We start from the raw sequence: 55605 nt of genomic DNA on the forward strand, positions 1-55605 counted from the left end.
TTCGCATTCATCGAGCACGAAGAAGTCGTCCGCAGCTTTTAGGGTTTTTACCCAATCGGTCATGGTCGCGCTTGGAGCGATCTTCACGGTCAGTGGGCGAACCGGCAGCGAGCCGATCACTTCACGCAGGGTCGACAGCAGGTCTTCGGCACGTTTCGGGCTGGAAGCGTTGACCAGGATCAGCCCCTGTTTCGGTGCGATGGCGGCGAAAGTGGCCGAACGACGGATAAAGGCGCGGGGCAGGAAGGCCTGGATGATTTCATCCTTGAGCTGATCGCGCTCCTTCTTGTAAACCTTGCGCATTTGCTCGGCTTCGATCTCTTCGACCTTTTCCTTGAGCGCGTCACGTACGACGCTGCCCGGCAGAATGCGTTCTTCCTTGCGTGCGGCGATCAGCAGGAAATCCTGGCTGACGTGCACCAGGGGGGCATCTTCGCCTTTGCCGAACGGCGCGACGAAACCGTAGGTGGTCAACTCCTGACTTGCACATGGACGCGCCAGTTTGGTGGCCAGTGCGGTTTCCAGCGCCTCAGCATCAAAAGGCAGATCTTGGGTCAGGCGATAGATAAGCAGGTTTTTGAACCACATGGGGTGAATCTCTCCTTTATACAAAGGCGGGCATTATTCTCCGCGCAGCGTCATAGGCCAACCCTTCGCTAAGCCTTTGGAAGGCCTGAAAAAATTATTTTAAAAAGTGCTTGCCAGAGGTGGGGCTGCTCCGTAGAATGCGCGCCACACCGAACGTGAAGGGTGATTAGCTCAGCTGGGAGAGCGTCTGCCTTACAAGCAGAATGTCGGCGGTTCGATCCCGTCATCACCCACCATTCGCATTCAGTGTTACGCGCAGCGGTAGTTCAGTCGGTTAGAATACCGGCCTGTCACGCCGGGGGTCGCGGGTTCGAGTCCCGTCCGCTGCGCCATATTCGGTAACCTGGAACACTGAACGCCAGGTCACCACAGAAAGCCCGCCTTGTGCGGGCTTTTTGCTGTCTGTCTTTCGTGTTAAAGCCCAGTGTTTCACCGGATTTCAGCTTTTTTAATAAAATTATTATTTAAATCAGCACGTTATGAAATTTTGTGAGAGAATGCGCCCACACCGAAAGTGAAGGGTGATTAGCTCAGCTGGGAGAGCGTCTGCCTTACAAGCAGAATGTCGGCGGTTCGATCCCGTCATCACCCACCATTCGCTTCAAGTGTTACGCGCAGCGGTAGTTCAGTCGGTTAGAATACCGGCCTGTCACGCCGGGGGTCGCGGGTTCGAGTCCCGTCCGCTGCGCCATATTCGGTAACCTGGAACGCTGAACGCCAGGTCACCACGCAAAGCCCGCCTAGTGCGGGCTTTTTGCTGTCTGGGGTTTGGCTTTTTGTTCCGCGGATTATTCCGGGGTCGGCCCGCTTCTGCATCGGCCCCGTCAGGCTTCGTTGCGTAACAGCAGGCTGTCGATCACCGCTGACGGTATAGTCTCCAATGCCGGTCTTGGTTTTACAGGTAAAGGTATGGGCACTCCGGCGCGGCGCGCCTGGCGGTATTCGCTGGGAGTACTGCCGGCGAATTGCTTGAAGGCCCGGGCGAAGTAAGAGGGGTCCTTGAAGCCGACCTCATAGCCGATGCTGGTGATGGGCATCTGGCTGTTTTCGAGCAGCTCCTTGGCGTAGTCCATACGCTTGTTCAGGATGTAGTCCATGAAGCCCAGGCCATTGACCTCCTTGAACAGCCGGCTGAAGCGGAATGTCGTCATTGCGCAGCGCTTGGCCATATCTTTTTGGTCGATGTTGTCCCGAAAATGCTGGTCGATGTACAGCAATACCTTATTGAGTGCCTGATGCTTCTGATGTTCTGCGGTCAATCGAATACTGTCCGGCAGGGACGGGCCATGCTCGATCGGCGGTTTGTTGCTGTGGAAATGGGTGTTACAGCGCAGCTCGCAGAGCTGCTCCAGGGCGCGCAGAAACCGGCTTATCTCGGCGGCCGGGAGAGGCAGCACCATGTACTCCCAGACACGAGAACGCATGGCCCAAACAGCGAGCTCTTCGGAGTGCTGCACGGTGAACATGGCGACAGGCACGGAGGGCACGGCGCTTTTGATCTCCAGCAACAGGCTCAGGCCCGGCATGTCAGGGCGATCATAGTGCATGCAGATCATGTCCGGTAGTGGGTCATGATCGCGCTCGGGAAAAGTGGCGTCTTTTGCCAGCCGACAATCGCAGGCTGAGCGGAATTGCGCGATCAATTCTTCAGCCGATCGATCTCGAGTGAGATCGAACCATAAAAGGAATGGTTTTTTGGCCGAGTCGGGCTTCATTTCCTTGATCCTTATTCCTGTGCCTCGTTTTCTCTTCTTCTTGGTTCTTCTTGGTTCTTCTTTGCTCAGCAGTATTGTCACTGTGCCATGACTACGAAGGATCAAATCCTGATAAGAAACCAAAAATTCTGTTAGTCAGGTTCTATACCTTGCTCAGGGTGCCAGAATCGGGGCGCCCCATTCCTTTTTCGATGGGCCCGGGCTTGACCGCTCGTCGCTTGCGAATCAGTCGCAGAGGCATTCTTAAGTCATTCCTTTTCTTACGCTTCCAGTTGCCGTTTCAGGCGCTGCCCCTGCTGTTTTTGTTGGCTTGACAATGACAGCAAAAAAGTCCTTGCAATCGACAAAAAACTCCTAACGCTTCTATTGCCCTCCCAACTAAGGTTTCAACCAGGCAGTGCAATCAGCACCGTCCTTGAAGAACAACACTCAATTGATCAAATGAGGTGGGCAAAATGAATCTGCAAACAATCAAGACTTCGGTGCTGACGTTCATCAAAGACGAAGATGGCCTGACCGTCGTGGAATATGCCGTGGCCGGTGGGCTTATTTCTTTGGCAGTGGTTGGGGCCTTTACGGCGCTTGGCACTGAGGTGGGCGTCGTGATTACTGCCTTGAAAACTGCAATTACCCCTGCTGCCTAGGCTGGCATTTTTAGTCCTGCTTTTCGCGATAAAACGGAGGTGGCTTGTATGAATATTTTATTAAGCACCTCCGTACTCATTTTTCTCGGGATTGCGGTGATCACTGATTTAAGCGTTCACCGTATCTCCAACATCCTTATTTTAGCTGGTTTGATCTGCTCGGCAGTTATTCAGAGTTGGCTTTACGGTTTCTCTGGAATGACAGTTTGGCTGATCGGGCTGGCAGTCGGGTTAGTGATTCTCCTGCCGCTTTACGCTTTTGCTGGAATGGCCGCAGGCGATGTCGAGTTAATGGCTATGGTGGGAAAATATTTCGGCCCTGTAACCACTTTCTGGTCGGCGGCTTATGTTGCCCTTCCAACTAAGGTTTCAGCCAGGTAGTGCATTAAGCGAAGACCAACACTCACGTCTTGGAAGATCAACACTCATGTCTTGGAAGACCAACACTCAATTGATTAAATGAGGTGGGCAAAATGAATCTGCAAACAATCAAGACTTCAGTGGCGACGTTCATCAAAGACGAAGATGGCCTGACCGTCGTGGAATATGCCGTGGCCGGTGGGCTTATTTCTTTGACAGTGGTTGGGGCCTTTACGGCGCTTGGCGGGGAAGTGAGCGTCGTGATTACTGCCTTGACGACCGCAATTACCCCTGCCGCCTAAGGCTGGCATTCTTGGTCTGGTCTTTCGCGGTAAAACGGAGGTGGCTTTTATGAATATTTTATTAAGTACCTCCGTGCTCATTTTTCTCGGGATTGCGGTGATCACTGATTTAAGCGCTCACCGTATATCCAACATTCTTGTTTTAGCTGGTTTGATCTGCTCGGCAGTTATTCAGAGTTGGCTTTACGGTTTCTCTGGAATGACAGTTTGGCTGATCGGGCTGGCAGTCGGGTTAGTGATTTTCCTGCCGCTTTACGCTTTTGCTGGAATGGCCGCAGGCGATGTCAAGTTAATGGCTATGGTGGGAAGTTTTCTCGGTCCTGTAACTGCTTTTTGGGCGGCGGCTTTAACGTTGATTGTTGGTGGCGTCCTTGGGATTTCGGTTCTGCTCTACAAAAAGCAGTTGGGCCGCTTTATTCAACGGTACTGGGCGATGACAAGTCTGCGCACCTATATCCAGCCGCAAGCCGATGATGCCGCCCGGCAACGCTTCCCTTACGCAATCGCGATCCTGCTCGGCACTTTAACCAGCGTCCTCTGGCTGCCCTTCGGCCATTAGTTCGGGAGAACACTATGTACGCCATCAGTGACAGCAACGTCTGCCCCAACGAGCGGGAAGCGGTGCAGCGGTTGGCTCCGCAGCCGCGCACTGTCAGTGAGACGGGCCTTGCGGAGAACTTTCTCGGTGATCTGGTCTGCAAGCATCTGCACGATGCCGGCGTGCTGGATATGCCGCGACTGGTGGAGCGCCTGGCGCTGCCCGGCACGGTACTGGAAGAAGTCCTGAACTTCCTGCGCAAGGATGGCCGCGTCGAGATACTCGGCCAGAACGGTGCTCAGGCACTGCGCTACAGCCTGACGCAGCGCGGTCGCAGCGCCGCCCGCGATGCCTTGGCGCGCAGCGGCTATATCGGCGCGGCACCCTATCCGGTGAGTGCCTACCGCTCCCTGATCAAGGCGCAAACCATCCACCACGGTCATATCAACTCGGACGACATGCATGGCGCTTTCGGCGCAGTGGTGCTCGCCGACAGCATGCTCGATCAACTGGGGGTGGCGCTGAACTCCGGGCGCGCGATCATGCTTTACGGGCCCGCAGGTACCGGCAAGACCTATATCAGCAGCCGGTTGATCCGCCTGTTTGACGAAGCCATCTGGGTACCCCATGCCATTGCGATCAACGAAGCGGTGATCGAGATCTTCGATCCCCAGATACACCAGCGCCTGGATGCTACCGAAACGCAGAACCACCTGCTGCTCAACGAAGGGATCGATCGTCGACTACTCTGCTGTAAGCGACCGATCGTCATCACCGGCGGTGAATTGAGCATGGAACAACTGGATGTTCGCTACGATCCCTTCACCCGCCAGTACCAGGCCCCCTTGCAGCTCAAGGCCAGTAATGGCCTGTTCATCATCGACGACATGGGCCGCCAGCGCGTGGCCCCGGCCGAGCTGTTTAATCGCTGGATCGTGCCGATGGAGGAGAAGCGTGACTTCCTCAACTTTGGCGGTGGGCGGCACTGCGAGCTGCCGTTCGACCTGATCCTGGTGTTCTCCACCAACCTCAACCCGTTAGAGCTGGCCGATGAGGCGTTCCTGCGGCGCATTGGTTACAAGCTGCAATTTGGCTACCTGGATCCCGTTGATTACGAACGAATCTGGCGCCAGGAAACCGAGCGGCAAGGCATTCCTTATGACCCGCTGCTGTTGCGCTATGTGCTGCTGGAACTCTATGAAACCGAAAACATGCCCTTGGTGCCTTGCCACCCCCGCGACCTGTTGAGCATGGCGCTCGACCGCCAGCGTTACCTGGGCGGCTCCGGGCCGCTGTCGCCGCTGGAGCTGGAGTGGGCCTGGCGCAACTATTTCGTTCAGCTCGACTTTCTTGGATAAGGAGATACCGACATGAGTTCTCGTACTCTCACCCTGATTGCCTTATCCCTGATCCTGGGCCTGGGCGCCGCATGGATGGCCAACACCTGGTTAAGCGCACGGCTCAACGCCGGTCCGGACGACAATCAGCAGAACGTGGTAGTGGCCACGGTGGAGATTGCTTTCGGGCAGATGGTCGAAGCCCAACAGGTCACGCTGGTGCGGATGCCTAAGGATACAGTGCCGGAAGATGCCTTCGATGCCACCGACAAGGTGGTGGGCAAGATCGCCACTTTCTCCATGCTGCGCGGCGACATCCTGCGCGGCGCACGCCTGGCCGAGCACCTCGGCGGCAGCACACTGGCCTCGCTGATCGAACCCACCAAGCGTGCCATATCGTTGCGCGTGGACGATGTGGTCGGGGTGAGTGGGTTCCTGTTGCCGGGCAATAGGGTCGATGTATTGGCCACCAAACAGATGGGAAACAACGGTAATGCCGAGTCTAAAACCATACTGGAGGATTTGCGGGTGCTGGCAGTGGACCAGACTGCCAGCACCGACAAGACCCAGCCGGTGGTGGTGCGCGCGGTGACCCTGGAGATGACTCCGGGTCAGACGGAAATCCTGGTCAAAGGGATGACCGAAGGGAAGCTGCAACTGGCTCTGCGCAATCCGCTGGATAACCAGAAACAACCAGCGATCGCTCAGCCGGTTGCACTGGCCCAGGTCCCGGCTCCAGCGCCAGCTCCAAAACCGGTAGTACGCCATCATAGAGGTGGCGGTGGCGGTAGCAGCAGCATCACTGTGATTCGCGGTATCGAGGTCAATGTAGTGAAAGCCCTATAAGACATCAGGCTCAATCGTTGTAGGCATTGCGTCGGATGGACCCCATTGGGTATCGGAAAGTTTGGCATTGCTCTGGCAGGCGAACGCACTTAACAGGTCCACTTCACAGGTCAAGGCCAGCCAGCCGATTCAGATAAATAGTGGCAGAAATGAGGGCTTGATGATGAGACCCCGTATCCAACGGCCATTCACCACTTATGCGAAACGTCAGCAGGGTGCGACGATTGTGCTGGTCGTGGCTGCCTTGGCCTCCATCCTGCTGATGGGTGCCTTGGCGCTGGACGGCGGCCATATGCTGGTGAACAAGACGCGCCTGCAAAATGCGGTGGATGCGGCGGCGCTGAGCGGGGCCAAGACGCTCATGATGGTGTCCGGCGCAACTGGTGCGGCCACCCAGACGCAAAGCGCTGCACGCGCTACCCTGACACTTAATGCCAATGCCACGGGCAACAATGAACTGGCCACCGCCATCGGCAATAATGTCGCCGGCTTTGCCACGGTGGAGCTGGCCAACAACGTCTACGGGCCTTTCTCCTTCCCTGGCCCGGCGGATGCGAAATATGTGCGGGTAACGGTAGCGAACTACCCTCTGAGCGGTTTTTTCTGGGGCATGTTGCAGGCGACAGGTAATGGCGCGGCCCCGAACAAGGCCGTGGCAGCCGTCGCCACCGCCGGGCCCAGCCCGACCAGCCCCTGTGATGTCGCGCCGCTGATGGTCTGCGGCGACCCCGCTCAGTACAACCCGAGCGCCGGGAATTTCTGGGGTTACCAGTTCGGTGATGTGCAGGTGTTGAAAACCGCTGCAGGCAATAACTCGGCGATCGGCTCCGGCAATTTCCAACTGCTCGATTTTGGTTCCGGTGGCAACGCCGTCAGAAACGCATTGGCGGGCGGGATCAATGAGTGCAACAACGTCGGCTCGACTGTCAACACCAAGCCAGGCAACTCCGTGGGGCCTGCCGTTCAGGGCCTGAATACTCGCTTCGGCCAGTATTCAGGCGGCGGCCTCAGTGCCGCGGACTTTCCGCCGGACCTGGTGATCACCAGCAACCCCCAGCCGCTGACTTTCACCGGATCGCCCGCCCAGATTTTGTATAACGGTCAACCGGTCACCTCCAGCAACGGCAATCTCTCCGCCGGTGGCACCGCATTGCTCGATTACAACGACTGGGTGCAGAGCGTCGCCGCGTGTGTCGCTGGCACGGGCAGCGGCTGCCAGGCCAATGGCGCGTTCGAACGACGGATGCTGAAGATCGTGATTGGTAATTGCGCTGGCAAGAACGACGGGTCGTCCACGATACCGGTGCTTGGCTTTGGCTGCTTCTTCGTGCTGCAGCCAGCGTCTCAACAGGGTAGTTCTTCGCAGATCTTCGGTCAGTTCGTCAAACAGTGCGAAGGCGACAACGTGTCGGGCCCCAACCCTTCAAATGACTCGGGCCCGCAGATTATTCAGCTGTACAAGACCTATATCGACAACAACCAGACACCGAGCAGCGACTCGTAGGAGGTCATATGGGACGTCGTGCGTTCAAACGGCCGCAGTCCCAGCGCGGGGTAGCCATGGTGGAGCTGGTGATTGCTCTACCACTGTTGTTGCTGCTGCTGTGTGCGATCGGCGAGTTCGGCCGCTTGCTGTTTCAGTACAACAGCCTGATGCAGGCCAGTCGTGATGCCGGGCGTTTTGTTGCCGGCCAGGCCTGGAACGCTACCCTTGGCCAGCTCGATCTGAACGCCACTCTGCAGTCCCAGACCCAGAACGTCGCCCTTTACGGCGCGCCTACCAACCCGAATAACTACCCACCTGTGGTGCCGGGGCTGACCACCGGCAATGTCTCGGTTTCTGCATCAGGTACTGACCATGTACAGGTGAGCATTACCTATACCTTCCAGCCGGTGATCGGCAGCGCATTGCCAGCTTTCTTTGGCAATGCAGTGCCGCTCGGCATTGCCTTGACCTCGACGGTCGTGATGAGGGCCTTGTGATGAACATCAAGCGTATGCGCGGGGTGTATGTGGTCGAGTTCGCCATCGTCGGCCTGCTGATGTTCACGCTGTTGTTCGGCGTAATGGAAATGGGCCGGCTGTATTTCACCGTCAATGCACTGAATGAAACCGTGCGCCGCGGTGCTCGGCTGGCTGCGGTGTGTGACATCAGCGACCCGATCATTCTGCGCCGGGCGATCTTCAATGCAGCCAATAACGGTGGCGCCAGTAGCTTGATCAACAACCTGGGAACGGCCGATCTGAGCCTGACTTATCTGGACGTGAACGGTGCGGTGGTGACCAGCCCCAACGATCTGGTCAGCGCCACCGGGTTTCGCGCCGTCCGCTATGTTCAGCTGCGAATAGCGAACTTCAGTTTCAACCTGCTTATACCTGGATTCAGTGGGGTGTTCACCCTGCCAGCATTCAGGTCAACCATGCCTCGAGAAAGCCTTGGCCGTCATCCCGAGGCGGGAGATATTACGCCATGTTAAGCGCCCGGGACGTCCCCATTACTACCTCTGCCCATAAGCAGGGCTTGCGCCTGCTGATCAGTAGCCGCGATGCCGAGGCCTTGCAACATCTGACTACGTTGAGCCAATGTCTGCCCAGTCTGCAAGTGAGCACGCGGCTGGTGACCAATGGCCATACCGACCCGTTGTACGGGCTGGAGCAGATGCCTGATTTCCTGTTGCTGCGTGTCAGCCACTTGTGGCGCGAAGAACTGGCGGCGCTGTTGCGGCGTCCTGCACAGGAGCGTCCACCCCTGTTGGTGTGTGGACCTCTGGATGAGCGCGAGGGCATGCGCCTGGCGATGCAGGCCGGAGCCCGTGACTTTCTGGCCGAGCCGGTGGCCGCAGACGAGTTGCAGGCGGCACTGGGCCGTATGCTGACGGAGGCTAAAGCGGGGCAGGCGACTGAAGGCAAACTGATTGCGGTGATGAATGCCAAGGGTGGCTCGGGCGCAACCATGCTGGCCTGTAATCTGGCTCATCAGCTCAGTGTCCGTGGCGGCGCAACCCTGTTACTGGATCTGGACCTGCAGTTCGGCAGCGTGGCTCACTGCCTGGATGTGCGGCCGACGCACTGCCACGTAGAGGTTCTGCGGCAGATCGAGGCGTTGGACAGTGTCGCCTTGCGCGGCTTTTGCAATCATTTCAGTCCGACCCTGCATGTGCTCGGCGGGCGTGCCAGTGAGCTGTTTCTGTCCCAGGATGTGGGTCTGGAACAGTTGGAAACCCTGCTGCGCCTGGCACGCAGCACCTATGACTGGGTGGTGGTGGATTTGCCGCGGCAGATCGACCACCTCACCGGTGTCACTCTGGAGCAGGCGGACCAGGTCTACATCGTAGTGCAGCAGAGTCTCAGTCATCTGAAGGACGGCACCCGCCTGACGCGTATCCTGCGTGACGACCTGGGGTTGCAGGGTAGTCGCCTGCAAGTGGTGGTCAATCGCTTCAACAAAGCCTCACCTGTCAGCCTCAAGGATATCAGCGAGGGGCTGCGTTGCGTGAATCTGCAGAAACTGCCCAATGATTATGCGGTGGTCAGTGAAAGCCAGAACACTGGGGTGCCACTGGAGCTCCATGCGCCACGTGCCTCTGTCACCGTCGCCTTGCGTGAGTTGAGCCAGGATCTTATCGGGATCCAGGCCAGCGAGCAGGGCTTGCTGAAACGTACCTTTAGCCGCCTGTTCGGGGGGTAAGCCATGCTTAGCGAATTTCGTAATCGCCTGCGTCAGCAGTCCGGCAAAAATGTTCCGGCAGACGGGCAGGAAGCACCCATCGACGGCGAGGACTGCGTCAGCGAGCTAATGGCCTGGGAGGCCAGCGTGCCGGACGTCCTCTACGAGACCAGAACCAAACTCAATCCGATGGAGATCGAGTGGCGGGAGAAGATCTACCAGCAGTTGCTCAAGGTCATGGACCTGTCATTGCTCGATTCTCTGGAACCGGCCGAGGCCGGGCGGCAGATCCGCGAGATCAGCCTGCGCTTGCTGGATGAGTATTCGGCACCGGTGAGTGCCACCAGCCGCCAGCTGATCATCAAGCAGATCACCGACGAGGTGCTTGGCCTCGGGCCACTGGAGCCGCTGCTGGCCGACCACAGTGTGTCCGACATCCTGGTCAACGGGCATGCCTCGGTGTATGTCGAGCGCTTCGGCAAACTGCAGAGAACCGATGTGCACTTTCGTGACGATCAGCATCTGCTGAATATCATCGACCGTATTGTTTCCAGCCTGGGGCGACGCATTGATGAATCCTCGCCGCTGGTGGACGCACGTCTGAAGGACGGCTCGCGGGTCAACGCCATTATCCCGCCCCTGGCCATCGACGGGCCGAGCATGTCGATCCGCCGTTTCGCGGTGGATTTGCTCAATACCGAGAGTCTGGTGCAGATGGGCACCCTGACTCCGGCCATCGCGCTGATGCTCAAGGCCATCGTCCGTGGGCGGCTGAACGTGCTGGTATCCGGCGGCACCGGCAGTGGCAAGACCACCATGCTCAATGTGCTGTCCAGCTTCATTCCGCATAACGAGCGGATCGTTACCATCGAAGACTCGGCCGAGTTGCAACTGCAGCAACCCCATGTGGTGCGCCTGGAAACCCGCCCGTCGAATATCGAAGGCCGTGGCGAGGTGAGCCAGCGCGAACTGGTGCGCAACAGTCTGCGTATGCGCCCGGACCGCATCGTGATCGGTGAGGTTCGCGGCGCTGAGGCGCTGGATATGCTGACGGCGATGAACACCGGCCACGACGGCTCGCTGACCACGATCCACGCCAATACCGCGCGCGATGCCCTGGGGCGGATCGAGAACATGGTGTCGATGACCGGTGCGACCTTTCCGATCAAGGCCATGCGCCAGCAAATCGCCTCGGCCATCGGCGTGGTGATACAGCTGGAACGTCAGGAAGATGGCAAGCGACGGCTGGTCAGCGTGCAGGAGATCAACGGCATGGAGGGTGAAATGATCACCATGACCGAGATCTTCTCTTTCGTCCGCTCAGGCATGGGTGAACACGGTGAGGTACTGGGCGAATTCCGCCCCACCGGCATGGTGCCGGCCTTTCGCGATGTACTGGCCAAGCGTGGTATCGAGCTGCCGCTCAACCTGTTCCGGCCGGAATGGATGGAGGCGCAGTCATGAGTCAGATCCCTGGTGAATACATCCTGGCGTTCCTCGGCATGGTGTTCACCGCTATGTTCCTCCTCAGCCAGGGGCTGGTGGTGCCGGTGTTCGGAGAGGCCGGCCAGGTGCGTAAACGTATCCGCGGTCGCCTTGAGCTGCTGGAACGGGCCAGCAACCTGCCGAATATGCAGACGGTGCTGCGGCAGAAATACCTGCGGCGCCTGTCGCCGCTGGAGGCCCGCCTGGAGCAGTTACCGGCTATGGAGGCCCTGGCGCAGATGATCGAGCAAGCCGGGCATGACTACCGCGCCTATCGGGTGCTTTTACTCGGGCTGGTCCTGGCGACGGCGACGGGGCTTGGGCTTTGGTTGCTCACGCACCTCTGGTGGGCGGCTGTTCCGGCGGCCATGGCAGTGTTCTGGCTGCCGGTGCTGAAGATTTCCTTCGACCGCAACAAGCGCTTCGCTCTGTTCGAGGAGGGGCTGCCGGATGCACTGGATGCCATGTGCCGGGCTTTGCGTGCCGGGCATCCGTTCAACGAGACCCTGCAACTGGTAGCCGAGGAGCATCAGGGGCCGGTGGCTATTGAGTTCGGCCTGACCTTCGCCGATATCAACTATGGCAATGATGTGCGCCGGGCCATGCTCGGTCTCCTGGAACGCATGCCGAGCATGACGGTGATGATGCTGGTGACCTCGGTGCTGATCCACCGCGAGACGGGTGGCAACCTGACTGAGGTGCTGGATCGTTTGAGCAGCCTGATTCGTGGACGCTTCCGTTTTCAGCGCAAGGTCAAGACCCTCTCGGCCGAGGGACGCATGTCGGGCTGGATATTGGTGTCTGTGCCCTTTGTATTGGCGGCGGCGATTGTGATCTCGAGCCCAAACTATTTGCCCTTGCTCATCAAGGAGCCTGTGGGCCAGAAGCTGGTCATGGGGGCTTTTGTTGCCATGCTGATCGGAATTTTCTGGATACGTAAAATCATCCGGATTCAGGTTTAAGCGCCAGCAATCGTAGAGAGGTGTTGGTCATGGACTATCTGCTAAGTCTGCTCAATCGGGTGGTGGGCAACGAACAGCTGGCACGTCTCTTGTTCGTTGGGGCTGTCGGCCTGTGCGTGGTGTTCGCTGCGGCGACCCTGGTATTGCTGGCGTTGGGGTTGCAGGATCCGGTGCAGCGCCGTCTTGCGCTGATCAAACGGGGTCATGGCGGGGAGAGCCTCGAGCAGAATGCGCCGAGTAACCTGCAATTGCTGCTGGAGCAAGTGGGGCAGCGCTTTGCCTCCGGTGAACAGGGGCAGGTCTCGCCCACTCGAACGTTGCTGATTCACGCGGGTTATCGCTCGCCTGCGGCAGTACACATGTATTGGGCGATTCGCCTGCTGTCGCCATTGATACTGGTGGGCCTTACGCTTCTGGCTTTGCCGTTTATCCCGAAGCTATCCCTGACCATTGGCATGGTGCTGCTAGCTTCGGCACTCTGTGTGGGCTGGTTGGCGCCGGCAATCTATGTCAACAAGCGCAAGCAGGCACGGATGACTCGGCTGCTCCGGGCCTTCCCCGATGCCCTGGACCTGATGGTGGTCTGCGTGGAGTCAGGCCTGGCGTTGCCCCAGGCCATTGAGCGGGTGGCCGACGAGATGTCGGTCAGTCAACCCGAACTGGCCCTGGAACTGGCGCTGGTCAATGCGGAAATCCGCGCCGGCATTCCCAGTACCGAAGCGCTCAAACACCTGGCCGAACGCACCGGCCTTGAGGACATTCGTGGGCTGGTCAGCTTGCTGGCGCAGAGCATCCGCTTCGGCACCAGTGTCGGCTCCACCCTGCGTATTTATGCCGAAGAGTTTCGCGACCGGCGCACCCAGCTTGCCGAAGAGACGGCAGCGAAAATAGCCACCAAGCTGATGTTCCCACTGATTTTCTGTCTATGGCCGAGCTTTTTCCTGGTGGCCATCGGTCCTGCAATCATTGGGGTGCTTAAAATCTTCGGGAAGGTATGACATGCGTAGAAGCAGGCTTCGTTTCCGGCTTACTGCCCGGCATTGCGAGTGTGCCGGTAATCGCTGACGGCTTCGTACACCGCCTTGCGTAAACGATTGATACCGCCAATCGGCCGATGGGCTTCCAGGCCGAACCAGGGATTGAAAGACTGGTTGTCGCATTGCAGGTTCAGTGCCGGGGTGTCGAAGTCCTGAGCCGGGATCTTGATGCGCGCTACGGTCTCGAAAGGGGCGTCGATTTCACGCCATTCAATGCTGGTATCTTCGATGGGCATGTATTTGGCCGGATCCTGGCGCTGAATCTGCAAAACGAAGCACGCCGGGACACGATCGGTCGACAACTGCTGGTTCAGTGCGTTGCGCAGGAAGTTAGGCAGCGCCTGATTTTGAGTCGGCAGGTTGTAGATCGGGCAACTTTCGGGATCTGGCGCGACACGGAACTTGGCATTGGCCGTGCCGAACTTGTACGGCGACACCGAGAAATAGGTGGTCTGGGCCGGGCTTGCAGGTGCCGGAGCCAGCGTGGCCAGAGCGATAAACAGATGACGAACCTGCCAGCTACGCGGGTCCCGGTTCGGGAAGAACGCCCTGACCGTCTTTCCATCGGCCTGCGCGGCGACGTTCTGACGGTACTCGGCGACGTCACTGACAAAAAAGTTCGGATGACTGAACATCACAAAATCCTGTTCGCCACGGCTCTGTTGTTCTTTCAATAGCTGCGTACCCGGAACATCCAGCAGTTTGATCGCCATGCCGCGGGCGTCTCGAATGCTGTCGAACTGCGGGTAAGCGTTGCCATTGGACAGGCGCATTGTCGCTTGCCAGGTCTTGCCGGCCTCGGCGAATACACCCTGACGCAGTTCTGGCGACAAGTCAGCCAACACCTGAACCTGGGCTTTGACACAACCGTGAGCCTTGGCATGGGCGTCTCGCAGATAGCGCGTGTTTTCACGGTGCTGGTCAACGATGCGCACGGCGGTCTGAATGATGTCCTGGGTCATGGCGGCTTCGCCCGGCGGGATCTGTTCTTCGGCCGAAACCGGGCCGCTGTAGTGCCAGGCGAACCAGGCTGTGGCCAGCGCCCAGATGAACAGGCCCAGACCCAGCAGCAACAGAAGGGTTTTGCCCAGCAGGGCACCGATGCGCAGCCAGAGAGTGATCAACATGCGAAAGTCCTTTTTACGGCGGCGATAATCATGGCAGTTGCGACTCCAACGGGCCGCCCAGCACTTTTAAATACTCCAGCAAGGCCCAGCGTTCTTCAGGTTGCAACAGGCGGCCGATCACCCCGTTACCACGCTTGCCGGCACGGAATTCGTGACCGCTGTTGTGATTACCGGTGATCCGCGTGTCGAACACGAAGCCGTTGGTAAAGGCTTCGGTGCGATAACCCAAGTGGCGTGGGTCGTACTCGAAGGTGCCTTTGTAGAAAGTGGCCGCGCGTTCGTCCTGTGGTGAGAGCAGTTGGTAAATGCTCGGGACCGAACCGTTGTGCAGGAACGGCGCAGTGGCCCAGACACCGGCCAGCGGTCGGGCCTTGTAAGCACGTAACTCACGAACCCCGATCGGCAGGCCGAGCCCATCCAGGGTCGGGCGCTCTGCCGGCGTCACATTCGCGTCGCGATAAGCCCGTTTCTCAACGAAAGCGGTGACGTAGGCCAGCCCTTTGGCCACCGAGATTTTGCTCAAGTCCAGAGGCTCGGAGGGGGTTGGATGCAGTTTGACGTCCAGGTCCGCCAGCTCCGCCGGATCCCATTGCAGGGCCGTCAGATCAAAGCGGTGGTCGGCAATGTTATTGGCGGCGCCGGGATCGGTGCCAATCACTCCAACCGGCAGCATTTTCAATGTTTGCAAGGGGCGACCATTGCTTTGAATCACGGACGGTACGTGGCAGCCGGCGCAATTTTCAGTGAACAGGGCCCGGCCTTTGGCGGCCAAAGGTTTGTCGATGCTGCCCAGCAATTCTTCGGGCCAGGCTGGCGGCTTGAGCCGTTGCAGGGTTTCTTCGATCAGGTGCAGGTCGCGCACACGCACACTTGAAGGGTAACGAGCGTCACCTTTGAGAGGCTGGCCTGCGGTATCGAAGAAATTCAGTGTGGCGCCGACCCCAAGGGCTTCGCCGATGTTGCGTGCCATTGGCTGCTGAGCCGAACCGTTCCACTGCACCCAGTCGAAGGTCCACATCTCCCACAGCTGTGGATAGTCCACCGGTGCGTTGGCCACTCGGTAGTTGTCTGCAGAAATGGCGTCGCCAAAGCTGGCGTTGGCGATGCGTCCGAATGCATCGGTGCGGCCGGGGCCTTCTTCGGTGGGGTAGAGGCCGCGATGAGTGTCGTTCCAGGCAACATGCAAGAAGGTATCCAGGGACGTTTTGAATTCTTTGCGCAGTGGCTGGTATTGCGCCTCGTAGTCCCGGCCGAGGACATTGCGTGCGAAGCGTTCGAATTTCCATGGGTTGTAGTAGGTAGCGGCGAGGCTGGCCACCAGAGCCTGGCCGAAGCTTCCGCCACGCAAAGTGGGAACGCTGGACGGCAGAACATGCTGGGCCGAACCACCGTCGATCCGCACGGCCTGGCCGTTGTAACGCAGCTCGCCGGTGTGGCAGGCGGCGCAGGTAATATCCAGAAACTCATCTTTGCTGCCAGGATTTTGATGGCGAGCGAAACCGACAGGCAGATTGCCGGGATTACCCGGGGTGGCTTTCTGATCCGGGTCGACGAGAAAACCGAAGCGGGCAAGGTACTCAGGGGCCGCGAAGCGCTGTTCGGAGAACGGTAATTCGAGCGCGCCGAACCAGTCATAACGCAGGCCTTTAACCTGGGTGCCTTGGGGCGTGAAGTAATAGATCTGGCGGTCGGCGGTGCTCCACTGTTCCAGGTAATGCACCTGTTTGGCAGGCACGTAGCCGGGCAGTTTCGGGTTGACGACGTAATACAGGACGATGATCAGGCCGAGACCGAGCAGAGCGATAATGAGTAGAAATACGCGGAAAATGAGGCGCAAAATAAACATCCTTGTCAATTTATAACCCTTATGCCCTAGCTCAGCTTATGTGGCAAGTGGCCATTACGCCTGATGCAGTGAGAAACGTCTTTTCCAATTGTGAGTTTGCGCCGACAGTCAAATTCGACTGCCGCTGCGAAATGCGTTTCAAGGACGTGAACTTATCGGAAGTTTCCTGCTCTCATGCCGGTAGCCATTGGTCGTGGCGGCCTGATAAGCTCGCGGCTTTACTCGATTGCCCTTTAGGCGCATGAACAAGGAAATAGCATGAAACAGCATCGGTTGGCGGCGGCGGTGGCCCTGGTTAGCCTGGTACTCGCGGGTTGTGACTCGCAGACCAGCGTTGAGCTGAAAACCCCGGCGCAAAAAGCTTCCTACGGTATCGGCCTGAACATGGGCAAAAGCCTTGCCCAAGAAGGCATGGATGATCTGGATTCCAAAGCAGTAGCCCAGGGCATCGAAGATGCCGTCGGCAAGAAAGAGCAGAAGTTGAAGGATGACGAACTGGTCGAAGCCTTCGCTGCGCTGCAAAAGCGCGCTGAAGAGCGTATGGCCAAAATGAGTGAAGAGTCGGCTGCCGCTGGCAAGAAATTCCTCGAAGACAACGCCAAGAAAGCAGGTGTAACCACCACCGCTTCGGGTCTGCAATACGAAGTGGTCAAGAAAGCCGATGGCCCTCAGCCCAAGTCGACTGACGTAGTGACGGTTCACTACACCGGCAAGCTGACCAACGGCACCGTTTTCGACAGCTCCGTCGAGCGCGGCAGCCCGATCGACCTGCCAGTGAGCGGTGTGATCCCGGGTTGGGTCGAAGGCCTGCAACTGATGCACGTTGGCGAGAAGTACAAGCTGTACATCCCTAGCGAACTGGCTTACGGCGCGCAAAGCCCAAGCCCGGCGATTCCAGCCAACTCGGTGCTGGTGTTCGACCTGGAACTGCTGGCGATCAAGGATCAGGCAAAACAAGACGCTACCAAGTAATTAGCGTCTGATAAAAAACAACGCCCCGTCTATACGGGGCGTTGTTGCATCTGGCGATTGCTGGAGGGCAAAGTAAGCGAACGGACGCCGCCGGGTAGAGTCATACCATTGAAGTTGCTGGTGTTAGACCCAGACGGGTTGCCAAGTCAATGAAATAATGGGTTTTTTTATGTGAGTAAAAAACGCCCGATCTGAGCTCAGCCCTTATAAAACGGGGCTTTCAAGCGTTTAAAGCGGCTCTGTTCACAAGGTTATCCACAATTTGTGTGGATAACATTTCAGTGGGAGGGATGATGAAAGCACCCTGGAATTTCGCGCGCTTCTTGCCCATGGCAGGACGGTTGCTTAGCCGAGGACGTTTGCCGACATTGCTCTTCGCCGTGGCGAGCAAAGGAGCGAGCCAAGGCAACCGCCTGGGCAAACTCAAAGATGATCTGCGATTGTTACAGGCGTTGTGTCTGGCTTATTGGCGTGGGGAGTACCGGGCCATCAGTCACAAATCGATTCTGATAATTGTGGCGGGCCTGATGTATTTCCTCAGTCCACTCGATGCCATCCCGGATTTCATTCCAGTGTTTGGCATGCTCGATGACATCGCGGTATTGGCTTGGGTGATGAAAACCCTCGATGACGAGTTGAGTGCCTTCCGTGCCTGGCGCTTACGGCAGCTGCCGGAAAAGCTGGCGGTGGTCGAGCAATTGCCGGATACGCTGGAGCAACTCCAGCTGCAGGGCCCGAAAAAAACCTGAGCCGATTCAGGGTCCTCCACATATTGATACCCCCCTCGCGACCTTGGCGGCTGTTAGGATTACACTTCTAGGGAAAAGTGCTGACTCGCTAAGTGTTGTTGTCCTACGGGGTAGTAATGGATATTCAGATAATTACACGCGATGGCGAGCCCGAGTATGCGGTTCTGCCGTGGGCTCAGTATCAGGCTTTGTTAAAAGCTGCAGGTATTACCGAGCAGCCGCCGCGAGAAGCCACAGTCCGTCACGCGGCACCACCAGACCAGATTCTTCCTGGCCTGGATCAACTCCGCAGTTTGCGCGAAGGGAAGGGCATCGCCATTGAGGCGTTAGCCCGCACAGTAGGAATCAGCCCGTCTTATCTGGCCTTGATTGAAAGCGGTGAGCGTCTGCCGGACGCCGCGATTCGCCGCAGCCTGGCCTGGGAGTTGACGGTGCCAGGCTGGAGGGACGAGACGTGAGCGTACGCATTAGTCGACAACATTGGGACGGGTTGCTGAGCGAGCTCGATCACGCCCGCCGCCAGCGTCATCTACTGACTTACCGGGCTTTGCTTGAGCGTTTGCAGTTACCCAGCCCGGCCATGCAAACCCTGACCGCGGCCCTGGAGCATCTGGCGGCGCTGGATGCCCGAGCGGAGCAGCCATTGCGCAGTTCGCTGGTGATCAGCCAAGGTGCAAGCCGTTTGCCTCGTACCGGCTTCTTCGAGTGTGTCGAGCGTCTCGGACGTTTCTCCGGTCCGTCCGATGGTGTTGCTGCGGCTTCCTGGCATGCGTCCGAAGTAGTGCGGGTTTTCGAATACGAGTATCCCGAATCGGCGGAGGCCTGAGTGTTCTGGCGACTTAAGGCGCGAGCCAGCTACTGGTTGGCGCGTCGGCTGTTTCATTGGCCGTGGTTCGTGCGTCAGCCCCGTGGCTGGCACTGGCTCGAAGGTCAGTTCGCGCGCATGGCAAACCTGGGTGATGTCGGTGCTCAGAGCTTCTACGGCCATATCCTGACCTTCCGTGGCCAAGGCCTTGGCGCCCGCGAAGAAGGTGTGCGCTTGCTGCGCCTGGCGGCGCTGGCGGGGGACGCCAAGGCGGCCTACCAAGTGGGGGTGATCAGCCTTGCCGGAACACCCGGTAAAGCTCCTGATGCGGCTGAGGCGGCCCGTTGGTGGACAATGGCGGCGAAGGCCGGGCATCCGCTGGCGGAGATCAAGCTCAAGCAGTTGGAGTCAAGCGGTGGTTCCCTGTAGGAGCCGAGCTTGCTCGCGATGGACTCAAGGACGACGCGTTTATTCAGAAAACACGCGTTATCGTTAACGCCCATCGCGAGCAAGCTCGGCTCCTACATAGAGACCTCATTTCCTTAACTGACTGCGCTCGCAAGATAATTTAAAACCCCTCCACCACCGGCAACCCAATCTCCAGGCTGTCGATCACGTGAATGCTGTGACCCGGCACATTCTTGGCATGATGCTTGGCTTGCGAAGCCAGTTCTGCCAGTTGGCTGGAGTCGAGTTGTCCACAGGCCTGTGGATATAAATGCACGACGCCGATGGACAGCGACAGCAGCGGGAATTCCTGGCGTACGCCCTGGCGATTGGGCGCGATAAAGCAGCCGGCTTCCAGGTGCTCATTGCTATAGAAGCGCCGGCACTGACTGTGGAAGTCGTCCAGTAGCTGGTTGAGACGTTTCCGCCAGTCTTCCGGGCCTAACACCAGCAGAAAATCGTCACCGCCGATATGCCCGACGAAGTCGCGGCCCGGGTCCACTCGATCATTCAGACACTGCGCCAGACACAGCAGGACTTCATCCCCCCGGCCGTAACCGTAGATATCGTTGAAGGGTTTGAAACTGTCGATGTCCACATAGCAGATCACCGATTCGCGGGCCTGTTGCAGCAACCGTGTGAGGCACTGCTGGATCGGCACGTTGCCCGGCAAGAGGGTCAATGGATTGGCGTAGCGGGCTTGCTGGATCTTCAGCTCGGTAATCAGTTTGAGGACGTCGATTACCCGCCCCAGGCCCAGGTAGATGCCGTTCAGGGTGATGATGAAGTCTTCTTCGATCCGTTGTCGGGCGCGGCTGGTAATCAGGCGGCTGACCTGTTGCAGTGACTGGCTCAGTTCGACCGCGAGGAAGTCTTCACTCATCAGCCGGCTGATGGGCTTGCGCGCGAACAGGTCGGTGGCAAAGGGTTTGAGCAGCGAATCCGACAGCGAATGGCGGTGGACGATCCCGCAGGGGTGTCCTTGATCATCCAGCACTGCCAGGGAGTTGAGGTTGGCCTGGCGACGGAAGGCTTCCAGAACTGTCGCGGTAGGGGTTTGCCGAGCCACTGCCGGTTGTTCGTTGAGCAGGGCGCTGAGGTCGCGGCCTTCGTCGTTCAGGGCCACAGCAGTGCTGTCGCGTTTGGGCATCATTACTCGCGCATCCTTCGGCGGATGCTCCTGCGGACGGCAGAGCAGGTAGCCCTGGACCAGGTCGACGCCCATCTCGGTCAGCACCGCGAGTTCTTCCGGCAGTTCGATACCTTCAGCGATGACTTGTGCCCGGGAGGCTTTAGCGATTTGCAGGATTGAGCCCACGAACTCGCGCTTGAGGGCGTCCAGATGAATACCGTCGATGAAGTGTCGGTCGATCTTCACGTAGTCCGGGCGCAGCTCGGACCACAACCGCAAGCTTGAATACCCCGCGCCGAGATCGTCCAGGGCAATCGAAAAGCCCATGGCCCGATAGTGATGCAGCGCATTTTGCAGCAGTTGGAAGTCGTCGGTCGGGGTTTGTTCGGTGAGTTCGATGACTACCTGGCTCGGCTCAATCCCGAAGTCTTGCAGCAATTGCAGTGTACGGCCTGGCTGGTGAGCCGCCTCCAGCAGGGATTCCGGGGAGACGTTGAGGAACAGTTTGCCCGGCAGCTTCTGTTCGTTGAAACGTCGACAGGCGCTGTGACGGCAAGCCATTTCCAGTTCGCTGAGGCGACCGGCCTGACGGGCTACGGCAAACAATGCGATGGGAGAGTGCAATGGGCTGTTGGAGGGGCCGCGACTGAGGGCTTCGTAGCCCAGGATACGTCTTTCAGAGAGGGAAATGATCGGCTGGAACAGACTGTGTAAACCGCTTTGAGCCAGGATTGAACTCAAGGCGCTCAGCTGTTCGGTCGTGGTCATGGCGTTCTCTGTCGATAAAAAAAGGACTGGGCGCCGCGGGCGCCCAGTCCTGTATTTCACGACAGAATGATGACTATTTGATGACGATCCGCGGAACGTCTAGATTAAATTGCCATCATTGTCAGTGTTTCGCTACCGCAGTGTTGAGCTTCAAGTAATCCAGCAGAATCCGCCCGGTTTCGCTCAGGTAGGCATCGTCTTCCGGTTTGGTCTTGTCCGGCTCGGCCGCGATTGCTTCTTCGTCTTCTTTCTTCAGCTCTTTGAGCTGCTCTTCACCCTTGGCCTTGCGACGGATATTTTCCATTGCAAGCTGCTTGGCTTCGATATCAGCGTGCTGCGCGCGGCGCTCGGCTTCGTTGAGGCTGACGGTTTTCTCGGTCATCAGCTTCTGGGCCAGGGCCAGTTTGTCGCGGATGAACACGAATTCCGCGTCCTTGGCCGAGCGTGCGTTATGCTCGGATTTCAACTGCGTCAGATACGGTTTGAACGGATCGAGCGCCGGTTTGATCGCCGGACGAATGGTGTCCCACGGCATGGCTTCAGGCAGGGCGCTTTCGCCGATTTCCTTGGTGTCGATGATCGACGGGAAGTCGACATCCGGCAGCACGCCCTGATGCTGGGTGCTCTGCCCGGAAACCCGGTAGAACTTGGCCAGCGTCAGTTTCAGCTCGCCATGATTGAGCGGCTGGATAGTCTGCACGGTGCCTTTACCGAAGGTCTGACCGCCGATGATCAGCGCGCGGTGGTAGTCCTGCATGGCGCCGGCAAAAATCTCCGAGGCGGAAGCCGAGAGACGGTTGACCAGCAAGGCCATCGGGCCTTTGTAGAACGCGCCAGGGTTTTCATCTTCAAGTACGTCGACCCGGCCATCGGCATTACGCACCAGCACGGTCGGACCTTTGTCGATGAACAGACTGGTCAGCTCGGTGGCCTCCTGCAACGAGCCGCCGCCGTTGTTACGCAGGTCGATGACCACACCATCGACTTTGTCTTTTTGCAGTTCGGTCAACAGTTTCTTCACGTCGCGGGTGGTGCTCTTGTAATCCGGGTCACCGGCGCGGAAGGCTTTGAAGTCAAGGTAGAAGGCCGGAATTTCAATAATCCCGAGCTTGTAGTCCTTGCCATCCTGTTTCAGGTTGAGAATCGACTTTTTCGCCGCCTGCTCTTCCAGTTTCACCGCTTCGCGAGTGATAGCGACAATCTTGCTGGTCTGGTCATTCGGTGCATTGCTGGCCGGAATCACTTCCAGACGCACCACCGAGCCTTTCGGTCCGCGGATCAGTTTGACCACTTCATCCAGACGCCAGCCGACCACATCGACCATTTCCTTGTCGCCCTGGGCAACGCCGACGATCTTGTCCGCCGGTGCGACTTGCTTGGTTTTGTCCGCCGGGCCTGCCGGCACCAGGCGCACGACTTTTACCTGGTCATTGTCGCTCTGCAACACAGCGCCGATGCCTTCCAGCGACAGGCTCATGTTGATGTCGAAGTTCTCCGCGTTATCTGGCGACAGATAGTTGGTGTGCGGGTCGTAGGACATGGCGAAGGTGTTGATGTATGCCTGGAAGATATCTTCAGGACGGGTTTGATCCAGTCGCACCAGCTGATTCTTGTAGCGCTTGGTCAGCAGCTCTTGAATAGCCTTGGTATCTTTGCCGGCGATTTTCAGGCGCAGCACTTCATCCTTGACGCGTTTGCGCCACAGGTCGTCGAGTTCTGCGGTGGTCTTGAGCCAAGGAGCGTCCTTGCGATCGATCAGCAACGACTCGTTGGTGGTGAAGTCGAATTTGTCGACGCCTTTGTTCAGTTCAAGCAGGGCGAAGTCCAGACGCGCTTTGACGCGGTCCAGATAACGCTTGTAGATGGTGAACCCGGCATTCAGGTCGCCGCTCTTGAGGAAGTCGTCAAATTGGGTTTTCCATTTGTCGAATTCGGCAATATCGCTGGCGAGAAAGTAACTGCGCGACGGATCCAGCAGCTTCAGGTAGCTTTCATAGATGATCACAGAGCGCGCGTCATCGAGAGGCGGCTTGCTGTAATGGTGACGCTTGAGCAACTCGACGACGTTAAGGCTGGCAATCACCTCGTCACGATCGGGCTGAAGATTGTCCCAGCTATTGGCTGCGAACGTATTGGTCGACAGCTGCATAAGGCCGAGACCAATGAAGAGAGCTAGGGCGGTGCTGGGGAACAAATGCTTCATGCTGATTCGACGCGGGGACAATTGATCACGCATATTAGGCCGTCTTTGAAGTCGCCGGTTCCGCAGGAACCGGTCGCATAATGCAAAAAGCCCGACGCTACAGCAACGGGCTCAGTCCAGACTCACTATGGAGGCACTGTGAAAGCATTGCAAGGCGTTGAAGGTCGAGTGGTATGGGTTGAAGAGCCGAGTCCGACGTGTGACGTAGGGCAAGTTCGTATTCGAGTAGCGGCTGCGGGCTTGAACAGGGCCGATCTGTTACAGCGCGCAGGACTCTATCCCGCGCCGCCTGGTGCCAGTCAAGTGCTGGGGCTGGAGTGTTCCGGGGTGATCAGCGAGGTGGGGGCGGGTTCGCCCTGGCAAGTGGGTGATCGCGTCTGCGCGCTGCTGGCCGGTGGTGGGATGGCGCAAGAAGTGGTGGTCGATGGCCGTCATGTGTTGCCTGTGCCGCAAGGTCTGTCGCTGACTGAAGCGGCCGCACTGCCCGAGGTCTACAGCACCGCGTGGCTGAACCTGTTTCAGCTGGCAGCGCTCAAGCCCGGTGAAAAAGTGCTGTTGCACGCGGGTGCCAGCGGCGTTGGGTCGGCGGCTATTCAACTGTGCAAGGCATTTGGCAACCCGTGCTGGGTCAGTGTCGGTTCGGCGGATCGTCTGGCCTACTGCGAGGCTTTGGGCGCACAGGGCGGAGTGGTCCGTACCGATGGTCTGGAAAGTTTGAATGAGTTCGGCCCGTTTGACGTCATCCTCGATCCTGTGGGGGCCAACTATGCCGCGCTGAACGTGAAACTGCTGGCGCGCGATGGCCGCTGGGTGTTGATCGGTCTGATGGGCGGGCGTGAAGCGCAGTTGGACCTGGCGCAGGTGTTGGCCAAGCGGGTGCAGCTACTGGGTTCGACCCTGCGCAGTCGGGACGAGCAATTCAAGGCCGATCTGTTCAGCGATCTGAGTCAGCACGTCTGGCCGCTGTTCGCCGAAGGGCGGTTGAGCCCGCAACTGGCCAAGACCTTTGCGATCAGGGATGCTGAAGCCGCGTTTGCCGAACTGGCGACCAACAAGGTGTCGGGCAAGTTGGTGTTGGTGATTGACGAAAGCCTGGTCTGACAGATCGTTCCCACGCGGAGCATGGGAGCGATCATGGGTTACTTCCAGAGATGGATTGGCCATCCGGCTTTCTCGGCGTGCTCCTGCAACACCGGATCCGGGTTGACCACATGTGGGAAGTCGACTTTCAGCAACAACGGCAGGTCATTGCGTGAGTCTGAGTAGAAACTCGCGCCTTCGAGGTTTTCGCCTTCGGTGTCCAGCCACTCCAGCAAGCGGGTGATCTTGCCTTCGCGGTAGGTCAGGGTGCCGACGGTGTTGCCGCTATAGACCCCATGGGTCACTTCCAGCTCGATCCCCAATATTTCGTCAACGCCCAGACGCTCGGCAATGGGTTTGACCAGGTGCGTGCCAGAGGCCGAGATCACCAGGATCCGGTCGCCAGCCTTGCGGTGTGCGGCGATGGCTTTGCAGGCGTCGCTGAAAATGATGGGCTCGATTACGTCCTCGACCCACGGTGCCACCAAATGCTCAACTTCTTGCGGAGTACGTCCGGCAATCGGCTCCAGGCTGAAGGCCATGTAGTCTTCCATGTTCAGTTTGCCGTGGCTGTAGGCGTCCATCAGCTCGTTGTTGCGACGCATGAAGGACTCGCTGTCGACCCAGCCAAGGCGGCCCATCTGTTCGCTCCACAAGGTGGCGCAGTCGCCGTGGATCAGGGTTTCGTCCAGATCAAAAATTGCCAAAGCCATTAGCGCAGCTCTCTCTTCAAAATAATCAGGCCCATCAAGAGCATCAGGCTACCTCACACAGGGCCGTCGGATCGATGGAAAGCGCCAGGCGTTGACCGTCGGCATGCAAATCAGCCGCCGAGCGGTTCAATACGTCGACCACCAATTCCACGCCACGAGCTACGACGCGGTAACGAATCACGTTGCCCAACAGGCTGTGGCTGCGAATCTGGGCGTCGAGCTCACCGTTCAGGCTCAGTTCGATGGCTTCCGGACGAATGGCGATGCGACCGGTGATCGGGCGTTGCAGCAACTTGCTGGCGCTGTCGGCATCGAGCAGGTTGTAGTTGCCGATAAACCCCGCGGCAAATACGTCCACCGGTGCGGTGTAGAGGGTTTCGGCGTCACCGCTCTGGACGATCTTGCCCTGGTTCATCAGGAAGATCCGGTCAGACATGATCAGCGCTTCTTCCTGATCATGGGTGACGAATATGGTGGTCAGCCCCAGCTCGCGCTGGATCTGACGGATCTGTTCGCGAAGGTGTTTGCGAATCCGTGCATCCAGCGCCGACAGTGGCTCATCCAGCAGCAACAGGCGTGGCCGGGTCACCAGCGAGCGGGCCAGGGCCACCCGTTGGCATTGACCGCCGGAAAGCTGATGCGGATAGCGTGCGGCGAAGTCGTTCAGCTCCACCAGTCGCAGCACCTCAAGTACACGCTTGCGACTGTCCTCGGTATTGACCTTTTGCATCCGCAAGCCGAACGCGACGTTCTGCTCCACGGTCATGTTGGGGAACAGCGCATAGCTCTGGAACACCATGCCAATGCCGCGTTTTTGCGGGCTCAGCGGGACGAGGTCCTGGCCGTCAAGGAGAATCTTGCCGCTGTCCACCGAGGTCAGTCCGGCGATACAGCGCAGCAGGGTGGATTTGCCGCAGCCCGAGGGGCCGAGCAGGGTGACGAATTCACCCTTTTGGATTTCGCAGTTGATGTCGCTGAACACTGTGGTGCCGGCGTAGTTTTTTTTCAGGTGTTGGACGCTGACGAAGCTCATTGGCTTTTGTCCTTGTTCAAGATATTGGCAACCCAGGTCAGAACCAGCACAAAGAAAAAGTAGGAAATCACCAGCGCGCTGGTGAAGTGGCCGCTGCTGTTGCGCATGTTGTTCAGGTAGACCTGCAGGGTTTCATAGCGGGTGCCGACGAGGATGTTGGCGAACACGAACTCACCGAACAGAAACGAGAAGGACAGCAACAACGCCACCATCAAGCCCTTGCGCAGGTTTGGCAGCACCACCAGGAATGCCGCCTGCCAGGTGCTGGCGCCAAGCAGTTGGGCAGCGTCCATCAGGTCGCGCAGGTTGATCGCTTGCAGGTTGTTGGTGATCGCCCGGTACATGAACGGCAGTGCCACGGTGAAGTAGCAACCGACCAGAATCCAGGGCGTGCCGACCATCGCGAACGGCCCGGAACCATAGAGCTGCAACAGCCCCACCGAGGACACCACTGGCGGTACTGCGAACGGCAGCAGGATCAGGATGTTCATCAGCGCATCGAGCTTGGGGAAGTGGTAATGCACCACGAATAGCAGCGGCAGAATCAGCACCACCGACAGCACCAGAGCGCCGACACAGACCAGCAACGACTGGCCGAAGGCATTGAGAAAGCGCGGGTCGCTCCATAGCTGGACATACCATTTGATCGTAAATCCACTGGGAAGAATGGTTGCCGACCAATTGCTGGCGATCGAGTAGATCAGTGTTCCGGCGAGCGGCAGCAGCAGAATCGCAAACAGCAGATAAACCACGAGTCGGTGGTAGAGGACGACAGAGCCGGTTTCAGCGCGTGACATGGTAGCTCCTCTTCAATAGTAACTGGTGTACGACGGTGACCAGCGTCATCAGCGCTACCAGCACCACAGCCAGGGCGCTGGCCATGTTCGGGTCCAGCGAAATGTCGCCGGAGACCATCGCGGCGATCCGGATCGGCAGCACGTTGAAGTTGCCGGTGGTCAGGGCGTACACCGTGGCGTAGGCACCGAGGGCATTGGCCAGCAGGATGACGAAGGTCCCGAGCAGTGCCGGGGTCAGCACCGGCAAGCCGATGTGCCGCCAGAACTGCCAGCCGCTGGCACCGAGAAGCGCGGCGGACTCGCGCCAGTCTTCGCGCAGGGCGTCGAAGGCCGGGTAGAGCAGCAGCACGCCGAGGGGGATCTGGAAGTAGGTGTAAAGAATGATCAGCCCGGTCTTGGAGTACAGGTTGAAGTCCTGAATGATTCCGGCCTGCTTGAGCATGATGGTGAACGTGCCGTTGAAACCCAGCAGGATGATGAAGGCGAAAGCCAGCGGGACGCCGGCAAAGTTGCTGGTCATATTGGCGAATGCATTGACGAAGTTGCGCAGTCGCGAGTCGACCCGGCGCAGCGAATAGCTGCCCAGCACGGCGATGATGATCCCGAACACGCTGGACCAGAAGCTGATCTCCAGGCTGTATTGAATCGCCTGCAAATAGAACTTCGAATTGAAGATCCTGCTGAAATTGGCCAGGCCCCAACCGAACTCCTCCGATTGCACGCTGTGGATCATTACCCAACACAGCGGGGCAATCTGGAACACCATAAAGAACAGGGCGAAAGGAGCCAGGCAGAGCGCCGCCAGCCATTTGCCTCGAGTGATTGAATTCACTTCAACAGCTCCCGGCAGACAGGTTTGTCGTGGGCAACGCCCAGCAACTCGCAGATGGTGCCGCAGAGCTCGGTCTGTTTCGGCGCAGCATTGCGATCAAGACTGAAAGCATCGCCGAGGACGAACAGCGGCACTTCCCGCTCCTCGGTGAGCAGGCCGTTGTGCGAGCGGTCGTTGTTCATGCCATGGTCGGCAGTTACCAGCACTTGATATCCGGCGTCGAGCCAGCCTTGCAGGTAGTCGGCAAGGATGATGTCGGCCGAGCGCGCGCTGTTGCGGTATTGCGGGGTATCGAGGCCGTGCTTGTGCCCGGCGTCGTCAATGTTCATGGGGTGAACCAATAGAAAGTTCGGCGAATGCCGCAAGCGCAGGTTTTCGGCATCGGCGAACAGGTGTGAATCGGGGTAGTGGTCACTCCAGTAGAAGTGTCCGTGCTGAATCGGCAGACCCGCAGCGATGGTATGGCGATCGCGCGCCACGTTGAATGGCGAACGGTTATACAGCTCACTGACCCAGTGATAGGCCGCCGCCGCGGTGCTGAGCCCTGCATCGGTGGCGTAGTGGAACACGCTGCGCTGGGTAGACAAGCGCGAGACGTTGTTATGGACAATGCCGCTGTCGATGGGTGTTACGCCGGTCAGAATGCATTCGTAGAGCGGTCGGGACAGAGCTGGCAGTTCGCACTCGAGTTTGTAGAGTGCCGCGCGTCCTGCGCCGGTATAGGCCTGTAGATGCCCCATGGCATGCCGGGCGACCTCATAATTCAGGCCATCGAGCACGACAAGGATGACGTTGTGCTGCATTGGGCGAGGACTCCGCAAAAATAGGAGAAATATCTGTAGGAGCGAGGCTCGCCCGCGATGCAATCACCGCGGTCGCCAGACAGACCGAGTTGTCTGCATCGCGGGCGAGCCTCGCTCCTACAGATGCAGCATTACTGCATATTGATGATGACTTCTTCCTGCCACTTCTGCGGCAGAGCCTTGGAGGTCTTTTCCCAGGCATCGGCATCTTTGATTGGTGTCACGTTTTTGTACTGTTCATTGGGCAGTAGTTTGGCCTTTACGTCAGCCGGCAGGGTCAAGTGCTCGGCACGGATCGGACGTGCATTACCGCGAGCCAGATTGATTTGGCCGGCATCGCTGAAAATGTACTCGCGAGCCAGTTTGGCGGCGTTCGGGTGCTGAGCGTATTTGTTGATGATGGTGGTGTAGCCGGAAATCACCGAGCCATCGGAAGGGATCAGCACTTCGTAATCGTCCTTGTTGACCATCTTGTCGCGGTAGCTCAGGCCGTTGAAGTCCCAGACCACACCGACTTCGACTTCACCTTTTTCCATGGTGGAAATCGTCGGGTTGGCCAGCGACAGGCGACCTTGCTTGGCGATTTCGGCGAACATCAACAGTGCCGGTTGGATGTTCTTTTCATTGCCACCTTTGGATATGGCCGCAGCCAGCACGCCGTTGGCCGCTTGGGCAGCGGTGCTTACGTCACCGATGGAAACCTTGTATTTACCCTTCTCCAGGTCAGCCCAGCTTTTTGGCGCTTCGGAACCGTGCAGCAGCTTCTTGTTGACGATGAACGCAATGGTGCCGGTGTAGGCCAGTGCCCAGTTGCCGTCCTTGTCTTTGGCCCAGTCCGGAACCTGCGCCCAGGTGCTTGGTTTGTACGGTTGAACCACGCCTTGCTTGACCGCGATCGGGCCAAAGGCGGCACCGACGTCGCCGATGTCAGCACTGGCATTGTCTTTTTCGGCGGCGAACTTGGCCACTTCCTGGGCCGAGCTCATGTCGGTGTCGATGTGCTTGAGGCCGTAGTTTTTGGCCAGGTCTTCCCAGGTACCTTTCCAGTTGGCCCAGTCATCGGGCATGCCAACGCTATTGACCGCGCCTTCCGCTTTCGCAGCGGCTTCCAGGGCTTTTAAATCGGTATTAGCTGCCATGGCACAGGTGCACATGGCAATGGTCGAGCCTAACAGTGATGCCAGGAAAAGCTGTTTCATCCGAAGCTCCTTTGGGCGTTTTCAACGCTGCGTTTTAGCTACAGTCTTGGGGTTGGTTGGTCTAGGTCAGCAATACCTGAGCCAATTTAAGCGGGCGGGATGACACTTTGATGTCGGTATCTCGCCTGCAAGCATTTATGAAGCTCTTGTGCGGACGCTGCGAGATAAGCGTAGACCATGGCTAAAAGGCTGATCTGAAAGGACTTGGCTATTAAATTGCAGGTGTCTGGATCAACCGTTGGGCGGCTTTGTCATCTGGCAGTCATGTGCATTGCCTAGGCTTGCATAGAGTTGAAGGAGCCGATTTGAAGCGCGGTTCTGCCCATAAACAGTGCTGGCCTAGTCCAGATAGGTAACGTTGATGCGTGAAGAGGCAACCAAGGCGGTGACAGCCATTGGGCAGGTTTTGCAGGAACAGATCGAACACGGTCTGTTGCCGCCCGGCGTCAAACTGCCGGCCGAGCGCAAACTCAGCGAGTTGTTTGGTACCACGCGAATCACCGTGCGTGAGGCGTTGTTACAATTGGAGGCGCAAGGGCAGATTTACCGTGAGGAGCGCCGCGGCTGGTTTGTCTCACCGCCACGCCTGGCCTACAACCTGATGCAGCGCAGTCACTTCCACGCCATGGTCAGCGCCCAGGGCCGGGTGCCGTCCACGGAAGTGATTTCGGCGCGTTTGCAACCGGCGTCGGCGGCGGTCTGTGCCTGGCTGCAGTTACCGGCGTTATCGAGTGTGATCCAGATCTGCCGCGCGCGACGTATCGATGAGCGCCTGGTGCTATATGTCGAGCACTACCTCAATCCGCAGTATTTTCCGAAGATTCTTGATTTCGACCTGAATCAGTCGATCACTGAGCTCTATGCGCGGCATTACGATTTGCATTACGGGCGGGTGCGTTTTGAGATCGTTCCGACTTCGTTGCAGGTGGATGCGGCGGCGGCGTTGAAGGTTTCGGTGGGCAGTCCCGGGCTGCGGATTGCCCGGGTCAATTATGATCAGCACGGAAGGCTGATCGATTGCGATCTGGAGTTTTGGCGACATGATGCGATTCATGTCGGGGTGGATGTGGTGTAAAGCGCCCTGCCGGCTACAGATCCCCTGTAGGAGCCGAGCTTGCTCGCGATGACGGCCTGACAGTCAGCCTATTTCTTGATGGTGTACATATCCATTGCCGCTGAAACGCACATGTACACCGTCAACGCAGGTCCAGACTGGCGCCCGACAGCCTCACTCCTTCTCCATCCCACCCCCCCCCCCGGCGTCACAACCTGCACACTCATGCGCGGTGTCGCCAGATCCAGCCCCGCTTCATCCAGATGTCGCTTGAGCGACAGGTTGAACGCTCGGGATACTTCCCATTGCTTGATCGGTGCGGTCTTGAAACGCGCCCGCAAAATCGCGCTGCCTGACTCGAAGCTTTCTACGCCCTGAATTTCCAGCGGTGACCAGATGTCCCTGCGTTGCAACGGGTCAGTGCGCATTTTCTGACCCACTTCGCGCATCAGTTTGATCGCGTCGTCGATTTCCATGTTGTAGGGAACGGCTACCCTGAAGATCGCGTAGCCGAACTCCCGCGAGTAGTTCTTGATGCTTTTGATTTCGCTGAACGGAATCGTGTGGACGATACCGTCGATGTCCCGCAGGCGCACGGTGCGGATGGTCAGGCCCTCGACCGTACCCAGGTGGCCGCCAACATCCACATAGTCGTCGATGGCCAGCGAGTCTTCGATGATGATGAACAGCCCGGTGATCAGGTCGGCGACCAGCGACTGGGCACCGAAACCGATGGCCAGACCGATCACACCGGCACCGGCCAGCAGTGGCGTGACGTTCATGCCCATGTTCGCCAGGGCGACGATCAGCGCAATGATGAAAATAGCCACGAACAGCACGTTACGGATCAGCGGCATCATGGTTTGCGCGCGGGCATTGGCCTGGCCTTTGCGCGAGCGGGTCAGCGCGTGATGCACGGCGGTGTCGCTGAGAATCCAGATCAGCCAAGCGAAGATCAGCGTGCCGCCGAGGCTGAACAGTTTGACGCTGATTTCGTGGCCTTCGCCTTCGGTAAAGCGGATCAGTGACATCCCCCAGACCCGCAGCCCGAGTTCAATGAACGCCAGCCACACCACCAGGTGCGCGAGGGTATAGAAGAAGTTTTTCAGACGGTCCGAATACAGGGCATGGCGTTTGAGCCCGCGCTGGGGTTTGAGCGCATGGCGGCGTACCAGTCCGTTGATCACCATGCACAGCACCAGCAACACTGTGCAGATCAGCGATTGGCGCAATGCGGTGCTGGTATCGCCGGCCGACACGAATGTGGCGAACAGCGAGATTGCCACCAACACCAGCGCGGGCAAGTACCAGAAGGTCCCGAGAATTTCGATGGTGTCGCTCAGGGCGCGACGGGTCAGGCGCCGTGACAACGGCTGGTTGCGGATCAAATGTGCGATTGGCCGACGGAAACGCAGGATGAACATGCCGGTGGACAGCGCTGCCAGCACATTGGCAAAGGTCGCGGCGGTGTGCGCCAGATGGCTGCCGAGGCTGGCCACCAGGCGCGGGTCGTTCAGGGCTTCACCGAAGGCAGCAAAGCTGCCGATCAGCCACAACGGGCGAAAGGCCTGATGCCGAAGGATGTACAGGGCGCGATGACGGTGCGGGCCGTCGAGCACGGAAAATGCCACCACGCAGACCGCCGAGAAACAGGTGCCGACCACCAGTGCGTAGGCCAGCACCATCGCCAGGTCTTTGCCTAATGATGAGGGCAGGGAATAGCTCATATAGACGGTGATCAACAGCGCGATCATCCACGGGCCGAGTTTGCGCAGGGCAAAGCGCAGCATGTCCCAGGTCTTGGGGTGTTGCGGCAACTCTTCGGTGAGACCGAAGCGCAGGCGCACCCGATGACTGAGCCAGATCAGCGCGGCCGCCAGGAGGCTCCAGAGCATCAGAATCAAGGCGAAGGCGAAGATGATTGGCAGCCACTCACTGGCCGGCAGCATTAGTTCGGACAGTTCATCCTTGGCCAGATCGAACTCTTCTGACCATCGGGACAGGGGGCTGTCAGCGCCTGAGAACTGCTCTTCGAAACTGGCCAGCGTGCCGCCGATCAACCCGAGTACGCCTTCTTCGGTAACGGGCTGGGCCTTTTTGGTGGCATCGCGGAGTTTCTTCAGGTCGGTCAGCAGTTTTGTGCGTTGCTGATCGTTTTCCAGCGACTTGATCACTTCGTCCAGCGATTGCCCAAGGGGTTCCTGCGCTTGCTGCTGGGGATTCGCCGTGCTGTGGAGCAGGCTCGGCAGACCGACAGCCTGAACCGGAACGATGGGAAGCAGCATCAACAGACAGATGAGGAAGCAGGAGGGCAGGGCAAAAAGACGAGCGAACACTAGGCAGTCAACCTCGAGAAGTGCGGGTCGACCGAGTGTACGAGTCACTTAAAATCAATGCGAGCGCAGCGAGCGCATTTATTCGGCGAGTTTGGCGAGGATCTTGTAAAGCACGGTGGCGAGAATCAGCAACATGCCGATCCACATACTGAAGACGCCGGCGTTTTTATCGCGGAAGTTGAAACCGACGGCCAACAGGATCATGCCTGCCAGGATCGGAATAAGCATGGCGTGGAACGCAGACATCGAAAACATGGCGACAGCCTTGTCAGAGGGGATTGGCATAAGTCTAGGTGGCTTTTGCACAATCCGGATTGATGTCTATCAGAAACGAAATCAGGGGGATCGTGGTGCCCGGAAGGGATCACGATTGCCCCCCAAAATGCAGGCTTATGGCAAATCGCGGCTGGCGTAGAACGCGCTGAGTACTTTCACCAGGTGTGCGAGGTCGTGGCTGCCGCACAGTTCGCGGATCGAGTGCATGGCGAAGGTCGGCAGGCCGATGTCCACGGTGCGTACGCCGAGGTGGCTGGCGGTGATCGGGCCGATGGTCGAGCCGCAGCCCATGTCGCTGCGCACCACGAAGCTTTGTACCGGCACTTCTTCGGCCATGCATAGGTGGCGGAAGAAGCCTGCGGTTTCGCTGTTGGTGGCGTAGCGCTGGTTGCTGTTGACCTTGATCACCGGACCGGCATTGAGTTTCGGGCCGTGGTTGGCGTCGTGTTTGTCGGCGTAGTTGGGATGCACGCCGTGGGCGTTGTCGGCCGAGACCAGCAGTGACTTCTGAATGGTCCGTACGAACTCGTCACCCTCGGGCAACAGACGGCGCAAGGTTTGCTCAAGCATCGGGCCATCGGCGCCACAGGCGGAGCAGGAACCGACTTCTTCGTGATCGTTGCACACCAGCACGCAGGTTTCGTCTGTCTCGGCAGTGAGTAACGCTTGTAGACCGGCGTAGCACGACAGCAGGTTGTCCAGGCGCGCGCCGGCGATGAAATCGCCATGCAGGCCAATGATCGCGGCGCTTTGAGTGTCGTAGAAGCTCAGCTCGTAATCGAGCACCACGTCGGCGTTCAGGCCATGTTCTCGAGCAAGCTGGTCGGTCAATACCGCGCGGAAGTCCACCCGCTCATCGCCGGCAAACTGCGCGAGGATCGGCGGCAGTTCGGTTTGGGCATTGATTGCCCAGCCCATGTTGGCTTCGCGATTGAGGTGGATGGCCAGGTTGGGAATGGTGGCAATCGGTAGTTTGAAGTCGATCAGCTGACTCTCGACCTTGCCGTCACGACGGAAGGTCACGCGCCCGGCCAGGGACAGGTCGCGGTCGAACCAGGGTGCGAGTAGTGCGCCACCATAAACTTCTACGCCCAGTTGCCAGAAGCCCTGGCGTTGCAGCTCGGGTTGCGGTTTGACCCGCAGGCACGGGCTGTCGGTGTGTGCGCCCACCAGGCGGATACCGCCGTGCAGCGGTGAGTGTCGGCCGAGCTTGAAGGCGACGATAGAGGAGTCGTTGCGGGTGACGTAGTAGCGACCATTGGTTTCGGTGGTCCAGGGCTCGCGCTCATCAAGGCGCTGATAACCTGCCGCTTCCAGACGCTGAACGAGACTGGCGGTGGCATGAAACGGGGTAGGGGAGGCCTTGAGAAAGTCGATCAGGCCTTGGTTCAACTCTTCGCGCATAAGTAACTCCAGACAGCAGTGGCGCAAGTTTACCGTATTGACTGCAGATTTGGCGCGGCACGCTCCTGTAGCAGTTGCCGAAGGCTACGTCCGGCTGCGAAGCAGTCGTAATCCAGCGCTCGCGGTTATCCAGACACATCGCAATCGCGCCTGTTACGACTGCTCCGCGATCGGACGCAGCCTTCGGCAGCTGCTACAGGGGGGGGCGTCAGGCTCAGAACGGTGCCGGGCACTCGAAGCGCAAGCGCTCGCCGCTTTGCGGATGAGTGAAGCTGAGCATGCTTGCGTGCAGGCACAACCGCGGCCAGGCGGCCAATGCTTGTGGATGGGCATAGAGCCCGTCGCCCAGTAGCGGGTGGCCGATGGAGAGCATGTGCACACGCAATTGGTGCGAACGGCCGGTGATGGGGGTCAGTTCAACCCGGCACCAGTCGCCACAGCGTTCCAGCACACGCCAGAAGGTCAGGGCGTTTTTGCCGAACTCGTGGTCCACCACATGTCGCGGTTTGGTCGGTGGGTCGTAGCGCAGCGGCAAGTCGATGCTACCGCTGTCCAGTTCCGGTTGGCCCCAGCAGAGCGCGGTGTAGGCTTTTTCGGTTTCGCGGTCGTGAAACTGTCGAGACAGCTCGCGGTGAGTGTCAGCGTCGCGGGCCAACAGGATGATGCCGGAGGTTTCCCAGTCCAGTCGATGGACGATTCGCGCTTCCGGGTAGCCGTTTTCTTGCAGGCGGGTGATCAGGCAGTCCTTGTTGTCTTCGGCGCGACCGGGCACGGAAAGCAACAGGGTAGGCTTGTCCACCACCAGAACGGCGGCGTCCTGATGGATGATGCGGATATTCGACAACGGCATTAAAACAGCCTCGTAACAAACGCCAACGGCGACTCGGGCCCCCTCATGGCCCTCTGTAGGAGCGTAGCTTGCTCGCGATAGCATCAACCCGGTGTGCCAGACTCACCGAGTTGCCTGCATCGCGAGCAAGCTACGCTCCTACAGAGGGCCGAAGGAACCTGAGTCGCCGTGGCTCCAGCCGGATCGATCAACGATCAGGCAGGGTGATATTGAGTTCCAGAATCGAGCAGCTGCCCTGGTTTTCCAGCGCGACATGCACGTCATCGGACCCGATATTGACGTACTTGCGAATCACCTCGACCAGTTCCTTCTGCAAGGCTGGCAGGTAGTCCGGGGTGGTGCGTTGGCCGCGTTCGTGCGCCACGATGATCTGTAGACGCTCTTTCGCAACCGACGCGGTACTTACCTTTTTGCTGGCACGAAAGAAGTCAAAAAGATTCATTATCTACCTCCAAACAGGCGCTCGAAGAATCCCTTCTTCGTGACATCGAGAAAACGATGCTCCACGGTCTTGCCCAGCAGACGGTCGACGGCATCGCTGTACGCCTTGCCGGCGTCGCTTTGGTCGTCGAGAATCACAGGCACGCCCTGGTTCGAAGCCTTTAGTACCGCTTGGGATTCCGGGATGACACCCAGCAGGGTCACCGCGAGAATATCTTTGACGTCTTCGACGCCGAGCATTTCGCCATTGCTGACGCGCTCAGGGTTGTAGCGGGTCAGCAGCAGGTGTTCCTTGATCGGCTCTTCGCCTTTTTCGGCGCGACGCGATTTGCTGGCCAGCAAACCCAGCATGCGGTCGGAGTCACGCACCGAGGACACTTCCGGGTTGGTCACGATAATCGCTTCGTCGGCGAAGTACATGGCCAGGTGGGCGCCTTTTTCGATGCCCGCCGGAGAATCGCAAACTACGAATTCGAAGTCTTCCTTGAGTGCCATGAGCACTTTTTCCACGCCTTCCTGGGTCAGCGCGTCTTTGTCACGCGTCTGGCTTGCGGCCAGCACGTAGAGGTTTTCCAGGCGTTTGTCCTTGATCAGCGCTTGCTGCAGGTTCGCTTCACCGTTGACCACGTTGACGAAGTCGTACACCACACGGCGCTCGCAACCCATGATCAGGTCAAGGTTACGCAAACCGACGTCGAAGTCGACGATGACTGTTTTGTGACCGCGCAGAGCGAGGCCGGTACCGATAGCGGCGCTGGTGGTGGTCTTACCCACACCACCCTTGCCGGATGTAACCACGAGAATCTTGGCCAAGGTGTTTCACCCCTAAGGAAAAAGGACTTTTAGCCCCTGAAAAACATCTCTTGAAAACTACTGCAGTCGGACAGCCTTGGCTGGGATTCGATTATTAAGCGGGGTTTACTTGCGGTAAACACTGCTTTGCGCCGATTCCTACTTCGTTTGAGCTGTTTTCGCTACGTTTTAGAGATGCTTGGAAAATGCGGCAGTATCCGTTAAAGACGAGTGATGTTCAACACGTCACCCGACAGGCTGATCTGAACCCCAGAGCCCCACAGTGGATCGCGGCGCAAGTCTTCGGAAACCTTGTATTGGCCGGCAATCGACACCAGTTCGGCACTCAATTGCTGACAAAAAATTCTGGCCCTGGTGTCGCCCCTGACTCCAGCCAGGGCGCGACCACGCATCGGGCCGTATACATGGATATTGCCATCGGCGAGAAGTTCCGCGCCTGGGCTGACCGAGGAGACCACTACCAGATCGCCACCCTGGGCGTAAATCTGCTGCCCGCCGCGTACCGGCGAGGTGATGATTTTGGTCGGTTTGATAATCGGTTCCGGCGGCTTTTCCGGTTTTTTCTTCTCGCCTTCGTGCGGATCGAGCGGGCGCTCCCGTGCGCCGGAGGGCGGCAATACCGGAAGATCCACGGCAATGGCAGCGGCGATGTCTTCGATCCGGCTGGCGCGGATGGCCAACGTGCGCAGGCCATGTTGGCGACAGATGCGCATCAGGCCTGGCAGGTCGACGGCGCCTTCGGTGGCCGGCAGTTTGTCCAGGGCCAGCACCAGCGGGGCATTGCTGAAGAAGTTCGGCGCCTGGGCGACTTTCGCCGCTAACTGGCGGTCAAGGCCTTCGAGGTCATTGCGGGCCAGTTCCAGCACCGTAATTGCGAGCATGCTGCCCTTCAACTGGAACACAGGTTCTTGGTCTAGCGGTTCGGTTTGGGTCATGGTCGGCATTAAACGGCTTGTCACTAAAAGTGCCGAGACTTATAACGAGAACGCCCGCTAGCCGCAACCCGAGTCGAACCGTTGTAGAATGCGCGGCCTTGTTGTCTGTCCGGAATCTGTAATGGATCGCCCGCGTTTTCGAACTACATTTTTTCTTCCGCGTTTTTGGCCGCTGTGGTTTGGCCTCGGCCTGCTATGGTTGATCGTTCAGTTGCCATATTCCGTGCTGCTGCTGATCGGCCGCGCCTTGGGGGCGTTGATGTATCGGGTGGCAACTGACCGGCGGCGCATTGCCAAGCGCAACCTGGAACTGTGTTTTCCGGAAAAGTCCGCCGCCGAGCGCAAGCGCCTGCTCAAGGAAAACTTCGCCTCCACCGGCATCGCTTTTTTCGAAATGGCCATGAGCTGGTGGTGGTCCAGGTCGCGGCTGGCGGGTCTGGCTCATGTAGAAGGGCTGGAGCACCTCAAGCAGGCCCAGCGCGAGGGCAAGGGCGTGATCCTGATGGCGCTGCATTTCACCACGCTGGAAATCGGCGCAGCCTTGCTCGGTCAACAGCACACCATCGACGGCATGTACCGCGAGCACAAGAACTCGTTGTTCGACTTTATTCAGCGCCGTGGCCGTGAACGGCACAACCTCGACTCCCTGGCGGTGGAGCGCGACGACGTGCGCGGTATGCTCAAACTGCTGCGTGCCGGCCGCGCGATCTGGTATGCGCCGGATCAGGACTACGGCGCCAAGCAGAGCCTGTTCGTACCGCTGTTTGGCATTCAGGCGGCGACGGTCACCGCCACCAGCAAGTTCGCTCGATTGGGCAAAGCGCTGGTGGTGCCCTTTACCCAGGAACGCCTGGCCGACGGTAGCGGTTACCGCTTGGTCATCCATCCACCGATGACGCAATTCCCGGGAGAGAGTGAAGAAGCTGATTGTCTACGGATCAATCAATGGGTCGAGGGTGCGCTGCGCGAATGTCCGCAGCAATATCTCTGGGCCCATCGCCGCTTCAAGAGCCGGCCACCGGGTGAGCCGAAGTTGTATGCCAAGCGTGGCTGACGCAATGCCGTTAGATTGCAGGCACCATGGAGTGTTGCGATGAGTTCAGCTGAACCGGTCACAGGTTTGATTCTTTCTGGCGGTGGGGCTCGGGCGGCGTATCAGGTTGGGGTGTTGGCGGCGATTGCCGAGTTATTGCCGGCGGGGACGCCGAATCCGTTTCCGGTGATCGTTGGTACGTCCGCAGGAGCGATCAACGCGGTCAGCCTGGCCAGCGGGGCAATGGATTTTGGCGGCGCGATCCAGCGTCTGACGGCGTTCTGGCAGGGTATTCGCAGCCATCAGGTGATGCGCAGCGATTGGCCAGGGGTGATCAGCCAAGCCACACGGTTTGTCGGGCATAGCCTGCTGGGGGTGGGCGCTCAAGTGCCGGTGGCGCTGATCAACAGTTCACCGTTACGGCGTTTGTTGAACCGCAAACTTCATTTGTCCGGTATCGAGCAAGCCATCCGGCAAAAGCAATTGCACGCGGTGGCCATCACGGCTTTCGGCTATGAGTCTGGTCAGGCGGTGACCTTCTATCAGGGCGGCGGCACCATTGATGCCTGGTTACGTCATCGACGTATTGGGGTGCCGACTCAGCTGACGGTCGAACACTTGCTGGCCAGCTCAGCGATCCCGTTGTTGTTTGCTCCGGTCAAACTCGGCCAGGAATATTTCGGTGACGGTGCCGTTCGTCAGCCGGCGCCGATCAGCCCGGCCTTGCACCTGGGGGCGAGCCGGGTGCTGGTGGTCGGCGTCAGTGGCAACCCGCGCGGTTTTGACCCACAGCAACCACTGCAACGCACCTACACCGGCCAGCAGCCAAGCCTGGCGCAGATCGGCGGGCACATGCTCAACAGTACCTTCATTGACAGCCTGGAGAGTGACATTGAGTTGCTGCAACGTCTGAACCAGCTCAGCCATCTACTGCCTGCGGGTACGCCGACCCGCAGCCTCGGGCTGACGCCGGTGGAGGTGCTGGTGATTGCCCCGAGCCAGCCGATTGATGAAATTGCTGCACGCCATCGCCAAGAGCTGCCAGCGGCCTTGCGGCTGTTTCTACGCGGGCCGGGTGCGACCAAAACCAGTGGCGCCGGGGTCCTCAGTTATTTGCTGTTCGAGGCGGGGTATTGCAGCGAACTGATCGAGCTTGGCCGCAGCGATGCCTTGGCCAAGCGCGAGCAGTTATGCCGGTTTCTGGGGTTGCCGATGTTTGCGACGTTGCCTTGAGATTTAGGTTGCTGCTATCGCGAGCTTGTTCGCGATAGCAGCCCTGACTGGCTATGCAAAGCTTGAGTCAGACGGTCAACCGGTCATCCCGAAAATCGCGCAGTGCCTGCTCGATCTCTTCCCGGGTGTTCATCACAAACGGCCCGTACTGCACGATCGGCTCGTCCAGCGGCTTGCCGGCGATTAGCAGAACCCTTGCGCCCGACTGGCTGCTCAGCTGTAACTCGCCCTCATTGGACAAGCGAATCAGCTTACTGGCGCCGATGCTCTGGACCTGCCCCGGCAGCTCCACCTGGCCTTCGTAGACATACAGCAGCGCACGATGCCCCTCGGGCAGGCGAGGGCTGATGCTGCTGCCCGCCGGTAGATGAATGTCGAAGTAATGCGGCTCGGTATCCGGGCGCTCAACCGCTCCGACTTGCTGTATCTGGCCGTCATCGAACCGACCGGCGATCACCACCACCTCGACGCCGTTTTTGGTCTTTGTCCGTGGAATATCTGCCGGCTGAATATCCCGGTAACTGGCGGTGTCGAGTTTGTGCTTGCCCGGCAGGTTCAGCCACAGCTGGAAACCGCGCATCACGCCTTCTTCCTGTTCCGGCATTTCACTGTGAATGATGCCCTTGGCCGCGGTCATCCATTGCACGCCACCGCCCTCGAGCAAGCCGACATTGCCCAGATGGTCTTCGTGGCGCATGCGGCCTTCCAGCATGTAGGTCACGGTTTCAAAACCGCGATGGGGATGCGGTGGGAAGCCGGCAATGTAGTCGTCAGGATTTTGCGATCCAAATTCATCGAGCATCAGGAATGGATCGAAACGTTCAACGCCCTGGCCACCGAAGACCCGGGTCAGTTTCACCCCGGCACCGTCGGACGCCGGTTGTCCGGTATGAATGCTGAGTACTTTGCGAAATTGAGTCATTGGTGCAACTCCTGATCAGTGTGGAATGGACCCATGCTACGTCAGGCCAATTGATCATTGGTTGCGAATTTTGCGGGGTAGTTATCTGGTTTTTCGATTGTTCTATAGGGGGACGGGTGATGGCCTCGAAAAGATCGCAGCCTGCGGCAGCTCCTACGCACAAAACCTGCATACATTCCGTGGGAGCTGGCGAAGCCTGCGATCTTTTGATCTTCCGTCACGGCACATCGGGAAGATCGGCACTATCGATCAGAAGTGAAATTTCACCAACAAGCTCGCGGTGTCCTGATTGGTTGTGAAGGAGGGGGTGTCCTCGATCCCGTATTTGTTCTTCCAGTAGTCGTATTCGATACCGACGTACAGCTGCTTCTCGCCCCAGTTCAGCGCCTTGCCCAAGTCATATTTGATTTGCGGATTGAAGTGCAGGTTGGCGTGGTAGGTGCCTTTGGCGGTCTGGTCGTTGTCGACCACCCAGTCCATGTAGCCGTCGATCAAGACGTTCGACTTGCCCATCGGGATGGTATAGGACCACACCGGAGTGATCTGCCAGACGTTATTACCCGGGCGGTTGCCTTCGGGATGGCGCTGGTAGAAGTTCAGCTGGAAGTAGTCGAAGCCGGGAATCGCCAGGTCGAAGCCCGGACCAATCAGGTAGGACTCGGTATCGTTTTCGCCAAACTCGTAAGTCATGGCCAGCAAGACATCCTTGATCGGGCCGAACTCCAGCTTCTGGTCGAAGATCTTGCCAAATGACAGGCGTGGGCTGAACTCGCCGTAATAGGTATCCGAGCCAACATCGTGGTCTTTTTTACCGTTGTAGAAGATCCGGTCCAGAAAGAAGAAGTTATCTCCATATTTCCAGGCATCGGCGTGTTCGAAAGTGACGGTTTGCTGGATCGCAGGGTTGACCTTGAAGCCTTTGCCCCATAAGTAAGTCAGGCTGTTGTTCTGCCATTGCAGCAGATCGCCGGCCATCGCTTGACCTCCCGCCAACAAGGATCCGGCAAGCATCAGGCTGGTGCACGTACGTTTCATTCGGTTGCTCCCAAAGTAGGTTGTTCCACGTATTTTTTAAGTTGGCGCTCTGGTGTGGCGCCTTTTTTCGTTGCTGTAAAAATCATCCGATCGGTCAGCTTTATTGCTGGTAGCAAGAGCTGAACCAAGGCAAAAAAAAACAAAAAAACTCCCGCTCGGCTGCCTTGAAACAGTCGATTGAGAGTTGATTCAATTTTGATTCGGTGTGCCTCGGGACTAACCGGTGCCGGGATAAGCTGGCTATCTGGTCAGGTTTTAAATCTGGAGTTTTTTTTTGAGCGGATTCGGGCGGCCGCGGAGAATACTGGCTCGCGCAGCATGGCTTAAGTGCCCCGTAACAGAGCGCTTGTAACAAGATTAGGGCACGGTTGCGGGCCATCTTAGAGGTGCCCCTTGACCAGCAGGCTGGAGTGTTTGCGTTTCATGGTATTGCTCGCTGATTGTTTTTATTGTTAAGGCGCAGGCAGCCGCTGACTGCGACCAGGCTTCAAGTCCGGTCGCAGTCATGTGTGTGTAGTGGGTGTTGACTAAAACGGCTGACACCGCGAGGGCGGCAGGCGTACCGCCCCTCAGGTCAGTGCTGGTGGGCTTGCCGAGCGTTACTGGCGGCTCGTTCAGCACCGCCCAATATGTTGAACAACAGGTTCAACGAGAGGGCGCTAATGGTCGCCATGGCGATGCCGCTGTGGGTGATGGGGCCCATCCACAATGGCAAGTGGCCGAAGAACTCCGGGCGGACCACCGGAATCAGGCCCATACCGATGCTCACCGCTACCAGCAACTGATTGCGGCGGTCAGCGATGTCGGCTTCCTGGAGGATTTTGATTCCGGTGGCAGCGACCATGCCGAACATCGCAATCGCCGCGCCGCCGAGTACCGCAGGCGGAATCGAGGCAACCAGAAATGCGGCTTTGGGCAGCAGGCTGAGGATGACCAGCAACCCACCGGCGACGATGGTCACCGAGCGGCAACGCACGCCGGTCATCTGTACCAGCCCAATGTTTTGAGCAAAGGAGGAGTGGGTGAAGGTGTTGAAGAAACCGGCGAAGAACGAGGCGCCGGCGTCACACAGCAAACCACGACGGAGCATCCGTGGAGTGACTTCCTGACCGGTGATCTTGCCCAGTGCGAGGAACATGCCGGTGGATTCGACGAAGATGATCACCACCACCAGGCACATCGAAAGAATCGGCGCCAGATGAAATTCAGGCATGCCAAAGTGCAGCGGGGTGACGACCTTCAGCCACGGCGCCTGAGCGATGCCGCCGAGGTCGACCATGCCGATGATACCGGAAAGGATGTAGCCCAGACCCATGCCGATCAGTACTGAGATGTTCACCCAGAAACCGCGCATGAACCGGTTGATTAACAGGATGGTTGCCAGTACCAGGGCTGCAATGGTCAGGTAAATAGGGGAACCGAACTGTGCAGCACCGTTGCCACCGCCGGCCCAGTTCACGGCCACGGGGAACAACGACAAACCGATCGAGGTGATGACGGTGCCGGTCACCAAGGGCGGGAAGAAGCGCACCACCCTGGACATAAACGGCGCGATGAGCATGCCGAAGAAACCGGCAGCGATGGTCGCCCCGAAGATCCCGGTCATGCCGATGCCTGGCATGCCAGCCATGGCCACCATGCTGCCAACCGCAGCGAAACTGGCACCCATCATCACCGGCATACGAATTCCCATGGGACCGATGCCCAGCGATTGCACCACGGTGGCAATCCCGGCAACCAGCAGGTCGGCATTGATCAGGAAGGCGATTTCTTCACGACTCAGGCCCGCGGCCTGTCCGATGATCAGCGGCACCGCTATGGCGCCGCCGTACATCAGCAGAACGTGTTGCAGGCCGACCAGAATCAGTTGCAAAAGGGGCAAGCGCTGAATGGCGGGTGCGTCGGGGATGCGCGCTTCGGATAGCTCGGACATGCAACACCTCGGATCTTTTTTATTCTTGTGATTTTTTGATTCTGGCGACCGCTGCTCGGTCATCGCGGGCAAGCCTCGCTCCTACAGGATCTCACCGTCCGTAGGAGCGAGGCTTGCCTGCGAAGGCGTCAAAAATGGCTTAGTTCGTCCGGGCTCCCTGAGCAATCCAGGCGCCGATCAGGTCACGTTCCTGCTGGGTCATCTGTGTGATGTTGCCCAGGGGCATGATCTGAGTGGTGACAGCCTGGGCCTGAATCCGCGGTGCCAGTTGCTGGATCTGTTGCGGGGTATCGAACATCACCCCGGCGGGAGCTGCGCTGAACAACGGGCTGGTTGGGTTGGCCGAATGGCACACCGCGCAGCGTTCCTGAATCACGCTGTGAACCTTGTTGAAGTCCGGGGCGCTAGCGTTGGCAGTGGAAGCCTGGGTCGGTGCCGCAGCGGGTGGGGCGGCTTCAGGCTTGGCGCCACTGATGGCGGTTTCCGGAATCGGCTGGTACTCGATCTTCGCCGGTGCCTTGGCCACTTCAGGGGCGCTCGACATCTGTGTCGGGCCGGTCACGTAAGCCAGGCAGATCATGCCCAATGCCGCGACAGGCAAGGTCCAGGCGAACTTGTGGCTCTCGTGACGGGTGTTGAAGTAGTGACGCACCAACACCGCCAGCACCGCGATCCCGGCCAGGATCAGCCAGTTGTATTGGCTGCCGTAGGTGCTCGGGAAGTGGTTGCTGATCATGATGAACAGCACCGGCAAGGTGAAGTAGTTGTTGTGCCGCGAACGCAACAGGCCTTTGGCCGGCAACGCCGGATCGGGCGTTCGGTTTTCGGCGATGGCTGCGACGAGCGCGCGCTGTGCCGGCATGATGATACGGAATACGTTACCGACCATGATGGTGCCGATAATGGCGCCGACATGCAGGTACGCACCGCGACCGCTGAACACTTTGCTGAAGCCGTACGCCGCAGCGATCAACAGCACGAACAGGATCAGGCCGAGCAGGGCAGGGCGTTTGCCCAGCGCCGAATCGCACAGGAAGGAATAGACGAACCAGCCGATGAACAACGAGCCGATGCCGATGGCTACGCCTTCAGGGCCGCTCAGGCCGCTGCCGGGTGCCACGAGATACAGAACCGGGTTGGAGTAGAACACCACGCACAACAGCGCGATCCCCGACATCCAGGTGAAGTAGGCTTCCCATTTGAACCAGTGCAGGTTGTCCGGCATGGTCGGCGGGGCCAGTTTGTATTTTTCCAGGTGGTAGATACCGCCACCGTGGATCGCCCACAAGTCGCCTGCCAGACCTTCTTTCGGGTTGACCCGATTGAGGTTGTTTTCCAGCCAGACAAAGTAGAACGAAGCGCCGATCCAGGCGACGCCAGTGATCATGTGAACCCAGCGTATGCTCAGGTTCAGCCATTCCATCAGATGTGCTTCCACAGTCTTTACCTCTCGCCTGTCACTCTGTTGTCGAGTGATCAGACCTTCTCTTATTGGTGGGGGGCGAGGATCAAACGCTCATCCTCTTTGAAAAAATGCTCATCGCAGTTATTGCCTGTGCCACTGCGATCAACCACCAGGAAGTCATCCCGCTTTTCGATCGTCAGCACCGGATGGTGCCAAACGCCGCGATGGTAATTAATGCCCTGCCTGCCGTTGGTGACGAAGGCGCGGACCAAGCCTGATACAGGTTCATCGCCAAGTGGCGCGACCACGATCAGAAAGGGGTTGCCGAGCAGCGGTATGAAAGCCTGGCTGCCCAGCGGATGGCGCTCCAGCATGCAAACGGTCAGCGGCATGTCCTGCGCATCGGCGCGGAAGATGCTGATGATCGCCTTGTCGTCTGGCGTGGCCGTTTCAACCTCGGCCAGACGATGGAAGCGCATGGTCGAACCGTTGTTGATCATGAAGTGATCACTGCCGTCGGTTTCGATCACGTCACCGAAAGGGGCGAAGGCTTCTTTGGTCAATGGTTCAATCATCAATGTGCGCATGCTGTTCTTCTTTTCTTTGAGTTCAGTATCGATCGTTCCCACGCTCCGCGTGGGAATGCCGCCATGGACGCTCCGCATCCGCTGTGACGCGGAGCGTCACGGTATGCATTCCCACGCAGAGCGTGGGAACGATCATCTGTTATTTTGCAACCTTGCCCAGTACACGCAGGCGACTCACACCACCGTCCGGGAACACGTTCAGGCGGATGTGAGTGATAGGGCCCAAGGCTTTGATCTGCTCGGCGAAGGTGTGCTCGGCGTGCATTTCCAGCTTCTGGGCGGGCAGCAGTTCACGCCAGAACAGGCTTTGGGTCTCGATCTGGCTGTCGGTACCGCCCTTGACGAACGCGCCCTGGATCGAGCAGGTGTCGGGGTAGTTGCCCTTGAAGTGCAGGGTGTCGACGATGATTTTTTCGATCTCGCCCGGGTGGCCGAGGGCGACGATTACCCAGTCGTTGCCGGGTGTGCGACGGCGGGCAGTTTCCCAGCCGTCGCCCATGTTGATGCCGCGACCCGGGTTCAGGATGTTGCTCATGCGACCGAAGTGTTCGTCGGAGCAAGCGAGGGCGCGACCGCCGTTCAGGGCAGCTGCCAGATCGATCTGTTCGTTGTCGCCGACCGCCGACCAGTCGCGGAACGGAATGCCATAAACGCGCAGACGCGCTACGCCGCCATCCGGGTAGATGTTGAAACGCAGGTGGCTGAAGGCCTGATCGTTATTGATCTCGTGGAAGTGATGGCTGTTGCCTTGCAACTCGACAGCCGACAGCACTTCGACCCACTGGGTGTTTTCAGTCGGTTCGCCGCAAGCCACGAAGCAGGCTTCCAGGGAGGCAGACGGCGGGAAGTTGCCGGTGAAGAATGAGGTGTCGATGTCCACGCCTTTGATCGAGCCAGGCACGCCCAGGCGGATTACCGCGCTGTCGTAGCCTTCGAAGCGCTTGCGGCGCGACTCCCAGCCGTCCATCCACTTGCCGTTGTCATCGAAAACGCCCTCCTTCCACACGGCCGGGGTCGGCTGGAACAGGCGGTTGGCGTCAGCGAACCAGTCATCGGTGACCGAGATGATTTTGGTGCCCAGGCGGGCGTCGGCCAGGTTGACGAACTTCTCGAAAGGTACGGCGTAAGCTTTCATTCTTCTTGTCTGCCTTGAAATAAGTGGCTGGGGATGCTCGCAGGGCCCGGGGCGGTTTCGGCGTTCATGAAATCGTCAGGGCCAAGGTTGCTATAGAGTCAGTAATCGGAACAGGGCGATCTTGTTGATCTCTGCCAGCGCGCATTTGAATTCGGTGTCGACCGAGTTGTGGATGCGCGTTTCGAACGCCGCGAGGATCTGATGCCGATCGCTGCCTTTTACCGCCATGATGAAGGGGAACGCGAACTTGCCTTTGTAGGCCTCGTTCAGCTCGGTGAAGCGCTGGAACTCATCGCTCGAGCATTGGTGAATACCGGCGCCAGCCTGTTCGTTAGTGCTGGCTTCGGTCAGTTGGCCCTGGACGGCGGCTTTGCCGGCCAGGTCCGGGTGAGCGTTGATCAGTGCCAGCTGACTGGCGTGATCGGCGCTCAACAGGATATCGCTCATGCGCTGGTGCAGGGTTTCAATCTGGTCGATCCCGGCATCCTGGCCCAGGTCGTAGGCCTTTTCGGCAACCCATGGCGAGTGTTCGTAGATATCGGCGAAGGCGTCGACGAAGGCTTCACGGCTCAAGGTTGATGGTTTGAGGGTCTGAAAGGCGCTCATTTCGAGTCCCCTCCCTGGTAAGGATGGGTTTGGTGCCAGTGGCGGGCGATGTCGACCCGGCGGCTGAACCAGACCTGCTCGTGGCTCTTGGCGTACTCGATAAAGCGCTTCAGTGCGGCCAAACGGGCAGGGCGGCCGATCAGGCGGCAGTGCAAACCGATGGACAGCATCTTCGGCGATTCGGCGCCTTCAGCGTAGAGCACGTCGAACGCGTCTTTGAGGTACTGGTAGAAATCATCGCCCTTGTTGAACCCCTGCACCTGGGTGAAGCGCATGTCGTTGGTGTCGAGGGTGTACGGGATCACCAGGTGTGGCTTGCCGGTCGGGTTGTTCGGTTCCCAGTAGGGCAGGTCGTCGTCGTAGGTGTCGCAGTCATAGAGAAAACCGCCTTCTTCCATCACCAGGCGACGGGTGTTCGGCCCGGTGCGGCCGGTGTACCAGCCCAGCGGGCGCTCGCCGCTGATTTCGGTGAGGATGCGGATCGCTTCGAGCATGTGCTCGCGTTCCTGCGCCTCGTCCATGTACTGGTAGTCGATCCAGCGGTAACCATGGCTGCAGATCTCGTGACCGGCTTGAACCATGGCGCGGATAACGTCTGGATGGCGCTGGGCGGCCATGGCCACGGCGAAGATGGTCAGCGGAATGTCGAATTCCTTGAACAGCTTGAGGATCCGCCAGACGCCGGCACGGCTGCCGTACTCGTAAAGGGATTCCATGCTCATGTTGCGCTCGCCTTGCAGTGGCTGCGCCGAGACCATTTCCGAGAGGAAGGCTTCCGACTCTTTGTCGCCGTGCAGGATGTTGCGTTCGCCGCCTTCCTCATAATTGAGTACGAATGACAAGGCGATGCGGGCATTGCCCGGCCAGTGTGGGTGAGGAGGGTTACTGCCGTAACCGATCAGGTCGCGTGGGTAGTCAGCGCTCACTGCAGTCTTCCTTCTTGTTCGTGGTGTCTTGTTCGTGACAAGGGGTGTGTGACGACCTGGCGATGAGATGACAGGCTGGTGTCACAGCGATGGAATGATTGTATACAACTTTATTGGCACTTTGTAAGCCTGAATTTTTGCAAATTTCACTGATTGTCATCAAAAAATGGCATTGCAAGAAACCTGCCTGATTGGTCAGCTAATTAATGGGATATCGCCTAATCTCAAGGCGTGGCTGTAAATTCACTTACAACCCAAGGCTGACAGGGCTGAAGGCAGATAGGTGATTTTTATTGTGTACAATTTTTTTGAAAAGTGTCTTAATCAGTCGCTCGCCGCCCTTTTTCGTGCTCCGAAACGGTGCGGTCTCCTTTTTAACTGACTTCGGGAGGCGCGAGGCCTGGCTGCTTGAACCGCAGGCAGGCGCGCAGAATCAATGGGACGTTTGACTACACACGTTTTGGATGCCGCACACGGTTGCCCTGGCAGCTCGATCAAGGTTGAGTTGTACCGGGTTGAAGGCACGCAGCTGGAGCTGGTCGCCAGCGCGCTGACCAACAGCGATGGCCGTTGCGATGCGCCGTTGTTGCAGGGCGATGATTACCGTTCCGGGGTCTATCAACTGCAGTTCCATGCAGGCGACTACTACCGTGCCCGCGGGGTACAGCTGCCGGAGCCGGCATTTCTCGATGTGGTGGTGCTGCGCTTTGGTATCTCGGCCGAGCAGGATCACTATCACGTGCCCCTGCTGATTTCGCCCTACAGCTATTCGACTTACCGAGGAAGCTAGACTCCCCCACGAATCTGCGCAAAAGCTTCTTTGGTCTTTCGCCCGCTCACACTGCGGGCTTTTTTTCGTCTGTGTGTAGGAGCAGCCGGTCGACGCTCGATTGCTCGCGATGGACTCAAGGGCGGCGCGTTTATTCAGAAAACACGCGTTATCGTTAACGTCCATCGTGAGCAATCGAGCGTCGACCGGCTGCTCCTACACCGCGATGCTTTTAGCGGCTCAACAACGAAGCCGCGCCCGCGCCACTGAACAACCCGGCACTGATCCGGTTGAACCAGCTCTGACCCTTGCCGCTGCGCAGATACCGCGCTGCACCATGGGCACCGAGGCCGTAGGCCAGCTTGCAGAGCAGATCAAGCGCGGTCCAGGTGGCGATCATGATCAACAACTGCGGTAGAAACGGCTGCTCGGCGCTGAGAAACTGCGGCAGAAAGGCGGCGAAGAACAGGATGTCTTTGGGATTGCTCGCACCCAATACAAACGCGCGCCCAAACAGTGCGCGAAAGCGCGGAACAGGTGCCGCGTGTGGCACTTCTGTGGTTCGGGCCGGTTGCCGCGATTGCTGCCAGCTCTGCCAGGCAAGGTAGAACAGGTACAGTGCGCCGACGATTTTCAGTGCGCTGAACAGCTGCTCAGAGGCCAGCAGCAAGGCGCCAAGACCCAATGCCGAGGCGCTCAGCAGGCAGATGGAGGCAATCACTCCGCCCAGAAACGCCGGGTAAGAGCGGCGCAAACCGTAGTTCAAACTGTTGCTGATCATCAATAAAGACAGTGGTCCCGGGATCAGAATTACCACCAGCGCGGCGCCGCTGAACAACAGCCAGGTTTCCAGATTCATCACGTTTCTCCTAATGTGCAAAAGCCCCACCCGGCGGGGTGAGGCTGGTTGAAGCGTCTGTTGCTTACAAGAAAATGAACTTGGCGATAAAGATCGCGCACAGCACCCACAAACTGATGGATATTTCCTTGTGTTTGCCGGTACCGGCCTTCAACACAACATAACTGATGAAGCCCAGTGCGATACCGTCGGCGACCGAGAAGGTCAGCGGCATCATGATCATGGTGACAATCGCCGGAATGCTGTCAGTGGCTTCGCTCCACTTGATGTGCTCCATGCCGCCCATCATGAGCATCGCCACGTAAATCAGTGCGCCAGCGGTTGCATAAGCGGGGATCATGCCAGCCAGCGGCGCGAAAAACATCGCGGCAATGAACAGTACACCAACCGTAACTGCCGTCAGACCGGTACGGCCACCCGCGGCTACACCGGCGGCACTCTCCACATAGCTGGTGACCGGCGGCACACCGACCATTGCGCCAAACACGCTGGAAGCACTGTCGGCTTTCAATGCGCGGGAGAGGTTTTCGATCTTGCCATCAGCGTTCACCAGACCGGCCCGTTGCGCGACGCCCATCAGGGTGCCGGCGGTGTCGAACATGTGCACGAAGAGGAACGCCAGCACCACACTGATCATGCTGACGTTGAACACGCCGGCGATGTCCATGGCCATCCAGGTCGGGGCAAGGCTGGGTGGGGTGGAGAAGATTCCGTTGTACTGCACCAAACCCAGTCCCCAGCCGGCAGCGGTTACGCTGATGATGCTGATCAGGATCGCGCCGAATACCCGGTGATAGCTGAGCACCGCAATCATCAGGAAACAGACCGCTGCCAGCAGCGGACCAGGCTCACGCAGGGAGCCGAGTTTGATCAGGGTGGCCGGGCTGTCGACGATAATCCCGGAGGTTTTCAGGCCGATGATGCCAAGAAACAATCCGACCCCTGCGCCCATCGCATAACGCAAGCTCACCGGAATGCTGTTGAGCAGCCACTCACGCACCCGTGACAGGGTCAGAATCATGAACAGCACACCGGAAATGAACACCGCACCCAGCGCGGTTTCCCAGTTGTAGCCCATGGTGCCGACGACGGTGTAGGTGAAGAAGGCATTCAAGCCCATGCCCGGCGCCAGGCCGACCGGCCAGTTGGCGTACAAGCCCATCAACAGGCAACCCAGCGCGGCGGCGATGCAGGTTGCGACGAAGGCTGCGCCGTGGTCGATCCCGGCGTCAGCCATGATGTTCGGGTTGACGAAGATGATGTAGGCCATGGTGATGAAGGTTGTCAGACCGGCAATCAGCTCGGTCTTCACCGTGGTGCCGTGCAAACTGAGCTTGAAGAGGCGTTCCAGCCAGCTGTTGTTCAACGACGGTGAAAGGTCCAGCGTAGGGGCTTCGGATTTGCGGCTTTCCACAGCGAGTACTCCTCAAGAGTTTTATTGTTTTTTCCAGAACCGGACACGCGATGGTGGGCAGCGGCTCTTTGAGGCATGTAAGGCTTGCGGGCTTTTGTTGACTGTAAGGTCAGGAACTCGCACGAAGCGAATTATGCTTTTGTATACAAATAAAGCAAATAATGTTTTTGTTTTTGTGTGCGAAAAGGATGAAAGGAAGGATATATGGAGAGGGAGGGGGCAGATCCCGTTGATTGATCGTTCCCACGCTCTGCGTGGGAATGCATCTTGTGACGCTCCGCGTCACGCTTCAAAGCGGACGCAGAGCGTCCAGGGCGGCATTCCCACGCGGAGCGCGGGAACGATCAGGAAAAGCGGGGGGGCTTCAACTCGAGCGGTTTTCCCCCAGCGCCTTATTCACCGCTAGCCAGCCATTCACCGCAGTCTCGCCGGCCTTGATCGTTCCCACGCTCTGCGTGGGAATGCATCTTGTGACGCTCCGCGTCACGCTTCAAAGCGGATGCAGAGCGTCCAGGGCGGCATTCCCACGCGGAGCGCGGGAACGATCAGGAAAAGCGGGAGGCTTCAACTCGAGCGGCTTTCCCCCAGCGCCTTATTCACCGCTAGCCAGCCATTCACCGCGGTCTCGCCGGCCTCGGCAAACACTCGCTGCAAAAGTTTCACCTGCTCACGTCGCAGCGACTGCTCAAAGCGCGCGCCCTCGATGGTCAGCTCCAGCAGACGCTTACGCTTGTCCGAATCTGGCGCAACGCTGTTTACCAGGTGCATTTCCATCAACTGACGCAGTGGAGTGTTCAAGGCTTGCTTGCTCACCCCGAGCACCGTCAGCAGTTCTTTCACGCTGAGGCCTGGATAGCGGGCGATAAAAAACACGATGCGCTGATGCACCCGGCTCAAGCCCCGGCGTGCGAGCATTTCGTCGGCTTTGGCGGTGAACGCCTGGTAACCGAAGAAAAAGGCTTCCATGGCGGCTTGTTGAGTAATTTGATTTTTAAGGTCAAGCATATTGACGTATCTGCGTGTGTCATCGTAATTTCGGTCAACTAGTTTGACTTATTTTCCTCAAGCCTCGCTACGGTGACCACCATGGCTTTTTCCGAACGTGTCTCGCGCCTTAAAAGTTCTTTGATTCGTGAAATCCTCGCCGCAGCCCAGCGTCCGGAAGTGATGTCGTTCGCCGGCGGTCTGCCCGCCGAAGCGATGCTGCCCAAAATCGAATGGACCGGCATGCCGCTGTCGATGGGCCAATATGGCATGAGCGAAGGCGAGCCGGCATTGCGCGAAGCACTCGCGGCCGAAGCTCGAGCCTTGGGTGTGCCGTGCCAGGCCAGCCAGGTATTGGTGGTCAGCGGATCCCAGCAGACCCTCGATCTAGCCGCCAAGCTGTACATCGACAAAGGCACCGAGATCATTCTCGAAGCGCCGACTTACCTGGCGGCACTGCAAATTTTCCAGCTGTTCGGTGCGCACTGCCTGACTGTGCCGCTGCAAGCTGACGGCCCGGATCTGCTGGAATTGCGCGCCCGCCTGGAAAAACACCAGCCAGCATTCATTTACCTGATCCCAACCTTCCAGAACCCATCAGCGGTGCGCTACAGCGAGACCAAACGCGATGCGGTGGCGGCGTTGCTGGACGAGTTTGGCGTGACCCTGATCGAAGATGAACCTTATCGCGAGCTGACTTTCGATGACGGCAGCGCCACACCGATCGTCAGTCGCTTGAAAAAGGCCAGCTGGATTTACACCGGTACGGTGTCCAAGACCTTGCTACCCGGTCTGCGGGTCGGTTATTTGATTGCCAGTCCGGATCTGTTCCCGCACCTGTTGCGGCTCAAGCAGTCAGCCGACCTGCACACCAATCGTGTCGGTCAGTGGCAGGCGATGCAGTGGATCGGCACCGAAAAATTTCGCAACCATCTGGTCGAACTGCGTGGCTTTTACCGCGTGCGCCGCGATGCCTTTCAGGCGGCGCTTGAAAAACACTTCGCCGATCTGGCTGATTGGCAGGTGCCTCAAGGCGGGCTGTTTTTCTGGTTGACCTTGAAAAAACCGCTGGACACCCGCACTTTGCTCAAGCCGGCGCTGGCGCAGGACGTGGCGTTCATGCCGGGCGAACCGTTTTTTTCCGACCCGGATCGCAATCCAGGTCACTTGCGGCTGAATTTCAGCCACATCGATTCAGCGCGTCTGGACGAAGGTCTCAAGCGGCTGGCCGCCGTCGTACGTCAAGCACAAGCTGCGCAGGAAGCTTAAGGGGAGGGGCTATGTACAAGGTTTATGGCGATTACCGTTCGGGCAACTGCTACAAGATCAAGCTGATGCTCAATCTGCTGGGCCTCGAGTTCCAGTGGCAGAGCGTGGATATTTTGAAGGGCGACACCCAGACTGCCGAGTTTCTGGCCAAGAATCCCAATGGCAAGATCCCGGTGCTGGAACTTGAGGACGGCACTTACTTGTGGGAGTCGAACGCGATCCTCAACTTCCTCGCCGACGGCAGTGAGTTCCTGCCGGGCGAACCACGCTTGCGTACCCAGGTTCTGCAATGGCAGTTCTTCGAGCAGTACAGTCACGAGCCGTATATTGCAGTAGCGCGGTTTATCCAGCTCTATCTGGGCCTGCCGGAAGATCGTCGCCACGAATATGAAAAGCTGCAAAAACGCGGTTACAAGGCGTTGGACGTGATGGAGCATCAGCTCACCCGCACGCCGTATCTAGTGGGCGAGCAGTATTCGATCGCGGATATCGCGCTGTATGCCTATACCCATGTCGCCCATGAAGGCGGCTTTGACCTGAGTCGCTATCCGGGGATTCAGGCCTGGATGCAGCGTGTGGCCAGCCATCCAAAGCACATCGGAATGCTCGATTGAGCTGACCGCAAAAACAATTAAACCGGCCAATGAGCCGGTTTAATTTTGTCTGAAGCCTGTGTTGCCTGTGCCCGCCTCTTCGCGGGCAAGCCCGGCTCCTGCAGGTTCCGCGTTGTCCTTGCTCGCGATGGCGTCAGTGAGCGCTACACAAGTTGCTCAGGCTGCCGCAAACCGCTTATCCAGATAATCAATGATCACCTTGGACTCATACATCCAGGTGGTCTGGCCGTTCTCTTCGATACGCAGGCACGGCACTTTGATCTTGCCGCCTTGCTCCAGCAGGGTCTGGCGATCCTGTTGGTTGTTTTTCGCATCGCGCAGGGCCACCGGTACATTCAGACGGCGTAGGGTGCGGCGAGTCTTCACGCAGAACGGGCAGGCGTGGAATTGATACAGGGTCAAGTCCCTGGCGGCTTGCTCGACCTTAGCCTGAGCGGCGCCGGTGCGCTGTTGCTTGCGCGGACGGGTGATGAAGTCGATGAAGATGATGAGTTGGCCCAGGCCGACTCGAAGCGCTTTGACGAACACGGTTAAAGCCTCTTGCCCATAAGTGAAGGGGCGGCAGCTTACCTGATTTTTTACCGACGAAAAAAAACCGGCGATGAACGCCGGTCCTTTTGTTCGCCGGGTTTACTTGATCAGGCTGAGAAACTCGCTGCGGGTCGCCGCATTTTCGCGGAACTCACCGAGCATCACCGAGGTGATCATCGACGAATTCTGTTTCTCCACACCGCGCATCATCATGCACATGTGTTTGGCTTCGATAACTACCGCAACGCCCAGAG

58 protein-coding genes and 4 tRNA genes (2 of these 62 only partly in view) are annotated in these 55605 nt (G+C 58.4%); 29 read left to right on the plus strand and 33 right to left on the minus strand.

All coding sequences use genetic code 11. The features are described from left to right. On the minus strand, positions 1-588 hold the 5' portion of the coding sequence (gene rdgC / locus AC07UI_RS17770) for a recombination-associated protein RdgC (protein WP_494993731.1). Its footprint begins 333 nt before the window's first position; the window shows 588 of its 921 coding nt (coding positions 1-588); the start codon lies at positions 586-588; the stop codon falls past the left edge of the window. A 160-nt stretch (positions 589-748) separates the two neighbouring features. On the opposite strand from rdgC, the gene AC07UI_RS17775 reads away from it, so the two are divergent. The 4 genes from AC07UI_RS17775 to AC07UI_RS17790 all read left to right on the plus strand — a co-directional run bounded on the left by AC07UI_RS17775 (position 749) and on the right by AC07UI_RS17790 (position 1279). Next, positions 749-824 (plus strand) — tRNA-Val (locus AC07UI_RS17775). 19 nt (positions 825-843) lie between these two features. Further along, positions 844-920, plus strand: a tRNA-Asp gene (locus AC07UI_RS17780). Positions 921-1107: 187 nt separating this feature from the next. Next, positions 1108-1183 (plus strand) — tRNA-Val (locus tag AC07UI_RS17785). Between the two features lie 19 nt (positions 1184-1202). Next, positions 1203-1279 (plus strand) — tRNA-Asp (locus AC07UI_RS17790). Positions 1280-1412: 133 nt separating this feature from the next. Here AC07UI_RS17790 and AC07UI_RS17795 read toward each other — a convergent pair. Continuing rightward, complete coding sequence (locus AC07UI_RS17795) at positions 1413-2303, minus strand: helix-turn-helix transcriptional regulator (protein WP_494993858.1); 891 nt, start codon at positions 2301-2303, stop codon at positions 1413-1415. Positions 2304-2758: 455 nt separating this feature from the next. On the opposite strand from AC07UI_RS17795, the gene AC07UI_RS17800 reads away from it, so the two are divergent. From AC07UI_RS17800 to AC07UI_RS17860, 13 genes are all read left to right on the plus strand, one after another. Continuing rightward, complete coding sequence (locus AC07UI_RS17800; RefSeq protein WP_494993732.1) at positions 2759-2947, plus strand: Flp family type IVb pilin; 189 nt, start codon at positions 2759-2761, stop codon at positions 2945-2947. A gap of 48 nt (positions 2948-2995) precedes the next feature. Continuing rightward, entirely contained in the window at positions 2996-3328 is a 333-nt protein-coding gene (locus AC07UI_RS17805; protein ID WP_494993733.1) for a prepilin peptidase, read from the plus strand. A gap of 92 nt (positions 3329-3420) precedes the next feature. Beyond that, positions 3421-3609 carry a Flp family type IVb pilin gene (locus AC07UI_RS17810; RefSeq protein ID WP_494993734.1) on the plus strand — a complete coding sequence of 63 codons (189 nt, stop codon included), beginning with the start codon at positions 3421-3423 and terminating at the stop codon, positions 3607-3609. Positions 3610-3658: 49 nt separating this feature from the next. Next, the gene (locus AC07UI_RS17815) at positions 3659-4168 is read left to right on the plus strand and encodes an A24 family peptidase (RefSeq protein ID WP_494993735.1); all 510 of its coding nucleotides are present in this window, start codon (positions 3659-3661) and stop codon (positions 4166-4168) included. Between the two features lie 14 nt (positions 4169-4182). Then, the gene (locus tag AC07UI_RS17820; RefSeq protein ID WP_494993736.1) at positions 4183-5505 is read left to right on the plus strand and encodes a DUF8689 domain-containing protein; all 1323 of its coding nucleotides are present in this window, start codon (positions 4183-4185) and stop codon (positions 5503-5505) included. A 12-nt stretch (positions 5506-5517) separates the two neighbouring features. Further along, positions 5518-6330 (plus strand): Flp pilus assembly protein CpaB, encoded by an 813-nt coding sequence (cpaB, locus tag AC07UI_RS17825; protein WP_494993737.1) that lies wholly within the window; start codon positions 5518-5520, stop codon positions 6328-6330. 160 nt (positions 6331-6490) lie between these two features. Beyond that, positions 6491-7834, plus strand: coding sequence for a TadE/TadG family type IV pilus assembly protein (locus tag AC07UI_RS17830; protein ID WP_494993738.1), 1344 nt, complete (start codon positions 6491-6493; stop codon positions 7832-7834). Between the two features lie 8 nt (positions 7835-7842). Beyond that, positions 7843-8313 (plus strand): TadE/TadG family type IV pilus assembly protein, encoded by a 471-nt coding sequence (locus tag AC07UI_RS17835; RefSeq protein WP_494993739.1) that lies wholly within the window; start codon positions 7843-7845, stop codon positions 8311-8313. Then, positions 8313-8807 carry a TadE/TadG family type IV pilus assembly protein gene (locus AC07UI_RS17840; protein WP_494993740.1) on the plus strand — a complete coding sequence of 165 codons (495 nt, stop codon included), beginning with the start codon at positions 8313-8315 and terminating at the stop codon, positions 8805-8807. Before AC07UI_RS17835 ends, AC07UI_RS17840 begins: the two co-directional genes overlap by 1 nt. Then, complete coding sequence (locus AC07UI_RS17845) at positions 8801-10018, plus strand: AAA family ATPase (protein WP_494993741.1); 1218 nt, start codon at positions 8801-8803, stop codon at positions 10016-10018. The genes AC07UI_RS17840 and AC07UI_RS17845 overlap by 7 nt, the downstream gene beginning before the upstream one ends. A 3-nt stretch (positions 10019-10021) precedes the next feature. Next, positions 10022-11461, plus strand: a complete 1440-nt coding sequence (locus AC07UI_RS17850) for a TadA family conjugal transfer-associated ATPase (RefSeq protein ID WP_494993742.1) — start codon at positions 10022-10024, stop codon at positions 11459-11461. Then, the gene (locus tag AC07UI_RS17855) at positions 11458-12444 is read left to right on the plus strand and encodes a type II secretion system F family protein (RefSeq protein ID WP_494993743.1); all 987 of its coding nucleotides are present in this window, start codon (positions 11458-11460) and stop codon (positions 12442-12444) included. Before AC07UI_RS17850 ends, AC07UI_RS17855 begins: the two co-directional genes overlap by 4 nt. Positions 12445-12473: 29 nt before the next feature. Further along, positions 12474-13442 (plus strand): type II secretion system F family protein, encoded by a 969-nt coding sequence (locus AC07UI_RS17860; RefSeq protein ID WP_494993744.1) that lies wholly within the window; start codon positions 12474-12476, stop codon positions 13440-13442. 29 nt (positions 13443-13471) lie between these two features. On the opposite strand, the gene AC07UI_RS17865 is transcribed toward AC07UI_RS17860, so the two are convergent. Continuing rightward, the gene (locus AC07UI_RS17865; protein ID WP_494993745.1) at positions 13472-14608 is read right to left on the minus strand and encodes a catalase family protein; all 1137 of its coding nucleotides are present in this window, start codon (positions 14606-14608) and stop codon (positions 13472-13474) included. A 28-nt stretch (positions 14609-14636) separates the two neighbouring features. Continuing rightward, complete coding sequence (locus tag AC07UI_RS17870) at positions 14637-16445, minus strand: di-heme-cytochrome C peroxidase (RefSeq protein WP_494993746.1); 1809 nt, start codon at positions 16443-16445, stop codon at positions 14637-14639. Between the two features lie 267 nt (positions 16446-16712). Here AC07UI_RS17870 and bamJ point away from each other — a divergent pair, with 267 nt between their 5' ends. The 5 genes from bamJ to AC07UI_RS17895 all read left to right on the plus strand — a co-directional run bounded on the left by bamJ (position 16713) and on the right by AC07UI_RS17895 (position 19409). Next, positions 16713-17426, plus strand: a complete 714-nt coding sequence (gene bamJ / locus AC07UI_RS17875; protein WP_494993747.1) for a BamJ family beta-barrel-assembly machinery protein — start codon at positions 16713-16715, stop codon at positions 17424-17426. Between the two features lie 293 nt (positions 17427-17719). Then, positions 17720-18175 carry a YkvA family protein gene (locus AC07UI_RS17880; protein WP_494993748.1) on the plus strand — a complete coding sequence of 152 codons (456 nt, stop codon included), beginning with the start codon at positions 17720-17722 and terminating at the stop codon, positions 18173-18175. A 116-nt stretch (positions 18176-18291) separates the two neighbouring features. Beyond that, on the plus strand, positions 18292-18633 hold the full coding sequence (locus AC07UI_RS17885; protein ID WP_494993749.1) for a helix-turn-helix domain-containing protein: 342 nt from the start codon (positions 18292-18294) through the stop codon (positions 18631-18633). Next, positions 18630-19001 carry a hypothetical protein gene (locus AC07UI_RS17890; RefSeq protein WP_494993750.1) on the plus strand — a complete coding sequence of 124 codons (372 nt, stop codon included), beginning with the start codon at positions 18630-18632 and terminating at the stop codon, positions 18999-19001. The genes AC07UI_RS17885 and AC07UI_RS17890 overlap by 4 nt, the downstream gene beginning before the upstream one ends. After that, positions 19002-19409, plus strand: a complete 408-nt coding sequence (locus AC07UI_RS17895; RefSeq protein WP_494993751.1) for an SEL1-like repeat protein — start codon at positions 19002-19004, stop codon at positions 19407-19409. A 139-nt stretch (positions 19410-19548) separates the two neighbouring features. Here AC07UI_RS17895 and AC07UI_RS17900 read toward each other — a convergent pair whose 3' ends face one another. Continuing rightward, positions 19549-21327: a bifunctional diguanylate cyclase/phosphodiesterase gene (locus AC07UI_RS17900; protein ID WP_494993752.1), complete on the minus strand. Its 1779-nt coding sequence runs from the start codon at positions 21325-21327 to the stop codon at positions 19549-19551. A gap of 121 nt (positions 21328-21448) precedes the next feature. Then, a complete protein-coding gene (locus AC07UI_RS17905; RefSeq protein ID WP_494993753.1) occupies positions 21449-23530 on the minus strand; it encodes a carboxy terminal-processing peptidase in 2082 nt (693 codons plus the stop codon). A 138-nt stretch (positions 23531-23668) separates the two neighbouring features. On the opposite strand from AC07UI_RS17905, the gene AC07UI_RS17910 reads away from it, so the two are divergent. Continuing rightward, positions 23669-24631, plus strand: a complete 963-nt coding sequence (locus AC07UI_RS17910) for a zinc-binding dehydrogenase (protein WP_494993754.1) — start codon at positions 23669-23671, stop codon at positions 24629-24631. Positions 24632-24669: 38 nt separating this feature from the next. On the opposite strand, the gene AC07UI_RS17915 is transcribed toward AC07UI_RS17910, so the two are convergent. From AC07UI_RS17915 to AC07UI_RS17940, 6 genes are all read right to left on the minus strand, one after another. Then, positions 24670-25323, minus strand: a complete 654-nt coding sequence (locus AC07UI_RS17915; RefSeq protein ID WP_494993755.1) for an HAD family hydrolase — start codon at positions 25321-25323, stop codon at positions 24670-24672. A 43-nt stretch (positions 25324-25366) separates the two neighbouring features. Further along, positions 25367-26356, minus strand: a complete 990-nt coding sequence (locus AC07UI_RS17920; RefSeq protein ID WP_494993756.1) for an ABC transporter ATP-binding protein — start codon at positions 26354-26356, stop codon at positions 25367-25369. Continuing rightward, positions 26353-27153, minus strand: coding sequence for an ABC transporter permease (locus AC07UI_RS17925; RefSeq protein WP_494993757.1), 801 nt, complete (start codon positions 27151-27153; stop codon positions 26353-26355). The genes AC07UI_RS17920 and AC07UI_RS17925 overlap by 4 nt, the downstream gene beginning before the upstream one ends. After that, a complete protein-coding gene (locus AC07UI_RS17930) occupies positions 27140-27919 on the minus strand; it encodes an ABC transporter permease (protein ID WP_494993859.1) in 780 nt (259 codons plus the stop codon). The genes AC07UI_RS17925 and AC07UI_RS17930 overlap by 14 nt, the downstream gene beginning before the upstream one ends. Positions 27920-27981: 62 nt before the next feature. Continuing rightward, on the minus strand, positions 27982-28788 hold the full coding sequence (locus AC07UI_RS17935; protein ID WP_494993758.1) for an alkaline phosphatase family protein: 807 nt from the start codon (positions 28786-28788) through the stop codon (positions 27982-27984). Positions 28789-28919: 131 nt separating this feature from the next. Further along, on the minus strand, positions 28920-29987 hold the full coding sequence (locus AC07UI_RS17940; RefSeq protein WP_494993759.1) for an ABC transporter substrate-binding protein: 1068 nt from the start codon (positions 29985-29987) through the stop codon (positions 28920-28922). A 361-nt stretch (positions 29988-30348) separates the two neighbouring features. On the opposite strand from AC07UI_RS17940, the gene AC07UI_RS17945 reads away from it, so the two are divergent. After that, positions 30349-31062 (plus strand): UTRA domain-containing protein, encoded by a 714-nt coding sequence (locus AC07UI_RS17945; RefSeq protein WP_494993760.1) that lies wholly within the window; start codon positions 30349-30351, stop codon positions 31060-31062. Positions 31063-31130: 68 nt separating this feature from the next. Here the strand turns inward: AC07UI_RS17945 and AC07UI_RS17950 are convergent, their stop codons facing one another. The 7 genes from AC07UI_RS17950 to minC all read right to left on the minus strand — a co-directional run bounded on the left by AC07UI_RS17950 (position 31131) and on the right by minC (position 38096). Continuing rightward, positions 31131-33377: a mechanosensitive ion channel family protein gene (locus AC07UI_RS17950; RefSeq protein WP_494993761.1), complete on the minus strand. Its 2247-nt coding sequence runs from the start codon at positions 33375-33377 to the stop codon at positions 31131-31133. 78 nt (positions 33378-33455) lie between these two features. After that, complete coding sequence (locus AC07UI_RS17955) at positions 33456-33632, minus strand: hypothetical protein (RefSeq protein ID WP_494993762.1); 177 nt, start codon at positions 33630-33632, stop codon at positions 33456-33458. A 135-nt stretch (positions 33633-33767) separates the two neighbouring features. After that, the gene (locus AC07UI_RS17960) at positions 33768-35057 is read right to left on the minus strand and encodes a M18 family aminopeptidase (protein WP_494993763.1); all 1290 of its coding nucleotides are present in this window, start codon (positions 35055-35057) and stop codon (positions 33768-33770) included. 214 nt (positions 35058-35271) lie between these two features. Beyond that, positions 35272-35907: an RluA family pseudouridine synthase gene (locus AC07UI_RS17965; protein WP_494993764.1), complete on the minus strand. Its 636-nt coding sequence runs from the start codon at positions 35905-35907 to the stop codon at positions 35272-35274. A 187-nt stretch (positions 35908-36094) separates the two neighbouring features. Next, positions 36095-36349 (minus strand): cell division topological specificity factor MinE, encoded by a 255-nt coding sequence (gene minE, locus AC07UI_RS17970; protein ID WP_007928666.1) that lies wholly within the window; start codon positions 36347-36349, stop codon positions 36095-36097. Then, positions 36349-37161, minus strand: coding sequence for a septum site-determining protein MinD (minD, locus tag AC07UI_RS17975; RefSeq protein WP_494993765.1), 813 nt, complete (start codon positions 37159-37161; stop codon positions 36349-36351). Before minD ends, minE begins: the two co-directional genes overlap by 1 nt. A gap of 200 nt (positions 37162-37361) precedes the next feature. Further along, the gene (gene minC / locus AC07UI_RS17980) at positions 37362-38096 is read right to left on the minus strand and encodes a septum site-determining protein MinC (protein WP_494993860.1); all 735 of its coding nucleotides are present in this window, start codon (positions 38094-38096) and stop codon (positions 37362-37364) included. Between the two features lie 121 nt (positions 38097-38217). On the opposite strand from minC, the gene AC07UI_RS17985 reads away from it, so the two are divergent. After that, positions 38218-39150, plus strand: a complete 933-nt coding sequence (locus AC07UI_RS17985) for a lipid A biosynthesis lauroyl acyltransferase (protein WP_494993766.1) — start codon at positions 38218-38220, stop codon at positions 39148-39150. 39 nt (positions 39151-39189) lie between these two features. Continuing rightward, positions 39190-40362, plus strand: a complete 1173-nt coding sequence (locus AC07UI_RS17990) for a patatin-like phospholipase family protein (protein WP_494993767.1) — start codon at positions 39190-39192, stop codon at positions 40360-40362. A gap of 67 nt (positions 40363-40429) precedes the next feature. Here the strand turns inward: AC07UI_RS17990 and AC07UI_RS17995 are convergent, their stop codons facing one another. The 9 genes from AC07UI_RS17995 to puuE all read right to left on the minus strand — a co-directional run bounded on the left by AC07UI_RS17995 (position 40430) and on the right by puuE (position 48911). After that, on the minus strand, positions 40430-41284 hold the full coding sequence (locus AC07UI_RS17995) for a pirin family protein (RefSeq protein ID WP_494993768.1): 855 nt from the start codon (positions 41282-41284) through the stop codon (positions 40430-40432). A 249-nt stretch (positions 41285-41533) separates the two neighbouring features. Beyond that, the gene (locus tag AC07UI_RS18000; RefSeq protein WP_494993769.1) at positions 41534-42319 is read right to left on the minus strand and encodes an outer membrane protein OmpK; all 786 of its coding nucleotides are present in this window, start codon (positions 42317-42319) and stop codon (positions 41534-41536) included. Then, positions 42316-42462, minus strand: coding sequence for a hypothetical protein (locus AC07UI_RS18005; RefSeq protein ID WP_494993770.1), 147 nt, complete (start codon positions 42460-42462; stop codon positions 42316-42318). Before AC07UI_RS18005 ends, AC07UI_RS18000 begins: the two co-directional genes overlap by 4 nt. A 431-nt stretch (positions 42463-42893) precedes the next feature. Next, entirely contained in the window at positions 42894-44252 is a 1359-nt protein-coding gene (locus AC07UI_RS18010; protein ID WP_494993771.1) for a nucleobase:cation symporter-2 family protein, read from the minus strand. Positions 44253-44391: 139 nt separating this feature from the next. After that, positions 44392-45690 (minus strand): urate hydroxylase PuuD, encoded by a 1299-nt coding sequence (locus tag AC07UI_RS18015; RefSeq protein ID WP_494993772.1) that lies wholly within the window; start codon positions 45688-45690, stop codon positions 44392-44394. A 50-nt stretch (positions 45691-45740) separates the two neighbouring features. Then, entirely contained in the window at positions 45741-46244 is a 504-nt protein-coding gene (locus tag AC07UI_RS18020) for an ureidoglycolate lyase (protein ID WP_489072066.1), read from the minus strand. A gap of 139 nt (positions 46245-46383) precedes the next feature. Next, entirely contained in the window at positions 46384-47379 is a 996-nt protein-coding gene (gene alc, locus AC07UI_RS18025) for an allantoicase (protein WP_494993773.1), read from the minus strand. Between the two features lie 90 nt (positions 47380-47469). Continuing rightward, on the minus strand, positions 47470-47985 hold the full coding sequence (gene uraD / locus AC07UI_RS18030) for a 2-oxo-4-hydroxy-4-carboxy-5-ureidoimidazoline decarboxylase (protein ID WP_494993774.1): 516 nt from the start codon (positions 47983-47985) through the stop codon (positions 47470-47472). Then, positions 47982-48911 carry an allantoinase PuuE gene (gene puuE, locus AC07UI_RS18035; RefSeq protein WP_494993775.1) on the minus strand — a complete coding sequence of 310 codons (930 nt, stop codon included), beginning with the start codon at positions 48909-48911 and terminating at the stop codon, positions 47982-47984. Before puuE ends, uraD begins: the two co-directional genes overlap by 4 nt. A gap of 436 nt (positions 48912-49347) precedes the next feature. Between puuE and uraH the strand changes: the two genes are divergently transcribed. Next, on the plus strand, positions 49348-49701 hold the full coding sequence (uraH, locus tag AC07UI_RS18040) for a hydroxyisourate hydrolase (protein ID WP_489357023.1): 354 nt from the start codon (positions 49348-49350) through the stop codon (positions 49699-49701). A 211-nt stretch (positions 49702-49912) separates the two neighbouring features. On the opposite strand, the gene AC07UI_RS18045 is transcribed toward uraH, so the two are convergent. The 3 genes from AC07UI_RS18045 to AC07UI_RS18055 form a co-directional block, all read right to left on the minus strand. Then, on the minus strand, positions 49913-50539 hold the full coding sequence (locus AC07UI_RS18045; protein WP_494993776.1) for a LysE family translocator: 627 nt from the start codon (positions 50537-50539) through the stop codon (positions 49913-49915). Between the two features lie 64 nt (positions 50540-50603). Further along, positions 50604-51953 (minus strand): NCS2 family permease, encoded by a 1350-nt coding sequence (locus AC07UI_RS18050; protein WP_494993777.1) that lies wholly within the window; start codon positions 51951-51953, stop codon positions 50604-50606. Between the two features lie 564 nt (positions 51954-52517). Further along, positions 52518-52958, minus strand: coding sequence for a MarR family transcriptional regulator (locus tag AC07UI_RS18055; protein ID WP_494993778.1), 441 nt, complete (start codon positions 52956-52958; stop codon positions 52518-52520). A gap of 81 nt (positions 52959-53039) precedes the next feature. Between AC07UI_RS18055 and AC07UI_RS18060 the strand changes: the two genes are divergently transcribed. Further along, complete coding sequence (locus AC07UI_RS18060; RefSeq protein WP_494993779.1) at positions 53040-54206, plus strand: aminotransferase-like domain-containing protein; 1167 nt, start codon at positions 53040-53042, stop codon at positions 54204-54206. Positions 54207-54217: 11 nt separating this feature from the next. Beyond that, entirely contained in the window at positions 54218-54820 is a 603-nt protein-coding gene (locus AC07UI_RS18065) for a glutathione S-transferase family protein (protein ID WP_494993780.1), read from the plus strand. Between the two features lie 156 nt (positions 54821-54976). Here the strand turns inward: AC07UI_RS18065 and AC07UI_RS18070 are convergent, their stop codons facing one another. Next, entirely contained in the window at positions 54977-55348 is a 372-nt protein-coding gene (locus AC07UI_RS18070) for a glutathione S-transferase N-terminal domain-containing protein (RefSeq protein WP_494993781.1), read from the minus strand. Between the two features lie 102 nt (positions 55349-55450). After that, positions 55451-55605: the 3' end of a GTP cyclohydrolase I FolE gene (folE, locus tag AC07UI_RS18075; RefSeq protein WP_494993782.1), read on the minus strand. Its footprint extends 391 nt past the window's final position; the window shows 155 of its 546 coding nt (coding positions 392-546); its start codon lies off the right edge, out of view — the gene reads right to left on this strand; it ends in the stop codon at positions 55451-55453.

Source organism: Pseudomonas sp. GW821-FHT04C07, assembly GCF_059420325.1.

Coding starts and splice junctions, on each gene's coding strand:
- AC07UI_RS17865 (WP_494993745.1), bottom strand. CDS start 14,608: ATGTTGATCACTCTCTGGCTGCGCATCGGTGCCCTGCTGGGCAAAACC.
- AC07UI_RS18060 (WP_494993779.1), top strand. CDS start 53,040: ATGGCTTTTTCCGAACGTGTCTCGCGCCTTAAAAGTTCTTTGATTCGT.
- AC07UI_RS17840 (WP_494993740.1), top strand. CDS start 8,313: ATGAACATCAAGCGTATGCGCGGGGTGTATGTGGTCGAGTTCGCCATC.
- AC07UI_RS17830 (WP_494993738.1), top strand. CDS start 6,491: ATGATGAGACCCCGTATCCAACGGCCATTCACCACTTATGCGAAACGT.
- alc (WP_494993773.1), bottom strand. CDS start 47,379: ATGAAAGCTTACGCCGTACCTTTCGAGAAGTTCGTCAACCTGGCCGAC.
- AC07UI_RS17815 (WP_494993735.1), top strand. CDS start 3,659: ATGAATATTTTATTAAGTACCTCCGTGCTCATTTTTCTCGGGATTGCG.
- AC07UI_RS17905 (WP_494993753.1), bottom strand. CDS start 23,530: ATGAAGCATTTGTTCCCCAGCACCGCCCTAGCTCTCTTCATTGGTCTC.
- AC07UI_RS18045 (WP_494993776.1), bottom strand. CDS start 50,539: ATGAATCTGGAAACCTGGCTGTTGTTCAGCGGCGCCGCGCTGGTGGTA.
- AC07UI_RS17935 (WP_494993758.1), bottom strand. CDS start 28,788: ATGCAGCACAACGTCATCCTTGTCGTGCTCGATGGCCTGAATTATGAG.
- AC07UI_RS17940 (WP_494993759.1), bottom strand. CDS start 29,987: ATGAAACAGCTTTTCCTGGCATCACTGTTAGGCTCGACCATTGCCATG.
- AC07UI_RS18065 (WP_494993780.1), top strand. CDS start 54,218: ATGTACAAGGTTTATGGCGATTACCGTTCGGGCAACTGCTACAAGATC.
- AC07UI_RS17955 (WP_494993762.1), bottom strand. CDS start 33,632: ATGTTTTCGATGTCTGCGTTCCACGCCATGCTTATTCCGATCCTGGCA.
- AC07UI_RS17880 (WP_494993748.1), top strand. CDS start 17,720: ATGAAAGCACCCTGGAATTTCGCGCGCTTCTTGCCCATGGCAGGACGG.
- AC07UI_RS17820 (WP_494993736.1), top strand. CDS start 4,183: ATGTACGCCATCAGTGACAGCAACGTCTGCCCCAACGAGCGGGAAGCG.
- AC07UI_RS17965 (WP_494993764.1), bottom strand. CDS start 35,907: ATGCCGTTGTCGAATATCCGCATCATCCATCAGGACGCCGCCGTTCTG.
- minE (WP_007928666.1), bottom strand. CDS start 36,349: ATGAATCTTTTTGACTTCTTTCGTGCCAGCAAAAAGGTAAGTACCGCG.
- AC07UI_RS18000 (WP_494993769.1), bottom strand. CDS start 42,319: ATGAAACGTACGTGCACCAGCCTGATGCTTGCCGGATCCTTGTTGGCG.
- AC07UI_RS17925 (WP_494993757.1), bottom strand. CDS start 27,153: ATGTCACGCGCTGAAACCGGCTCTGTCGTCCTCTACCACCGACTCGTG.
- AC07UI_RS17900 (WP_494993752.1), bottom strand. CDS start 21,327: ATGACCACGACCGAACAGCTGAGCGCCTTGAGTTCAATCCTGGCTCAA.
- AC07UI_RS17845 (WP_494993741.1), top strand. CDS start 8,801: ATGTTAAGCGCCCGGGACGTCCCCATTACTACCTCTGCCCATAAGCAG.
- AC07UI_RS17915 (WP_494993755.1), bottom strand. CDS start 25,323: ATGGCTTTGGCAATTTTTGATCTGGACGAAACCCTGATCCACGGCGAC.
- AC07UI_RS17920 (WP_494993756.1), bottom strand. CDS start 26,356: ATGAGCTTCGTCAGCGTCCAACACCTGAAAAAAAACTACGCCGGCACC.
- bamJ (WP_494993747.1), top strand. CDS start 16,713: ATGAAACAGCATCGGTTGGCGGCGGCGGTGGCCCTGGTTAGCCTGGTA.
- AC07UI_RS17995 (WP_494993768.1), bottom strand. CDS start 41,284: ATGACTCAATTTCGCAAAGTACTCAGCATTCATACCGGACAACCGGCG.
- AC07UI_RS17960 (WP_494993763.1), bottom strand. CDS start 35,057: ATGCGCGAAGAGTTGAACCAAGGCCTGATCGACTTTCTCAAGGCCTCC.
- cpaB (WP_494993737.1), top strand. CDS start 5,518: ATGAGTTCTCGTACTCTCACCCTGATTGCCTTATCCCTGATCCTGGGC.
- AC07UI_RS17885 (WP_494993749.1), top strand. CDS start 18,292: ATGGATATTCAGATAATTACACGCGATGGCGAGCCCGAGTATGCGGTT.
- AC07UI_RS17810 (WP_494993734.1), top strand. CDS start 3,421: ATGAATCTGCAAACAATCAAGACTTCAGTGGCGACGTTCATCAAAGAC.
- AC07UI_RS18010 (WP_494993771.1), bottom strand. CDS start 44,252: ATGTCCGAGCTATCCGAAGCGCGCATCCCCGACGCACCCGCCATTCAG.
- AC07UI_RS17945 (WP_494993760.1), top strand. CDS start 30,349: ATGCGTGAAGAGGCAACCAAGGCGGTGACAGCCATTGGGCAGGTTTTG.
- AC07UI_RS17805 (WP_494993733.1), top strand. CDS start 2,996: ATGAATATTTTATTAAGCACCTCCGTACTCATTTTTCTCGGGATTGCG.
- AC07UI_RS17930 (WP_494993859.1), bottom strand. CDS start 27,919: ATGGTGTTCCAGATTGCCCCGCTGTGTTGGGTAATGATCCACAGCGTG.
- AC07UI_RS17860 (WP_494993744.1), top strand. CDS start 12,474: ATGGACTATCTGCTAAGTCTGCTCAATCGGGTGGTGGGCAACGAACAG.
- minC (WP_494993860.1), bottom strand. CDS start 38,096: ATGACCCAAACCGAACCGCTAGACCAAGAACCTGTGTTCCAGTTGAAG.
- AC07UI_RS17800 (WP_494993732.1), top strand. CDS start 2,759: ATGAATCTGCAAACAATCAAGACTTCGGTGCTGACGTTCATCAAAGAC.
- uraH (WP_489357023.1), top strand. CDS start 49,348: ATGGGACGTTTGACTACACACGTTTTGGATGCCGCACACGGTTGCCCT.
- AC07UI_RS18020 (WP_489072066.1), bottom strand. CDS start 46,244: ATGCGCACATTGATGATTGAACCATTGACCAAAGAAGCCTTCGCCCCT.
- AC07UI_RS17835 (WP_494993739.1), top strand. CDS start 7,843: ATGGGACGTCGTGCGTTCAAACGGCCGCAGTCCCAGCGCGGGGTAGCC.
- AC07UI_RS17985 (WP_494993766.1), top strand. CDS start 38,218: ATGGATCGCCCGCGTTTTCGAACTACATTTTTTCTTCCGCGTTTTTGG.
- AC07UI_RS17850 (WP_494993742.1), top strand. CDS start 10,022: ATGCTTAGCGAATTTCGTAATCGCCTGCGTCAGCAGTCCGGCAAAAAT.
- AC07UI_RS18055 (WP_494993778.1), bottom strand. CDS start 52,958: ATGCTTGACCTTAAAAATCAAATTACTCAACAAGCCGCCATGGAAGCC.
- uraD (WP_494993774.1), bottom strand. CDS start 47,985: ATGAGCGCCTTTCAGACCCTCAAACCATCAACCTTGAGCCGTGAAGCC.
- AC07UI_RS17990 (WP_494993767.1), top strand. CDS start 39,190: ATGAGTTCAGCTGAACCGGTCACAGGTTTGATTCTTTCTGGCGGTGGG.
- AC07UI_RS17795 (WP_494993858.1), bottom strand. CDS start 2,303: ATGAAGCCCGACTCGGCCAAAAAACCATTCCTTTTATGGTTCGATCTC.
- AC07UI_RS17855 (WP_494993743.1), top strand. CDS start 11,458: ATGAGTCAGATCCCTGGTGAATACATCCTGGCGTTCCTCGGCATGGTG.